The organism is Pseudomonas sp. EB271-G4-1 (genome assembly GCF_058791355.1).
Genome location: NZ_JBYTEO010000044.1, coordinates 1 through 51,496 on the forward strand (window position 1 = coordinate 1; position 51,496 = coordinate 51,496).

The 51,496-nt window shown below is 60.6% G+C and carries 46 protein-coding genes; 19 read left to right on the plus strand and 27 right to left on the minus strand.

Annotation, left to right across the window (positions count from 1 at the left end):
* Positions 1-87: 87 nt before the first annotated feature.
* Positions 88-660 (minus strand): xanthine phosphoribosyltransferase, encoded by a 573-nt coding sequence (locus tag AC3WWR_RS20740; RefSeq protein WP_020799401.1) that lies wholly within the window; start codon positions 658-660, stop codon positions 88-90.
* 57 nt (positions 661-717) lie between these two features.
* Positions 718-2,727: a DNA helicase Rep gene (gene rep, locus AC3WWR_RS20745; RefSeq protein ID WP_020799400.1), complete on the minus strand. Its 2,010-nt coding sequence runs from the start codon at positions 2,725-2,727 to the stop codon at positions 718-720.
* A gap of 254 nt (positions 2,728-2,981) precedes the next feature.
* On the opposite strand from rep, the gene AC3WWR_RS20750 reads away from it, so the two are divergent.
* Complete coding sequence (locus AC3WWR_RS20750; protein ID WP_020799399.1) at positions 2,982-4,655, plus strand: putative bifunctional diguanylate cyclase/phosphodiesterase; 1,674 nt, start codon at positions 2,982-2,984, stop codon at positions 4,653-4,655.
* A 44-nt stretch (positions 4,656-4,699) separates the two neighbouring features.
* Here the strand turns inward: AC3WWR_RS20750 and AC3WWR_RS20755 are convergent, their stop codons facing one another.
* The gene (locus tag AC3WWR_RS20755; protein WP_042955649.1) at positions 4,700-6,094 is read right to left on the minus strand and encodes a NorM family multidrug efflux MATE transporter; all 1,395 of its coding nucleotides are present in this window, start codon (positions 6,092-6,094) and stop codon (positions 4,700-4,702) included.
* Positions 6,095-6,251: 157 nt separating this feature from the next.
* On the opposite strand from AC3WWR_RS20755, the gene AC3WWR_RS20760 reads away from it, so the two are divergent.
* Positions 6,252-7,172 carry a LysR substrate-binding domain-containing protein gene (locus tag AC3WWR_RS20760; RefSeq protein ID WP_020799397.1) on the plus strand — a complete coding sequence of 307 codons (921 nt, stop codon included), beginning with the start codon at positions 6,252-6,254 and terminating at the stop codon, positions 7,170-7,172.
* A 40-nt stretch (positions 7,173-7,212) separates the two neighbouring features.
* Here the strand turns inward: AC3WWR_RS20760 and AC3WWR_RS20765 are convergent, their stop codons facing one another.
* The 11 genes from AC3WWR_RS20765 to AC3WWR_RS20815 are packed head-to-tail and all read right to left on the minus strand — an operon-like array spanning position 7,213 to position 23,723.
* The gene (locus AC3WWR_RS20765) at positions 7,213-8,715 is read right to left on the minus strand and encodes a vWA domain-containing protein (RefSeq protein ID WP_033039483.1); all 1,503 of its coding nucleotides are present in this window, start codon (positions 8,713-8,715) and stop codon (positions 7,213-7,215) included.
* Between the two features lie 57 nt (positions 8,716-8,772).
* Complete coding sequence (locus AC3WWR_RS20770) at positions 8,773-9,279, minus strand: hypothetical protein (RefSeq protein ID WP_492599021.1); 507 nt, start codon at positions 9,277-9,279, stop codon at positions 8,773-8,775.
* A gap of 4 nt (positions 9,280-9,283) precedes the next feature.
* Entirely contained in the window at positions 9,284-10,021 is a 738-nt protein-coding gene (locus tag AC3WWR_RS20775) for a hypothetical protein (protein WP_020799394.1), read from the minus strand.
* Between the two features lie 34 nt (positions 10,022-10,055).
* On the minus strand, positions 10,056-11,600 hold the full coding sequence (locus tag AC3WWR_RS20780) for an SUMF1/EgtB/PvdO family nonheme iron enzyme (RefSeq protein ID WP_020799393.1): 1,545 nt from the start codon (positions 11,598-11,600) through the stop codon (positions 10,056-10,058).
* The gene (locus AC3WWR_RS20785) at positions 11,590-12,813 is read right to left on the minus strand and encodes an ABC transporter permease (protein ID WP_492599022.1); all 1,224 of its coding nucleotides are present in this window, start codon (positions 12,811-12,813) and stop codon (positions 11,590-11,592) included. Before AC3WWR_RS20785 ends, AC3WWR_RS20780 begins: the two co-directional genes overlap by 11 nt.
* Positions 12,797-13,498 (minus strand): ABC transporter ATP-binding protein, encoded by a 702-nt coding sequence (locus AC3WWR_RS20790; RefSeq protein ID WP_492599023.1) that lies wholly within the window; start codon positions 13,496-13,498, stop codon positions 12,797-12,799. The genes AC3WWR_RS20785 and AC3WWR_RS20790 overlap by 17 nt, the downstream gene beginning before the upstream one ends.
* A gap of 10 nt (positions 13,499-13,508) precedes the next feature.
* The gene (locus AC3WWR_RS20795) at positions 13,509-15,488 is read right to left on the minus strand and encodes a vWA domain-containing protein (protein WP_033039493.1); all 1,980 of its coding nucleotides are present in this window, start codon (positions 15,486-15,488) and stop codon (positions 13,509-13,511) included.
* Positions 15,489-15,499: 11 nt separating this feature from the next.
* Positions 15,500-16,528 (minus strand): hypothetical protein, encoded by a 1,029-nt coding sequence (locus AC3WWR_RS20800; RefSeq protein ID WP_033039476.1) that lies wholly within the window; start codon positions 16,526-16,528, stop codon positions 15,500-15,502.
* A gap of 3 nt (positions 16,529-16,531) precedes the next feature.
* Complete coding sequence (locus AC3WWR_RS20805; protein WP_492599024.1) at positions 16,532-19,243, minus strand: putative virulence factor; 2,712 nt, start codon at positions 19,241-19,243, stop codon at positions 16,532-16,534.
* On the minus strand, positions 19,240-22,305 hold the full coding sequence (locus tag AC3WWR_RS20810) for a virulence factor SrfB (protein WP_020799387.1): 3,066 nt from the start codon (positions 22,303-22,305) through the stop codon (positions 19,240-19,242). The genes AC3WWR_RS20805 and AC3WWR_RS20810 overlap by 4 nt, the downstream gene beginning before the upstream one ends.
* 17 nt (positions 22,306-22,322) lie before the next feature.
* Complete coding sequence (locus AC3WWR_RS20815) at positions 22,323-23,723, minus strand: SrfA family protein (protein ID WP_033039472.1); 1,401 nt, start codon at positions 23,721-23,723, stop codon at positions 22,323-22,325.
* Positions 23,724-23,989: 266 nt separating this feature from the next.
* Here AC3WWR_RS20815 and AC3WWR_RS20820 point away from each other — a divergent pair, with 266 nt between their 5' ends.
* Entirely contained in the window at positions 23,990-25,201 is a 1,212-nt protein-coding gene (locus AC3WWR_RS20820) for an aldose 1-epimerase family protein (protein WP_020799385.1), read from the plus strand.
* Positions 25,202-25,207: 6 nt separating this feature from the next.
* On the opposite strand, the gene AC3WWR_RS20825 is transcribed toward AC3WWR_RS20820, so the two are convergent.
* Entirely contained in the window at positions 25,208-26,701 is a 1,494-nt protein-coding gene (locus tag AC3WWR_RS20825) for a YifB family Mg chelatase-like AAA ATPase (RefSeq protein ID WP_151143731.1), read from the minus strand.
* Positions 26,702-26,908: 207 nt separating this feature from the next.
* Positions 26,909-27,175 (minus strand): accessory factor UbiK family protein, encoded by a 267-nt coding sequence (locus tag AC3WWR_RS20830; RefSeq protein WP_020799348.1) that lies wholly within the window; start codon positions 27,173-27,175, stop codon positions 26,909-26,911.
* Between the two features lie 421 nt (positions 27,176-27,596).
* On the opposite strand from AC3WWR_RS20830, the gene glnK reads away from it, so the two are divergent.
* From glnK to sutA, 4 genes are all read left to right on the plus strand, one after another.
* The gene (gene glnK / locus AC3WWR_RS20835) at positions 27,597-27,935 is read left to right on the plus strand and encodes a P-II family nitrogen regulator (protein WP_002555808.1); all 339 of its coding nucleotides are present in this window, start codon (positions 27,597-27,599) and stop codon (positions 27,933-27,935) included.
* Between the two features lie 35 nt (positions 27,936-27,970).
* Positions 27,971-29,308 carry an ammonium transporter gene (locus AC3WWR_RS20840; protein ID WP_020799347.1) on the plus strand — a complete coding sequence of 446 codons (1,338 nt, stop codon included), beginning with the start codon at positions 27,971-27,973 and terminating at the stop codon, positions 29,306-29,308.
* Positions 29,309-29,524: 216 nt separating this feature from the next.
* Entirely contained in the window at positions 29,525-29,950 is a 426-nt protein-coding gene (locus tag AC3WWR_RS20845; RefSeq protein ID WP_033039357.1) for a secondary thiamine-phosphate synthase enzyme YjbQ, read from the plus strand.
* Positions 29,951-30,051: 101 nt separating this feature from the next.
* The gene (gene sutA, locus AC3WWR_RS20850; protein ID WP_007980816.1) at positions 30,052-30,375 is read left to right on the plus strand and encodes a dormancy-specific transcriptional regulator SutA; all 324 of its coding nucleotides are present in this window, start codon (positions 30,052-30,054) and stop codon (positions 30,373-30,375) included.
* Between the two features lie 186 nt (positions 30,376-30,561).
* Here the strand turns inward: sutA and AC3WWR_RS20855 are convergent, their stop codons facing one another.
* The 6 genes from AC3WWR_RS20855 to lptM are packed head-to-tail and all read right to left on the minus strand — an operon-like array spanning position 30,562 to position 35,172.
* Positions 30,562-31,269: an HAD family hydrolase gene (locus AC3WWR_RS20855; protein ID WP_033039360.1), complete on the minus strand. Its 708-nt coding sequence runs from the start codon at positions 31,267-31,269 to the stop codon at positions 30,562-30,564.
* Positions 31,266-32,165, minus strand: a complete 900-nt coding sequence (gene xerC, locus AC3WWR_RS20860) for a tyrosine recombinase XerC (RefSeq protein WP_020799344.1) — start codon at positions 32,163-32,165, stop codon at positions 31,266-31,268. Before xerC ends, AC3WWR_RS20855 begins: the two co-directional genes overlap by 4 nt.
* Before the next feature lie 2 nt (positions 32,166-32,167).
* Complete coding sequence (locus AC3WWR_RS20865; protein WP_492599025.1) at positions 32,168-32,893, minus strand: DUF484 family protein; 726 nt, start codon at positions 32,891-32,893, stop codon at positions 32,168-32,170.
* A 13-nt stretch (positions 32,894-32,906) separates the two neighbouring features.
* On the minus strand, positions 32,907-33,737 hold the full coding sequence (dapF, locus tag AC3WWR_RS20870) for a diaminopimelate epimerase (protein WP_020799342.1): 831 nt from the start codon (positions 33,735-33,737) through the stop codon (positions 32,907-32,909).
* Between the two features lie 4 nt (positions 33,738-33,741).
* Positions 33,742-34,989 (minus strand): diaminopimelate decarboxylase, encoded by a 1,248-nt coding sequence (gene lysA / locus AC3WWR_RS20875; RefSeq protein WP_492599026.1) that lies wholly within the window; start codon positions 34,987-34,989, stop codon positions 33,742-33,744.
* A gap of 9 nt (positions 34,990-34,998) precedes the next feature.
* Positions 34,999-35,172 carry an LPS translocon maturation chaperone LptM gene (gene lptM, locus AC3WWR_RS20880; protein WP_020799340.1) on the minus strand — a complete coding sequence of 58 codons (174 nt, stop codon included), beginning with the start codon at positions 35,170-35,172 and terminating at the stop codon, positions 34,999-35,001.
* Positions 35,173-35,467: 295 nt separating this feature from the next.
* On the opposite strand from lptM, the gene cyaY reads away from it, so the two are divergent.
* The 3 genes from cyaY to rnk all read left to right on the plus strand — a co-directional run bounded on the left by cyaY (position 35,468) and on the right by rnk (position 36,596).
* Positions 35,468-35,800, plus strand: a complete 333-nt coding sequence (gene cyaY, locus AC3WWR_RS20885; protein WP_020799338.1) for an iron donor protein CyaY — start codon at positions 35,468-35,470, stop codon at positions 35,798-35,800.
* A gap of 4 nt (positions 35,801-35,804) precedes the next feature.
* Entirely contained in the window at positions 35,805-36,032 is a 228-nt protein-coding gene (locus AC3WWR_RS20890) for a DUF1289 domain-containing protein (protein WP_081648183.1), read from the plus strand.
* Between the two features lie 153 nt (positions 36,033-36,185).
* Positions 36,186-36,596 carry a nucleoside diphosphate kinase regulator gene (gene rnk / locus AC3WWR_RS20895; protein ID WP_020799336.1) on the plus strand — a complete coding sequence of 137 codons (411 nt, stop codon included), beginning with the start codon at positions 36,186-36,188 and terminating at the stop codon, positions 36,594-36,596.
* 7 nt (positions 36,597-36,603) lie between these two features.
* Here the strand turns inward: rnk and AC3WWR_RS20900 are convergent, their stop codons facing one another.
* From AC3WWR_RS20900 to AC3WWR_RS20910, 3 genes are all read right to left on the minus strand, one after another.
* Positions 36,604-39,450 carry a class I adenylate cyclase gene (locus AC3WWR_RS20900; RefSeq protein WP_454866363.1) on the minus strand — a complete coding sequence of 949 codons (2,847 nt, stop codon included), beginning with the start codon at positions 39,448-39,450 and terminating at the stop codon, positions 36,604-36,606.
* A gap of 195 nt (positions 39,451-39,645) precedes the next feature.
* Positions 39,646-39,891, minus strand: coding sequence for a TIGR02647 family protein (locus AC3WWR_RS20905; RefSeq protein WP_008066390.1), 246 nt, complete (start codon positions 39,889-39,891; stop codon positions 39,646-39,648).
* A gap of 85 nt (positions 39,892-39,976) precedes the next feature.
* Positions 39,977-40,261: a hypothetical protein gene (locus tag AC3WWR_RS20910; protein ID WP_020799334.1), complete on the minus strand. Its 285-nt coding sequence runs from the start codon at positions 40,259-40,261 to the stop codon at positions 39,977-39,979.
* A gap of 127 nt (positions 40,262-40,388) precedes the next feature.
* On the opposite strand from AC3WWR_RS20910, the gene AC3WWR_RS20915 reads away from it, so the two are divergent.
* The gene (locus AC3WWR_RS20915) at positions 40,389-41,048 is read left to right on the plus strand and encodes a glutathione S-transferase family protein (RefSeq protein ID WP_033039370.1); all 660 of its coding nucleotides are present in this window, start codon (positions 40,389-40,391) and stop codon (positions 41,046-41,048) included.
* 108 nt (positions 41,049-41,156) lie between these two features.
* Here the strand turns inward: AC3WWR_RS20915 and argH are convergent, their stop codons facing one another.
* Positions 41,157-42,551 carry an argininosuccinate lyase gene (argH, locus tag AC3WWR_RS20920; RefSeq protein WP_492599027.1) on the minus strand — a complete coding sequence of 465 codons (1,395 nt, stop codon included), beginning with the start codon at positions 42,549-42,551 and terminating at the stop codon, positions 41,157-41,159.
* A 452-nt stretch (positions 42,552-43,003) separates the two neighbouring features.
* Here argH and AC3WWR_RS20925 point away from each other — a divergent pair, with 452 nt between their 5' ends.
* The 7 genes from AC3WWR_RS20925 (at position 43,004) to AC3WWR_RS20955 (ending at position 49,411) form a co-directional block, all read left to right on the plus strand.
* Positions 43,004-43,750, plus strand: a complete 747-nt coding sequence (locus AC3WWR_RS20925) for a LytR/AlgR family response regulator transcription factor (protein ID WP_020799331.1) — start codon at positions 43,004-43,006, stop codon at positions 43,748-43,750.
* A 138-nt stretch (positions 43,751-43,888) separates the two neighbouring features.
* Positions 43,889-44,830 carry a hydroxymethylbilane synthase gene (gene hemC / locus AC3WWR_RS20930; protein WP_020799330.1) on the plus strand — a complete coding sequence of 314 codons (942 nt, stop codon included), beginning with the start codon at positions 43,889-43,891 and terminating at the stop codon, positions 44,828-44,830.
* On the plus strand, positions 44,827-45,594 hold the full coding sequence (locus tag AC3WWR_RS20935) for a uroporphyrinogen-III synthase (RefSeq protein ID WP_033039378.1): 768 nt from the start codon (positions 44,827-44,829) through the stop codon (positions 45,592-45,594). The genes hemC and AC3WWR_RS20935 overlap by 4 nt, the downstream gene beginning before the upstream one ends.
* Before the next feature lie 16 nt (positions 45,595-45,610).
* Positions 45,611-46,759, plus strand: coding sequence for a uroporphyrinogen-III C-methyltransferase (locus AC3WWR_RS20940; RefSeq protein ID WP_151143724.1), 1,149 nt, complete (start codon positions 45,611-45,613; stop codon positions 46,757-46,759).
* Positions 46,756-47,994 (plus strand): heme biosynthesis protein HemY, encoded by a 1,239-nt coding sequence (locus AC3WWR_RS20945; protein ID WP_020799327.1) that lies wholly within the window; start codon positions 46,756-46,758, stop codon positions 47,992-47,994. The genes AC3WWR_RS20940 and AC3WWR_RS20945 overlap by 4 nt, the downstream gene beginning before the upstream one ends.
* Positions 47,995-48,224: 230 nt before the next feature.
* A complete protein-coding gene (locus AC3WWR_RS20950) occupies positions 48,225-48,776 on the plus strand; it encodes a disulfide bond formation protein B (RefSeq protein WP_020799326.1) in 552 nt (183 codons plus the stop codon).
* A 176-nt stretch (positions 48,777-48,952) separates the two neighbouring features.
* The gene (locus AC3WWR_RS20955) at positions 48,953-49,411 is read left to right on the plus strand and encodes an Rsd/AlgQ family anti-sigma factor (protein WP_033039380.1); all 459 of its coding nucleotides are present in this window, start codon (positions 48,953-48,955) and stop codon (positions 49,409-49,411) included.
* Positions 49,412-49,472: 61 nt separating this feature from the next.
* Here the strand turns inward: AC3WWR_RS20955 and AC3WWR_RS20960 are convergent, their stop codons facing one another.
* On the minus strand, positions 49,473-50,138 hold the full coding sequence (locus AC3WWR_RS20960; protein ID WP_033040662.1) for an FKBP-type peptidyl-prolyl cis-trans isomerase: 666 nt from the start codon (positions 50,136-50,138) through the stop codon (positions 49,473-49,475).
* Positions 50,139-50,330: 192 nt separating this feature from the next.
* Here AC3WWR_RS20960 and AC3WWR_RS20965 point away from each other — a divergent pair, with 192 nt between their 5' ends.
* Entirely contained in the window at positions 50,331-51,464 is a 1,134-nt protein-coding gene (locus AC3WWR_RS20965) for an AlgP family protein (RefSeq protein WP_492599028.1), read from the plus strand.
* The last annotated feature ends 32 nt before the right edge of the window (positions 51,465-51,496 follow it).

The following is a 51,496-nucleotide window of genomic DNA, read 5'->3' on the forward strand; positions in this document are numbered from 1 at the left end:
GCGGTGTGTCAGTCAAAGTTGATGTCGACTGACCCACCGCTTTCGCGAGCAAGCCCGCTCCCACAGGGGAGATGCGGTGTGGCGGCTTTACTCGATGAAGGTCACGACGCCGCCAGCCAGCGACTGCACGCGCGCCAGCGACTCAACGCGATAACCCTGGGCATCCAGCTCCGCACGACCGCCCTGGAACGATTTCTCGATCACGATCCCCAAGCCGGCCACGGTGGCACCGGCTTGCTTGATGATCGAGATCAGCGCCTGGGACGCCTTACCGTTAGCCAGGAAGTCATCGATGATCAGCACGCGGTCGCTGCTGGTCAGGTGGCGCGGAGAAATCGCCACGGTGCTTTCGGTCTGCTTGGTGAACGAGTAGACGGTCGCCGACAGCAGGTTTTCAGTCAGGGTCAGGGACTGATGCTTGCGCGCAAAAATTACCGGCACACCGAGGTTCAGGCCGGTCATGATTGCCGGCGCAATGCCCGAGGCTTCGATGGTGACGATCTTGGTGATGCCCGAATCCTTGAACAGCGTGGCGAATTCATCGCCGATCAGCTTCATCAGGGCCGGGTCGATCTGGTGATTCAGAAAGGCGTCGACTTTCAGGACCTGATCGGAAAGCACGATGCCTTCTTCGCGAATTTTCTTGTGCAGTGCTTCCATGAAGCTGTCCTCGTTTGGCGCCTTTTGCGCCGAAGGTCTAAATAAATGTGGTCAATTCTAGCGCTTTAACATCGCGCGTATATCCGCCAATGCGCTATTGCCACGCACGGCTTTGACTTCGGTCGGTGTGTCGTCGTTGCCTTCCCAGGCCAGGTCGTCCGGCGGCAGTTCATCAAGGAAGCGGCTTGGTGCGCAGTCGATGATCTCGCCGTATTGCTTGCGCTTGGCGGCAAAGGTGAAGGCCAAGGTCTGGCGCGCGCGGGTAATGCCCACGTAGGCCAGGCGCCGCTCCTCCTCGATGGTGTCGGCTTCGATACTGGAACGGTGCGGAAGGATTTCCTCTTCCATGCCCATGATGAACACGTAGGGGAATTCCAGGCCCTTGGAGGCGTGCAAGGTCATCATCTGCACGCCTTCGGCACCGTCTTCCTCCTCCTGCTGGCGCTCGAGCATATCGCGCAGCACCAGCTTGCCAATCGCGTCTTCGACGGTCATTTCGCCTTCTTCGTCCTTCTCGAGCGTGTTTTTCAACGCTTCGATGAGGAACCACACGTTGCCCATGCGGTAGTCGGCGGCCTTGTCGCTGGAGCTGTTGGTGCGCAGCCAGTTCTCGTAGTCGATGTCCATGACCATGCTGCGCAGGGCCGAGATCGGGTCTTCGCCGGCGCATTGCTCGCGGACCTTGTCCATGAAGCGCTTGAAGCGCGACAGACGATCGGTGAAGCGGCTGTCCAGATGCTCGCCCAGGCCGATTTCGTCGGTGGCGGCATACATCGAGATTTTTCGCTCGGTGGCGTAGTTGCCCAGTTTCTCCAACGTAGTCGAGCCGATCTCGCGGCGCGGCACGTTGATCACGCGCAGGAAGGCATTGTCGTCGTCCGGGTTCACGATCAGGCGGAAGTAGGCCATCAGGTCTTTCACTTCCTGGCGCCCGAAGAAGCTGTTGCCGCCGGACAAGCGATAGGGAACCTGGTGATGCTGCAACTTCAGTTCGATCAACTTGGCCTGATAGTTACCCCGGTACAGGATCGCGAAATCGCTGTAAGGCCGGTCGGTGCGCAAGTGCAGGCTGAGGATTTCCACGGCCACGCGCTCGGCTTCGGCGTCTTCGTTGCGGCAGCGGATCACGCGGATCTCGTCACCGTGACCCATTTCACTCCACAGCTGCTTTTCGAATTCGTGGGGGTTATTCGAAATCAGTACGTTTGCGCAGCGCAGGATGCGGCTGGTGGAGCGGTAGTTCTGCTCCAGCATCACCACTTTCAGGGAAGGGTAGTCTTCCTTGAGCAGCATCAGGTTTTCCGGGCGGGCGCCGCGCCAGGCGTAGATCGACTGGTCGTCGTCACCTACCACGGTGAACTGATTGCGCTTGCCGATCAGCATTTTCACCAGCAGGTACTGGCTGGCGTTGGTGTCCTGGTATTCGTCCACCAACAGGTAACGCACCTTGTTCTGCCACTTTTCCAGGATGTCGGCGTGCTCTTCGAACAGCTTTACCGGCAGCAGGATCAGGTCGTCGAAGTCCACCGCGTTAAACGCCTTGAGCGTACGCTGGTAGTGGGTGTAGACAATGGCGGCGGTCTGTTCCTTGGGATTGCGCGCGTTCTCCAGGGCCTGGGCCGGCAGGATCAGGTCGTTTTTCCAGGCGCCGATCATGTTCTTGATCTCGTCGACGCCGTCGTCGCCCGAGTATTCCTTTTGCATGATGTCGGTCATCAGGGACTTGACATCGGTCTCGTCGAAAATCGAGAAACCGGGCTTGTAGCCCAACCGCGCGTGTTCCTTGCGGATGATGTTCAGGCCCAGGTTGTGGAACGTGCAGACCGTCAGGCCGCGGCCTTCACCGGCGCGCAGCAGGGTGCCGACCCGCTCCTTCATCTCGCGCGCGGCTTTGTTGGTGAATGTCATGGCGACGATGTACTGGGCGCGGATGCCGCAGTTCTGGACCAAGTGGGCAATCTTTCGGGTGATTACGCTGGTCTTGCCGGAGCCTGCACCGGCGAGCACCAAAAGAGGGCCGCCGACATAGCTCACGGCTTCTTGCTGCCGGGGATTGAGTCGGGACATAGGTAAATTCAGGAGTCAGTCACGAAATGGGCCGGCATTTTAACAGGCTCAGAGAATTGTGCTGCTCTCTCCGACTTGTGACGTACAGCGCGATCTGTATTTGCCGGTTTTGTTACTTTCACGCAGGATGCACGACGAATTCGCGTCTAATGTTCGTAATTCCGGATACAAAGGCCTCGGATGTCCATTGGTCATCAGGGATCGGCGCGGCATAATGCCGTCGCCTACATCTTTGCAGAGTCTAGGGAGCTAGCTTGTCTACGCCTGTCGAACCCTTGCGTTTGCTGCTATTGGCCGAAGAGCCAGCGTGGGCAGCGTTGTTGCGCGAGTGTCTGGCTCCGATGGGGAGCTTGGCCGTGCTCATCAGTGCGCCGAGCTGGGAGTCGGTCAGCAGTCTGTTCGATGACAACCGCAGCGCGGTGTTGTTGACGATCCCGGCTCTCCAGCCGGCGCCGGGCCGTTGCTGCCTGCCGACGGTGTTGCTGCTCGAGCATGAACCCGTGACCGCGCCCGACGGTGTAAGCGACTGGCTGGTGCGTGACCATCTTGACCCGGGCATGTTGCGCCGTTGCCTGCGCCATGTGCGTGAGCGCGGCTTACTGGAAAACACCCTGCAACGCCTGGCCGAGCAGGATCCGCTGACCGGCATCGCCAACCGCCAGGGTTTCCAGACCCTCTTGACGGCGCGGCTGGCGGAAAACGATGGTCGTGGCCTGGCCCTCGGCCATCTTGACCTCGACAACTTTCGTTACGCCAATGATGCCCTCGGCCACCAGGCCGGTGACCGCCTGATCCTGCAAGTGGTCGCGCGGCTCAAAGGCCAGCTTGAGGCCGGCGATCAACTGGCGCGATTGGGCAGCGATGAGTTCGCCTTGCTGATCGACACCCGCCGCGCTCCTGAGCGCGCCGAATGGATGGCCGAGCGCATTACCGAAGCGTTGGCCGAGCCTTATTGGGTCGACGGCGAAAGCCTGCTGATCGGCTCCAGCCTGGGCATTGCCCATGCACGGGCGCAGGCGGGCGCCGACCCGTTGATGTGGCACGCGCATATCGCCATGCAGCAAGCGAAAAGCACCCAGGGCTGCACATTTCATATTTTCAACGAGCGCATCAACCGCAATGCCCGCAGTATCGCCGACCTCGAAACCGAGCTGCGCCGGGCCTTGCGCCGCGATGAGCTGGAACTGCATTACCAGCCGCGAATGAACCTTGAAGACGGGCAAATCGTCGGCCTCGAAGCCTTGGTGCGCTGGCGTCATGCCGAGCGCGGCTTGCTGCCACCGAGCGAGTTCGTGCCCCTGGCCGAGCAGAGCGGTTTGATCGTGCCGCTGGGTTACTGGGTCATTTCCCGGGCATTGCGCGATATGCAGGCGTTGCTTGAGCTAGGTTTGCCGCCGTTGCACATGGCGATCAACCTGTCGTTCCGGCAATTTCAGGACAGCCAGTTGCTCTCGACCCTGAGCCGGCTGATCAGCGAGCGCGGAGTCGAAGCGCAGTGGCTGGAATTCGAACTGACCGAAACCGCGGTCATGCGCCGCAGCGACCTGGTCAAGCAGACCATGGACGCCCTTGGGCGCCTGGGCGTGCGCTTCTCCCTCGATGACTTCGGTACCGGCTTTTCATCCTTTGTGCACCTCAACAGCCTGCCGATCACGTTGTTGAAGATCGACAAGAGCTTTGTCGGTGGCATGGAGCAGCGCGAAGAAAACCGTCAACTGGTGCACGCGATGATCAACCTGGCGCACAACCTCAATCTGGAAGTGGTTGCCGAGGGCGTGGAGACGCCGGAGCAACTGGATCTGTTGCGCGGGTTCGATTGCGATCAGGTGCAGGGGTATCTGATCAGCAAGCCGTTGCCGTTGGCGGAGCTGGTGGAGTACCTGATGTTTGACGGCAATCAGCAGGCGCCGCTGGAAATCGTGGTCTGAACACAAAACCTGTAGGAGCTGGCAAGCCAGCTCCTACAGAGTTTTCATTCGGCCTGGATGGCGTCGAAATGTCCTGGCACCGGCTCCCGCCGAATCATCCGCTTCATCTTCCATTCAAACGCCAGCGTCAGGGCCACCGCTGCACAGGCCAGTCCCAGTGCCAAGCCCCACCAGACGCCCGTTGGCCCCCAATTCAAGTGGAACGCCATCCACCAGGCTGCCGGGGCGCCAATCAGCCAGTAACAGCCCAGGCCCACCAGGAAGGTGGTCTTGGCGTCCTTGAGCCCACGAATACAGCCCATGGCGATGGTTTGCGTGCCGTCGAACAGCTCGAACCATGCCGCCACTGCCAGCAGGCTCACCGCCAGGTTGATGACATCGCGAAACGCGGGGTCGTTGTGATCGAGAAACAGCCCGACCAACTGATTTGGCAACAGCCAGAAGACCATCGCAAAGCACAGCATCGCCACCGCGCCAAAAGCCAGGCCCACCCTTCCGGCCAGCCGTGCGTCCAGTAACTGCCCGGCGCCGTAGTGCTGACCGATGCGCATGGTGATCGCGTAGGAAATCCCCGCGGGCACCATGAATGCCACCGAGACAATTTGCAGGGCGATCTGGTGCGCCCCCAGCTGCGTGCTGCCCATGGTGCCCATGCACAAAGCGGCGAAGGCAAACAGCCCAACCTCCACGGCGTAGGTGCCCCCAATCGGCAGCCCCAGGCGCCACAGCTCCTTCAGGTACTGTCGGTTGAGCCGCAACAGACCCCGGCGCAGGGGATAGGCGTCGTAGGCCGGGTGCCGGCGAATGTGCCACGCCAGCGCCAGCGCCATCAGGTTGGCGACAATTGCCGTGACCAGGCCAATGCCCATCAGCCCCAGTTTCGGCAAACCGAACATCCCGGTGATCAACGCGTAGTTCAGCAGGAAGTTGGCGACGGTGCCCCCCAGGCTGATAACCATGACCGGCGTTGCCCGGCCGATCGCGCTGGTGAAGCCACGCAGGGCCATGAAGCTCAGGTATCCGGGCAGGGCGAACGGCAGGAAGATCAGGAATTGACCGGCCGACTGGACGTTGCTTTCGGTCTGGCCGAACAGCAGCAGTACCGGCTTGAGGTTCCACAGCAGCAAGCCCGCCACCAGCGCCATCAGCCAGGCCAGCCATAACCCGGCCTGGGTCAGCCGGGTCGCGCCGAGGATGTCACCCGCACCCTGGCGGATCGCCACCAGGGTGCCAACCGCCGCGATCACGCCGATGCAGAAAATCGACACGAACGAGTAAGTCGCCGCACCGAGCCCGCCGCCCGCCAGGGCCTCGGGGCTCAGTCGCGCCATCATCAAGGTGTCGGTGAGGACCATCAACATGTGCGCCAACTGCGAGGCGATCAGCGGCCCCGCCAGCCGCAGGATGGCCCAGAGTTCAATACGCGCTGGATGCTGCATGGTCATCACGCTCGATTATCAAAGGAGACAGGAAAGCGTCGATTCTCGGCGCTCTACGGGGATTGCACAAAGGGATAAAAAGGATGGGTGGCATGATTCAAACTCATGCTGGAGATTTTCTGCTAGGGTATTCAAAACCGCTGTAGGAGCTTTCCTGATGTCGCGTCGTCTTCCTCCTTTATATGCTCTGCGCGCATTTGAAGCAGCGGCGCGTCACACATCGTTTACCCGGGCTGCGGAAGAGCTGTCGATTACCCAAAGCGCGGTCAGTCGGCATATTCGTACGCTCGAAGAGCATTTTGCCTGTCGGTTGTTTCACCGCAGCGGGCGAAACCTGCAACTCACTGAGTCGGCGCGGTTGATCCTGCCGGGCATTCGCGACGGTTTCTCTGCCCTGGAGCGCGCTTGCAATACCTTGCGCGCCGAAGACGACATCCTGCGTATGAAAGCCCCGTCGACCTTGACCATGCGCTGGTTGCTGGCGCGGCTCAGCCGTTTTCGGCACCTTCAACCGGGCAATGAAGTACAGCTGACCAGCGCGTGGATGGACATCGACTCGGTGGACTTCAATCAGGAACCGTTCGATTGCGCCGTGATCCTCAGCAACGGGCATTTCCCGCCGGACTGGGAGGCTACTTTGTTATTTCCAGAGGAACTGATTCCGGTGGGCGCGCCCAATCTTCTGAACGATCAGCCGTGGGACGTCGCACGGCTGGCCAGCACCGAACTGCTTCACCCAACACCCGACCGTCGCGACTGGCGCAGCTGGCTGGAGCGCATGGGCCTGACTGACCAGGTCTCACTCAAGGGCGGCCAGGTGTTCGACACGCTGGAGTTGGGGATGATCGCCGCCGCCCGAGGCTATGGCGTATCCATGGGCGATTTGTTGATGGTGGCTGAAGATGTTGCGCAGGGTCGCCTGAGTTTGCCGTGGCCGACGGCGGTCGCCAGCGGTGAGAATTATTACCTGGTCTGGCCGAAAACCCGCCCCGGAGGTGAGCGTTTACGCCGCCTCAGCGTTTTTTTGTTGGGCGAGGTTCGGGCCATGGAGTTACCGGCGGTCGAGCACTTGAGCTGAATCATCGCCGGCAAGCCTCAATGGCGGATCCGTCGCCAAGCTAATCACACTTGGCATTGCTGGATACTTCCTTGCTCGCCTGTTTCAACAGGTTACCCAACTCAGCTGCGTTGGTGCTGTTGTAAATCCGACCTCCGGTATTTTCAGCGATACAGCGTGACGGGCCGCCCGCACCGATTTTCACCACGTTGACCCGCAGGCGTGGTTGTTCCCTGGCGATTCGACGGGATACCGCGCATACGTCCTGTCCGCAACCGTCTTCGCCGTCGACGAACATCACGATCACGGCATCGTTATTGCGCCCGTCGACCGTGCTCGCCGCGTGGGCCAGGCTGTCGGCCAGCGGTGTGCCTTCGTCGGGAACCAGGCCTCGAATCCCGTTGATCAACCGCGGGCGGTCGCCGAACTTGAACAAACCCCGGTCCGGCGTTCTTTCGCAGCCGGCAAAGGTGATCAGGCGTGTATCAATCTTCGGGTCCAGCCCGTTGATCATGCCGGCCAGCGACTCCTTGGCGACGTCCATGCGGCTGGGTTTGGCGGTAAGCCGCATAGTGCGGTTCGGGTCCAGCAGCTTGTTGATGTCAGGACCGTAGAACCAGTCCTCGTCGGCTCTCACTGCCTTGATGTTCAAATCCATCGAACCCGAGGTGTCGAGCACCACCACGAACTGCGGGACCTCTGATTTCGGCGCTGTTTTGCGGCATGCGAAGTTGTCCAGCGTCGGGGCTGGGGGCGGGGCTGGTGGCGGGGCAGCCACTACCGGTTTTGGTGGTGGAACCGGTTTGGGTGGCGGGGCCGGCTTGGGTTCCGGTACGGGGGCCGGTGCCGGTTTTGGTGGTGGGACCGGCTTGGGCTCCGGCACCGGTTCTGGCGTGGGTTCGGGTGCCGGAACAGGTTTCGGTTCCGGTTCCACGACAGGCGCGGGGGCGGGCTCAACCGTTTTCTCAAGCGGTTTCTCAGCCGGCGTAACCACCGGCGCCACAGGCGCTATAGGCGGAGCCACGACCACCGGCTCACGGTGCAGGAACCACCAGAGCCAGAGCGCCAGAAGCAGCAACAGCAGCGCGAGCAAGGCCGCCGCGATCCACCAGCCACGCCGCGACGGCGGTACGATCGGTGCCACCGGAATCACTGGCGGCACAATCGGTTTGGGCGGACGCTGGTTCCAGCGCACCACCAAAGGCTCACCGTTGAGGCTGTAGAGTTTGTCCAGCTCAGGTGTGCCGAGCAGGCTGCGCAGGTCTTGCGCTTCCGTCGGTTGACCGCGTTTTTGCAGTTCATCCGCCAGCTGTGCGAGGGACGTTTGGCGCACCTCATAGGTTTCCAGCAAACGTCGTTGCGCGTCCTCGTTGAGATCGGCATAAGGCGTGGGTTGGCCACCCAGTTCGGTCCACCATTCCAGCACGTCGCCGCTGCCCATCCGCGGGATGGCAAACAGACTGGCGACGGTCGGCGGAAAGTGTTTCTGGATGAGGGCGACTTTGGCTTGCAGCGCACTCATCCCCTCCGATGTGGCTTGCGCATCCCTGATGACCCGCTGCATGACGACGATTCCTGAAAAAGTGCAGGCATCCGTCGGGATGCCCTGCGGGGTGAAAAGTTACTCTTCGTAGCCGAGGCTGAATTGCAGCTGGTTGACCTTTTTCTGCAACGTTTTCAGTTCTTGCTGCCTGGCCGCCAGTGCCGCTGGCGATGCTTTGGCCGTTGGCGCCACTTGCGTAGCCTTGAGTTGCTTCTCGAGGTCGGCAATCTGCTTCTGCACTTGGGCTTCATTGCCACGCCGGGCCTTGAGCGAGTTCAGCAGCTGCGTCAGCGACTGATTCAGCGCCGCCTGGGATTTCTGCTGGCTGGCCAGGTCGGCCTTGGTGCTGAGCTGCTGGGCCTGAATGTTCTCGTACACCTGACGGAACATTGCGTTTTGCTTTCGGGATTCGCTCAGGGCCTCTTCCTTCTGCTTGACCTGATCGCTGTAACCACCGGAATAGTCGCAGTTCATCTTGGTCAGCATGCTGCTGTCGCGATTGGTCGCATCGCATTCGCCGGGCTGGGTCGCGCAACCGCTCAGGGCCAGGACGGCAGTGATGACCATCAGTTGTCTTGGTGTCATGTGTTTAGCCCAGGGTGATTGCGGAGCGTTGGCTGTACAGCGCGTCGACTTCCTTCTGGAGGCTGACGACTTTCTGGTTCATTCTCTGAATGTTCATCTCCACTTGCCTGATCTCGGCGCTGCTGCCTTGCGAACGCTCGGCGTCTGCCACCTTGCGGTACTCGGTGACTTTGGTCCGCATGTTGGCAAGGTCTTTGCGCAGGCGCGCGATGTCCGAATCGATCCCGGCGATTTGCGCCTGGGCTCTGCTCTTGTCGACTTTCTTGTTGGCGATGTCCTTTTTGATCTGGGCAATTTGCGCACGGTCATCATTGATCACTTGCTGAGCGGTCTCAGTCCGGGCGATCACTTTCTGCGTGTCTTGTTCGACGTCGCTGTTCATCTTCGCCAAGCGGGTGGTGGTGTCGGCGTATTCAGCGCGACGTTGATCCAGGTAATAGTTCGCACCCATGGCCACGCCACACGCGGTAATACCGGCAGCGATGACGCACACGGTTTTGTTGCTGCTGTTGGACAGCGCGCAAGCGAGGATGCCGACACCGGCGCCGACGGCGCAGGCCTGGTATCCGGACTTGCTGAAGAACTCTGCGTCATTGCCCTGGGTCAGGCGCGGGTCGGTACCGTCGCCTTCACCTTCGCCGAGCATGGAGCTGCCGGTGTTGGCGCAACCGGTCATTAGCAGGCTGCTGGCGACTACGAAAGCGATCTGTAGTTTGAAGCGAGTCCAAAGGCTGCGCGACATGGTGAAACTCCTACGTAACGGTGTTGACGCATTGTTATTGAGTGACGGTTTTGCAGCTGTTCAACCAGGCTGCAGTGTCGATTTTCTGCTTTTGCAGGAACGCTTTCTGATTGGCCCAGTGCGTGCGCAAGTAAGGTTTCAGGTCTTGCAACTGCTTGTTGCGGGTGATGATTTCTTCCATCACCGGGACTTGCGTTTCAAGCAGTGGCTGGCCGTACAAGGTAGCCGATTCCACCAGGCTGCTGGCGTAGTAACGGCTGAGTTTGTGCAGGCGATCCTTTTGCTCCTCGAGCTTGCCTTTACGCATGTCGCAACTGGTGTCTTTGTCCGCGCCTTCGCAGTTGAGCTTGTAGTTCTTTTGCAGGAAGTCCACGTACTGGCCGTCGTCGAGCATCTTGGTGCACAGGAACGCACCCAGGTTGAGGCTGGCGCGGATCGCCTGGTCGCGGGTTTCTTCCTGCTGCTGGTTGCTAGCGCGCAGCTGGTTCTCCAGGGCCTGGAGCTTTTCCTTGAGCGCTTTGTCTTCGACGCCCGAGGCGAGGCTGTTCAGCGATTGCACGGTGCCTTTGTCGGCGGATTCGGCTTCGTTGCTTCCGGTGCCGAGTTTCTTCCAGCTGCTTTCGATGCTGGCGACCCGTTCGCGAGAGGTGAGGGTCGGGGAGACCAACACCAGTCGCAGGCCGGTGGTCTTGTTTTTCACCTGGCCCTCGGCATTGTAATACGGTTCTTCCTTACGTAATGCAGTATGCAGGTCGGCCTGCGCGGTCAGGTAGTTTCCGCCACGGACGACGTAGCCGCCGGCCTGGCCGTGCTGGCGGTCGAGCTTGTTCAGGCGAAACGGCTCGAACATCATTTCGTCGACGTTACCGAGCATGTCATGCAGGCCCAGCGGGTTGGGCTTTTGCAGGCCGGTCAATTGCACTTTGCCGTTGGACGATTGCGCCCCGGCGAACCACTCGTAGGCGTTGATGCCTTCTGGCATCGGGTAGTGCGTGTCGCGGAATTCAGCAGCGCCGACTTCCAGCCCGCCGCGCGCGGCGAACTCCCATTCGACCTCGGTTGGCAGGCGCAGGAACCCTTGGGCGCCGTCTTCCTTGGGCAGCTTGCCAGCGGCGTTTTTGCGTAGCCACAGGTTGTACTTGTCGGCGGCCTCGATGGCTTGCACCCAGCTCACCGCCGTTTGCGGCAAGCGCATCTTGGTGGCAGCGGTGGGGCAGGTTGCTTCGGTCAGCGCGGCGTATTGCAACTGACTCATCTCGTACTTGGCCATCAGGTAGTAGCGGGACTTGTCGCTCTTGGCGCCGGTAAAACTGCCGGCGATAAAGGTCGGGCGGGTCTGCTCGACATAGCCGTATTCCGCACCGTCCTGACCGATGTTGATCGGATAGTCGTCGAGCGGGCCGGCGACCGGGATGAACACCTTGCGGAACACCATCGAGCCTTCGCAGGGCATCGGCAGCACGACGTCGCCAGCCTCGGGCATCGGGTTGTAATACTTCTCTTCCCAGCCCGCCGCCGAGGCGTCGAGCAAGTAGCCGAGGCTCAGGGGTAACAGCAAGCCAAAACGTTTATAGCTCACGCAGACTCTCCGCAGGTTGGATGTTGATGGCTCTCAGGGCGCCGATCATGGCCACCAAGGCAGCGACCAGGAAGGTCAGGAGCAGGGCGGCGACGCCATGCCAGACAGTAATGTGACAAACGAAGGTGCCGGTGGCCTGGCTGCTGCCGAGCAGGTAGTCGAACAAATGACTGCCCACCGCATAACATCCCAGCCCGCCCACGTAGCCAGCCAGACCCAGCACCAGCGCTTGCAGGACCACGAAACCGCCGACGGACCTGCGCTTGAAACCCAGCAGGCGCAGGACCGCCAGGCTTTTGCGTTTGCGATCGATGTTGGCCAGGAACGCGCCAACCATGGACGCCACGCAGCCGATCAGCGCCGCCATGGCGATCACACCGAAGATCAACCCCAGCACATGGTTGATGGCTTTGACGTTGTCGATGTCGGCCAGTCGGCTCGACGTCTCGATGTGTTGTTCGTTTAGCCAGTGTTCCAGTGGCGCGACTTGATCGATATCGCGCGCATACACGCGGGCGCGGGCGTACAGCGGTTGTAGATTATCCTGAGGCTTGCCGGTGGTAACGCCAAATTCACTGACCTGATAACCGTCGCGAAAACGCTCCAGATCCAGCAATAGCGGCGGGGCGACAAACCCGGCAGCGCGACCGAAGCGGGCGCCGTCGAGCACGGCCAGTACCGTCAGCGTCATCTCGCCGCGTTCATTGACACCTTCCAGGCGGCGTAAGGCGCGCAGCTGCACGCTGTCGCCGGCCTTGGCCTGCAAGCGCTGCGCGGCACTGGCGCTGAGGATCACCTGATTGCCGACGGGGTTGAGGGACGCCAGGTTCAGCTGTGGGTCGCCGGGCTCAGTGGCGATGATTTCCGCACCTTCGACAAAGCGTTGCATGCCGATCAGCAGGTCCGCCTGGGTATTGAGCGAGCGGGTCTGGCCGAGTGCAAAGCCGGTCTCGGGGCGCTGGCGCAAACGCTCGATCCAGGCCGAGTCGTAGTTGCCGTTGCTGAGCATCTTCACTTCGAGGTTGCGCGGGTCGCGCAGCAGTTCGTCCTGCAGTTGGCTGACCACCCCGTGCTTGAGCCCGAACAGCAACAACAACGGCGCGATCACCGCCACCAGGGAGGCGGCGATACACAGCGAGACCTTGCGGTCGTGCCAGAGGTCTTGCAGTGCCAGTGAGCCCAGCAGGCGCAAGCGATCAGTCCATCGGTTCAAACAGCGTCTCCCCCTGATGGCTGATAGCGCCGAGACGCGGCAAGCCGAAATTTTTCAGCAAGGCCCAGTCATGGGACACAACGAGCGCACTCAGGCCCATGCTCGACACCAGGCTCAGGAGCAACTCGAACAAACGCCGGGCACTGTGAGGGTCGAGCGCGGCGGTCGGCTCGTCGGCCAACAGCAGCAGCGGTTCATGGGCAATTGCCCGAACGCAGGCAACGCGCTGGCGTTCGCCAATCGACAAGGCCTGAGGTTGTTTATCCAGCAACCCTTGCAGGCGCAACACGTCAACGGCGTGGTCGATGTGATCGCTCCTGGCCGGCATCCCGAGCAAACGGCGCGGCAAGCTGATGTTGTCGCGCACGCTCAGGAACGGCAGCAAGCCGCCGCTCTGCAAAATGAATCCCAAGTGCCGTGAGCGCACCGCTGCAAGAGCAGGCTGGTCGTCAGTGGCCAGCAGTTGCGCGATATCCTGGGCGTGCGTCGGGCCCAGCCGGAAGCGCTCGAGTTCCACCGGCGCGAGCAACAGGCCGATGGCTTCGAGCAACGTGCTTTTGCCGCTGCCGCTCTCACCGGTGATGGCGAGGATTTCCCCGGCGCCGACCTGCAAGTGCGGCAGTCGCACCTGATGGGCTTGTGCGCCTTCACCGCGGCGCACCAGCAGGTTCTTGATATCGAGCATCGGCGTCTCGTCAGGGCATCATTTCCAGCGGCACGGGGTAGACGTTGTCCCGCGCATCGCTGTCTTTGGCTAAAGCGACCCAACGGTCGACATCGGCGTTGTAACGCTGGTAATGCCGCAGTTTGGTGTTCAGCGTGCGGATGAATTTTTCCTGGGCCAGGCCATCCCAGCTCTTCCAGGTTTCTTCATCCAGGTTCAGCACTTCGCTTTGATAGGGCAGGTCTTCGAGGTATTCACCGAGGACGCCCATGTCCGCCAGTTTGGCATTGTTGTTCTGCTTGAGCTGATTGGGATCGGCGCCCATGGTCGCCGCCACCGAACGCAGGCGATTGAACATGTCCGTCGGCGAAATCAGGCCTTCGTTGGCGGCATCGAGAATCTGCTTCATCACATCGCTCAAGTCGCTGAGCTGCGACTTGGTCAGCAGCACCCGTACGTCGGTGGTCGGGATGTTCTGCTTGATCAGGTCGCGGTCGGTGATCCATGCCTTGAACACTGGCGGGGCTTTGCTGTTGGTCTTCTCGCCGAGATAGGCCAGTTGCATGGCGTGGCCGATCAGCGCTGCGTCTTCGAGCATTTTTTTCTCGCCCGGGTCCTGCTTGGCGTTCGCCGCGCTGCCGATGGCGTCTTCGCCCATGTAGGCGGCTTTCACTTGTGTAGTGATCGCGCCGGCCAGGGCGTCGACCTTGCGCCCGAACTCTTGTACATCGCCAGCGTTCACTGGGTAGTACAGCGAAGTGTTGGTGCCCGGGTAGGTCGACAGGTTTTTGTATTGCGCCTCGGCCTTGGCATGGTCCTTGGCGCCCGCCGGGGTTTTCAGGTGCAGGGTGTAGATCGCCACGCCCGGGTTGGCGGCTTCCATACGCACCTGTGCAGCGCTCAAACCGGTCTTCGACAGCTTGTCGTCGCCTTCGATGGCACCCGCATCGGTGATCAGCACTACGTAGCGTGCACCGAACTGATTCCAGTCGACCTTGTCGATGCTCTCCATGACCCCGGCAAACGAGTCTTCATCGAAGCTGCTACTCGACACGGTGGCCTGCTTGAGGTCTGCAATCTTGGCGAAAAAGTCGGCACTGTCTTTCACCTTGGTAGGGTCGGCGTACATCTTGGTGGTGTATTCCAGCCCCGGTACCGCCTGGGTGTTGGAGCGGAAAGCCACCAGGCCGAACTTGACCTGCTTGCCGAGGTTCTGCGCTTCGATCTTCTGGTAAACCTTGCGGATCGCCTCGCGGGTGCGGTCGATGTAGGGGTCCATCGAGATCGTCGAGTCGATGACAAATACCACGGCCGCACTGAATTCCTTCAGTTGGTTGGCTTTTTTCTCTTCGGCTTCCTTGCTGCCGGCAGCGCTGCTTGCAGCACCGCCCTTGGCGTTTTTGTCATCCGGCTTGCTGACGGAGGCGACGTTGAGCAGGCGCGTGCGAAAACCGCTTTCGGTCATGACTTCTTCGCCACTGAGCACCGGCAGCAGGTAAAACTGCTTTTGCAGGTCGACGAAGTATTCAGGTTCTTCAGCCAGTACGCCCGGGGCCTGCTGGCCCTTTTTCAGCGTGGCACGCAGCGGCGCAACTTTGCTGACCGGGTCCGGCGCATCAAGGATGCCTTCGACGGTGGCGCGGTCCTTGAAGAACAGCAGTCGGTCGCGGTTGGCCGGGTTGGTGAAGGCCAACGTCAACTGCATCTTCCAGTCGGTGGTGCAGCTGGCAGGCAGCCAGCCAATGGTTTTGCCATAACTGTCGGGGCCGACTTTCAGCCATTCGGCATTGTTCGCTTGCGCACGTTCGTACACATAGAAGCGGCTGAAGACCGGTTGTGCTTCACCTTCGGCACCGCCCGCCGTCGGGCTGATTTTGCAGCCCGGTGTGGTCAGCACGCGTTGGAACAGGGTCTTTTTACCGGCCTGGATCAGCGGTTTGTCATCGGCCTGGGACAGCGGGCTGATGCACAGCGCGAGCAAGGCGGCACCGCTCAGCAGGAGTCGACTCATGGGTGAACGCATCACTTCTGCAACTCCTCGAAACGCTGCTTGGCTTCGGCATTGTTCGGGTCCTGGGTGAGGATGGTTTCATACCAGTAGGCGGCGGTGGCGTTGTCCGCGGTCGGGAAGCACTCGCTGGCCTTCAGGTATTTAGGGTCGTATTCGCGGGCATAGGCGTTGGCGATCAGCACGTCACCGGCCTGGGCACGGTTGGCGTACAGGCGCTGGGCGACGCCGCAATGTTTACTGTCCTTGGCCTGGTTGATGATCTCCAGCAACCTGGCACTGTCCGGCGCCGCCTTGATGCAGGTTTGGACGAAGGTCAACTCGGGCAGGCTGTTCATGCTGTCGAGGGTGCAGGCTTGAGCATTGGCGCCGGCAGGTGCGGCGGCAGAGGCTGCAACCGCAGGCGCTGGGGTGCGTTTGTAGAACCAGAATCCGGCGCCCGCCGCCAGCAGCAACACCACAATCAACAGGCCGATCAGGCCTTTGTTGCTTTTCTTCACCGGTGCGGGAGGCGGCGTATAGGCGCGCTCGGTGAGTACCGATTCCAATTCCACTTCTGGCTCGGCGGTGGACAGGGTCAGTTCAGGCAGATCCGGGATCTCCGGGATCTCCGGTGCCGGTGCCGGTGCGCTGGGCGCCGTCAGTTCGACAGCGCCGTAAGTCGAACGTGTCTGGCCGCCGGCCGTGGACGGCAACAAGCCGACGCCTGGCCGAACCACGCCTTTGTCGGCGTGGCCTTGGCTCTGTTCACGCAATTCGATCTGGAATTGCGAGTTGGCGCCGCCTTCCAGCAGTGGGTCAACCACGTCCGGTCCGACCTGGGTTTCCAACGCTTCGCCGTTGGCCATGAGGTTGAAACGCGAGACCTTGAACCAGAATGGATTGTTGCTCCAGGCCTTGTGGTCCTGAAGGTAAAAACCGTCCTGGTTGCGCTGAATGGAAAACTCCAGCTGTTGCTCGTCACCCTGCCATTTCTTCACAGTAAGGTGGGCCTGGCCAGGCACATTGGGCTCTAACGCGAGCAGGTCGACACGAATTGGCATTGCTTATCTCGCTGCGAAGGCTTTGAGCACTTGGCCCAGCCGTTCGTTCTGTTCAGGGGTGATTTCACGTCCGGCACCATGGCCAGCATTGTCCTGCGTGATGTAGGCCAGGCCCGAAAGCCAGTCGCCCAGGTACCGTTGCGCCTGATTCGCCGGTTGCGCCGGCAGTACGGGCACTTGTCCCGGGCCAATGTCGGTGTAGAAAGAAAACAGGGGCTCCTTGGCACCGGCGCGGCTGTTCGGACGCTCGCTCACCGGTTTCTGGAGGTAGCCGAACCAAGACACGAAATCGCGCAGCACGCGCTGCACTTCCAGCACCTGGCGCTCGACCAGTTGATCGCGCCGCGCGCCACTTTGTGCGCGCTTGAGGACGGCGCGGCTCAGTTGCCCCGGCAAGTCCTGGCGATAGCCGGCGGTGATCAGTTCATCGACCACAGCTTCCAGCAAGGCCTTTTCCAGCCCCAGCAGGTTGAGCAGGCTTTGCCGGGTGGTCAGTTCACGCAGGTGCGCGATCCAGGCCTTGAACGCCGCTTTGGCGAAACGGTGCTCATTGCTTTGCAGTTCGGGTGCCGGGGTGGCGGTTTTGCTGCTGACTGGCGCGTCGTGGGCCGGGTCGTCACTGAAATCGAAATTGAAACCGGCGTCGTTGCCGTAGAGGCTCTGGCTCGGTGTCGGGGTGACCGGCTCGTCGTTCACGACCGGCTCATCATCGGTTTCGTACACACCGCTGAGGTACAGGTCGCGCACCTCTTCGCTCGGTATGTCGAGTTGATCGATCAATTCGCCAAGTACCGCGGGGCGACGGCCCAGGCCCGTCAGAATCATTTGCGCCTTGGCTTTCTTGGCGGCTGCGGCGCCGTCGTCGTCAGCGTGGTACCAGGTGCTCAGTCCGTGAGTGGTCAGGCCTTCGAGGCATTCGCTCAATTGCTCGCGGATACGCTGCAGTTTAAATTCGATATTGGCCACGCCCTTGAAACTGCTGCTGAAGTGGCTGATGCCACCGTCGTCGTTGCGCAGCATTTCTGTCCAGGCGTTGACCGGGTTCTTGATGTGTTTGCACACCAGCGCGTTGCTGGCGAAGCTGGTGCCCAGCGCGCTGACACGTTCCTGATAGATGGCATTGAGGCCGGTTTCCGCACCCGTCGCGTCTTGCCCGATGAACGCCGCATCCATACGCGGTTTGCGCACCAGGTAGGTGTTCTGGAACGGTGTGCCGGCCCAGTCGTTCATCCAGCTCAGGCTGCCGAAACGCTCCAGCATGGTCAGTTTGACCATGCCGTTCCAGCTCTCATCGTACTGATCGGGTGTCAGGCTCAGGGAGTTGGTAATGCGCAGGTCGAGCATGGTCAGCGCCCAGATCAGGCCAGTATCGCGCTTGCTGCGAGCAGCCGAGTCGGCGCCTTGGGTTTTTTCGATCCAGCGGGTCAGCACCGGGCCCACGTCGTTGACGTCGCTCTGCTTGGTCGAACTGGTGCAGACCACCAGTGCGTTCATTTCCTGGTTGTCGGTGTAGCGTTCGAACAGGTAGGCGACCTTGCCGCGCAGGATCAGCTGGGAAACGGAATTGTCCTTGGCGCTGGATTGCGGGTCGTTGGAATCGGCGATCTCGTGCAGTTTCTGGCGCCCGCGATAACCGGGGAAATCCAGCAGGTCGACCTGATTGACGATGTCATCTACCGGCGCCTCGATCAGACGGAAGGTCATTTCGGCGGTCAGTGCCGCCAGTTGCGCGACCGCAATTGCCTGACTGTTTTGCAGGCGATCGCCAACAAGCGGCCGAACCTCGATCGGCAAGTCCAGCGGGCTGCCGAAGCGTTCGAGGATGTCGACGTTCATGATGCTGTCGCGCTGGCTGTAGGTGTCGTTGTCGAAACTCACCAAGGCCTTCAACGGTGCGAACACAGTCTCGGGCAGACCCAGCTTGTGCAGCGCGCCGGCCAGTTTCTGGTACACGCGTGTCAACTCGCTTTGCTCACCCCAGAGGATCGAAAACAGCTCGGCCCGCTCCTGGAAATTCAGCCGTGGCGCCAGCTGCAACGCTTTGGGCCAGTACAGGTGCTCAAGCTTCTTCACCGAGTTGCGAAAATTGTCGCGCAGGTAATCCCACAGCGACACCAGATCGTCGGCGTTGACGCCCGTTTGCAGCGGCCCGGTTTCGCGGCCTTCGAACGGTTTGAGCACGCGCTGGATGCGCTCTTCGTCGATCTCGTAGGAAATCCGCTCAAGGTCGAAATCCTTGAACCAGGCGTTGGCGAGAATCTTCGCCAGCTCGATTTCCTTGAACAACGTAAGTTCTACCGGGAAGTCCTTGTCCTGGCTTGCCGTCGCCCGACGGCTGAAGCGCGTGACCAGGCCGGTGGCTTCCTTGCCTCCACCCACCGGGTTGATGTGTTTGATGAAGTCCAGGCGATGGTCGCCGAACTCGGTTTCCAGCTTGCCGTTCTGACCGGCGGCGAGGGCCGAAATCAGGTAGGACTTGCCGGCCTGGGACAAGCCGAAAAAGCCAATGGTCATCGGCGTGCAGGCCACGCGACCGAGGCTTTGAGCCAGGTTGCGGGCGCGGTGCAGGCGGATGTTCAGGTTGTCGGCTTCGCTGTCCAGGCGTGGCGCATTGCCGCGCGTCTGTTCAATCCAGTCCAGCGCTTGACCGGCGCCTTCATAAACAGCGGCCCAACTGGCAGAGAGCTGAGTTTGATCGGGGGTCAGGTCATTCATTTGCGTTTCACACTTCCACTGTCGAGCCAGTACTTGGTCTCGCTCAGGCCGGCGTCGAGCATGGTGTTGAGTTCCAGCTCGAGGTCGCTGCGCGGGTTGAAGTTGACGTTGTTACTGTTGGATTCGATGTCGCGAACCGAGAGGCGATCGCTGACCAGATCCTGCTTGCGCGTGTATTTGTCCGCCGGTTTGACCTCGAACCGCACCTTGAGCAGCGGGGCGCTGCCGTTTTCACCGGTTGCCCGGGAAAACTTCTCCCGACCCGCCTTGGTGAACCGCAAGGTGTACAACGGCGAAGCGGCCCAGCGTTCGGTGGCCAACTGGCGAAAACCGAGGCGCAGGTCGCCGCGCATTTCCAGCTGCGGTGTGTCGACGGCGTCGCCAACGCCAATTTCAGGTAGCTTGATTTTGTAGTCTTCGGACTGGATGTCGCGGTACAGCACGTCGGCATCCTTGATCACGTTGTTCAGATCGATGACGCCGATGTGCTTGACCGTCGAATATGGCTTGAGCGCCGATGCCCGGAAGTAGAAGTTCGGCACGCTGTGGTTGGCGCACAACAGGCAGAGCATGGCGCCGACCGAGGCGGTGCTTTTCGGGTCGTCGATCCGGCCGTTCTTGTGAAACGGATACCAGCCGCCGGTGCGGTAGTTTTGCAGCGCCAGAATGCGCCCCGGTGGCAGCGGCAACAGCTTGCGAATGAACGCCTGGATGCCGGGCAGGCGCGAAGGGCGGCCGGTCAGCAGCAAGACGTCACAGGGGTAATGCGCGACCACTTCACACAGTGCACCCAGGATCTTGGTGATGTTGATCTGGTCATTGAGGAACGCGGCATGGAGCTTTTGCAGGTCGAAGCTGATCGGCGCGTCATACAGGTCGAAACTGCTCTGGGCGCCGACATCGCGACGCACGGCGACATTGACGTAGTCGAGCACGGTCTGGCTGATGGCATTGTCACCGAGCAATTGGCGGTAGCTTTGCGGGATGACTTCTTGCGGGACCTGCGGATCGTAATGCTCATACGCCTTGAGCAGCGCCAGGCCCAGCGGGACGAACACCTGGAGGTTCAATTGCTGACGCAGGATCATGTCCTGTGCACTGACCGATTCATCGCCACACAGCCGTGACATCAGTGAGTTCGGAGCCTTCACGCCGGCGTTCTGCAGGGCTTTTTCGAAACTCGGCAGGATGAAGTCCTGGATCACGTCCAGCAGGATGTCGTCGCCGGCCACTTTGAAGCCATCGCGAAAACGCTGTTCCGGCACGATGTGCACGTTGCTGCCGCTGCCGGTATTGCCCGCGCGGTCGAGGCGGTAGTCGGTGATCACCAGGTCGGTGGTGCCACCGCCGATGTCGATGGTCGCGAGGGTGATGCGTTGACGGTCGACCTTGTCCGGCCGGGCGATGGTGTCAAAAAACTCTTCCGGGTGACCGGCGAAGTTCTCGTTGACCTCGGTGTACAGGTACACCAACTGGCCGCAGGACGCTTCGTCCCATTCCACGCGGATACTCGGGATCGGCGTGCGCGGACTGACAGCCTGATCCAGATGTGGATCTTCCTCGCCGGCATGCCAGCCGAGGCTTTTCCACACCAGGCCGATGGCTTGCAGCATGCGTTCGTTGAGGATACTGCGCTCGGCCTGCGGCATGCCCGGCGGCACGGTCAGGGTAATGCTGTTGAGCTGGCGCGGCACACGGGTGTGACCCTGGCGCGAACGCTGGGCCGGGCTGTTGATTTGCGACAGCGCCTGGGCCAGTACTTCGGCGAGCATGAAGGTCATTAGCGAGCTGCGTGAGTAACGCGGCATGAACACCGGCAGACGATCGTCTTCTTCGAGGCTGTAAAGCGCCTCGCCGGTTTCGTTGATCAGGTGCGAGAACGGCGCGGCGGTGGCGTACGGCTCATTGTCGGTCTTTATGTACGAGCAGTTGAAACGCCAGCCGTGGCCATAGGCGTGTTCGTCCCACAGATAGCGTTTCGGGCTGGACAGGCCCGTGGAGCCTTCGGTGCCGCGACGACGACTGGCCAGGCGACTGGCCTCATTGCCGACACGGGCAATCGTCGCCCATTGGAACGCATCGTGGCGACCGCTCTTGACCGAGCAGTGGTCCTTGCCGAAGTACGCCTGGGAGAACTCCACGCGGCTTTCAAACGGCAGGTTATAGGTGTGTTCGGGGGTGATCAGGTCACGCAGTTCCAGCACGTAGTTCTGCTTCAGTCCGGAGCCGGCCTGACCGTGGTTTTCGATCAGGATGCCGCAGGTACGCGAGTTGCCGACGTCCAGCACCAGGTCTACCGGTATCGGTTTGACCAGGCCATTGCTGTCGTTGGCGACCACTTTCAGCTCGGGGATTTCAACTTTCGCCCGGGCCTTCGACTCCTGGGCGGCTGACGGTTTGCTCAACAGGCTGAGCAAGTTGAGGTAGTGCGCCAGGTGATGGTTGGCGCGGATATCGATGTCCAGCTCTGCGCGCGAACGGTGGGCATTGCCCTCATTGAACACTTCCAGCAACCACTCGTTGACCCACGGTTGCGCCAGGAACCAGCGGGTTTCGCTAGCCTTGGTCGCCAGTTTGAAAGACACGCCGGAGCTGATGTCTTCATCGTTCGGCGCCAGATAGGCAGTGCCGTCACGCTTGGGCATCACACGGCTGTCGAACGCCATCGTCAGGCGGTGGGTATTACCGTCGATGTCGGGAGTCGCCAATTTCACCAAGCGCATGCGCGACCAGTTGGTCGGACCTTCGTCGAAGCGATGCGGCGGCATGAAGCGGAAAAACGGAATCGGCAGCCAGATGCCGTCGAGCAAATCGAGGCTGCTTTTCATGTCGACGCTGAACGCAGGCTTGGCTTTTTCGACCTTTTCCGGTTCGGGTTCGTAGAAAAAGAAGTCTTTCTCTTCGTTGTACGCCAGGCGGCAGATCAGCCCGCTGATCATCGGTGCGAACTCGCCCGCCGGTTCCTTGCGGGGATCCAGGCGCAGGGCGAAATCCATGAACTGGATGCCGGTGTCGCTGACCAGCGTGACGGTGTCTTCGAATTGAGTGACTTCAGGCAACATGTCGAGTTATTCCGTTTTTATTCGGCCACTTGCCGCATGGACATGGGGAATTGTTCTTTTCCGTAACCGCCGGTGCAGTCCGCGATCGAGGTCGCCCCTTTGCTGCAGCTGACCTTGGGCATGTCGTAAGTGCTGCCATCGCCGCAAACGGCCTGGCCCTGGCTGTCGATGGCCAGGCTGCCACCCTTCATAGTAGCGCTCACTGGCCCGCTGCATTTCGAACCGTCGGCCTGGTGCACGGTGACTTGGCCCTTGCCGTCCTTGAGCTGGTACTCCAGACGCAGCGGCTTGCCGGTTCTGCGGTCCTGTATCCCGGCGCCTGCGCTGTACTGGCCATCGAGAAACTTGGCGGCACCATCGGCGGCGTCTGGCGGGATGCTGAGGGGAGGGCCGGGTTTGGCGGCGGCGGGTTTTTCTGCCTCGGGCGATGTGACATCCGGCGGTGCGGTTTTGTTTTCGGGTGTCGCGGTTTTGTTTTCGGTTGCCGGATCTTTGGCTGGGTCGGCCGCTGCTGCATCAGCCTCGGTGCCTTTGGCCAGGTCGGCCGCCGCTGCATCAGCCTCGGTGCCTTCGACTGGCGGCGCCTCTACGTCATGGGTTCCGGTCACGGCGGTACCGATGCCGGTTCCAGTGCTGGAGCCTATAACGGTGCCTGTCACCGGGACGCCATTGACCGTCGTGACATTGCCGGTCTTTGGCGGCTCTTCCGGCTGTTTTTCTACTGGCACAACGCTATCTGGCAGCAAGTCTACCGCCACCAACGGAATCGGAACGCACCCTCGCAGGCCGAGCAACAGCCACAACAGCAGGAGCAACAGCGGCAGCAACAGCCACCACCACCAGCGACGCCACCATGGACGAGCAACCACCGGCATGACGGGCGCGACAACAGGCGGTTCGACCTCGGGTGGCAGCGTGAACGCGGGTGGGACCTGATAGAGGCAGTGCAGGGGATCGCTATTGCCCGTACCGGCATGCTCGAAACCCCAGAAGGTCAGCACCGGTTTGCCTTGCACCAGGTAGACGAAGTTTTCGTCCGGGAAATGAATCACGCGCTTGAGTAGCTTACCGAACACGGCTTTGTCGCCTTGCGGCTGTTCGGCGGAGTCCGTACCCAGGAAACGCTGGCTCAATTCTTCGAGCGCGTTTTTCAAGGCTTCAAGCTGGCGGCGGGCAGGGGCGCGTTCTTCTTCGGTCGCACTGCTCCACGGAATCACGTCGCCGTCGAGGGCGCTGTACCAGTCGATCCGGTTGCCGAGTTCATCGCTTTGAGGGATGGCCAGATGATCTACCAACTCGGGGTTCTTGCGGCGAATGGCTTCGCGCAATTGCAGGGCTGCCCGGTAGACCGGTTGACCTGTTTCGCCGAGGGCAGTGAATGACCCGCTCTTACCGCTGCGTAATAGTGCCCCGCGCATTCAAACTCCATACGATCCGTTGCGCAAAAATGACAGACAGATGTGTCTGTACGTGCTCCTGCATTTGGCGGGCGGCCTTAATGCCATGATGATATCACCGCCAGTCTGCCGGAGGTTTAAACCTTATGAGACTAACGTAAGCGTGCGGAGGTTGCATAAGGTCAATATTAATTGACGTGGGAAGGCTCGGGCGTGGGCTTTTTAAGCTTGCTGAATCGTTTCATCAGCGCTATAAAAAATGCACAACTCCAAGAAAGGCTTCCCCCATGACCTCGCTCAAACTCCTCGTTGTCCTTGGCGCGCTGTCCGCCTCCCACGCCATGGCCTGGGATTACGTCCTGCTCGACAGCGATAAAGCTGCGCAAAACTGGCAGATCACCAGCCAGCAACTCGGTGTGAAAACCGACCAACCCTTCTCCGTGACTCTTCGTACCCTGCACGGCGGTCGGCAAGAGGGCGTCAGCATCGTCGAGATCGATAACGGCAGGATGAAACTCTCCGTGGTGCCGACTCGCGGGATGAACGTGTTGCAGGCGTCGGTCGGTAGTGTGCGCATGGGCTGGGATTCGCCGGTCAAGGAAGTGGTCAATCCGTCCTTCATCGAACTCAATGGCCGCGGCGGTCTGGGCTGGCTGGAAGGTTTCAATGAGCTGGTCACCCGCTGCGGCTACGAATGGGTTGGCCACCCCGGCGTCGACAACGGCGAACTGCTGACCCTGCACGGTCGGGCCGCGAATATTCCTGCGAGCACAGTCACCCTGCACATCGATGAAAAACCACCGTACGCCATCACCTTGCGCGGTGAACTGAAAGAGCAGGCGTTCAAGAAAGTCGACTTCTCCGTGGCGACTGAGCTGGTCACCGAGCCCGGCAGCGTAACGTTCGCTCTCAACGACACCCTGACCAACAACGGTGACTATCCGAAGGAATATCAGGCGCTGTATCACAGCAACTTCAGCACGCCGTTCCTGGAACAGGGCGCCCGCTTCGTCGCGCCGGTGAAACAGGTCTCACCGTTCAACGATAAAGCCAAAGGCGATTTGTCGGACTGGCAAACCTATCGCGCACCGACCAAGGACTACGACGAGACGGTTTACAACGTGGTGCCGTATGCCGATGCCCAGGGCGATACGTTGACCGTGCTGCATGACAAGGCCGGTAGCCTTGGAGTTTCGGTCGGCTTCAACACTCAGACACTGCCCGTGTTCTCCCTGTGGAAAAACACCGACACCCAAGGCCAGGGCTATGTCTCGGGGCTGGAGCCGGGAACAAGTTTTTCCTACAACCGCCGTTATCAGCGGCCACTGAACCTGGTGCCGACCATTGCGCCGAAGGAACACAAGCAGTTCCGCATCAGCTACAGCTTGTTGGCGGATAAGGCGGCTGTGGATAAGGCCTTGAAGCAGGTGGGCGAGATTCAGGCGGGGCGGGAAACTGAGGTGCGGCAGACGCCGTTGGTTGATCTAACCAAAGGGTGATGCCGGCTAGAGCGTTGTCGGCCGATATTGCAGCGCCTCGGCCAAATGTTCGCGTCCAATTCCATCGGCTTGTTCAAGGTCCGCCAGCGTGCGCGCAACTTTGAGCAGCCGGTGCGCTGAACGCAGGGAGAGGTTTAGTCGTTCACAAGCGGTTTCCAGCCAGTTTTCATCGACTGTGGATAACTTGCAGTGCTTACGCAGCGCCGGTAGATCGAGAAAGGCATTGGCACAGCCCTGACGCTTCTGCTGGCGCTCGCGTGCCTCGGCCACTATCAATGCAGCGCTGGCGCTGTCCTCTCCCGGTTTCACGGGGGGATTCAGCGCCGTGGCCTCCCGTGCGACGGTCAGGTGCAAGTCGATCCGATCCAACAGTGGGCCCGACAGCTTGTTGCGGTAACGTTGCACCATGTCCGGTGTGCAGGAGCAGCGGCCCGTGGGTTCGCCAAGATATCCACAGGGGCACGGATTCATCGCCGCCACCAACTGGAACCGCGCTGGAAACCGCACGCGATCCTTCGCCCGGGAAATCACGATATGCCCGGACTCCAATGGTTCTCTTAAAACTTCCAGAACCCGGCGTTCAAACTCTGGAAGTTCGTCCAGAAACAGGACGCCATGGTGGGCGAGGGTGATCTCGCCCGGCTGCGGTTTCGAGCCGCCACCCACTAGTGCGGGGCCTGAGGCAGAATGGTGGGGTTGGCGAAACGGCCGATGCGGCCAATGGCTCAGCGGTACGCAACTGGTAACGGATTGGATCGCCGCCACCTCCAGGGCTTCGCTTTCGGATAGCGGCGGCAGTAGCCCGGGCAGGCGACTCGCCAACAGCGTTTTTCCGGTTCCAGGCGGCCCGCTGAACAACAGGTTATGAGCGCCTGCGGCAGCAATCAACAGCGCCCGCTTGGCCGCCAGCTGTCCCTGCACTTCATTCAAGTCAGGATAAGGTTTGCTGGCGTAGAGCAAACCATTGGAGACGTAAGGCTCGATCGGTGTATGCCCATTGAAATGCGCGACAGCCTCCAGCAAATGATCCACCGCAATCACTTTCAATCCCGACGCCAGGCACGCTTCCTCGGCATTGGCCCGTGGTACCACCAACGATCGCCCGGCCTTGCGCGCCGCCAAAGCCGCCGGCAATACACCGCGCACAGCCCGGACCGCGCCAGACAATGCCAGCTCACCCAGGCACTCCACATCATCGAGCGTCAACGTCGGCACCTGCACGCTCGCCGAAAGAATCCCCAGCGCAATCGCCAGATCGAAGCGCCCGCCATCCTTGGGCAAATCCGCCGGTGCCAGGTTCAGCGTGATGCGCCGTGGCGGAAACTGCAGCCCCGAATTGATGATCGCACTGCGCACCCGGTCCTTGCTTTCCTTCACCGCCGCCTCGGGCAGGCCGACCATGGTCAGTGATGGCAAGCCATTGGCCAGGTGGACTTCAACAGTGACAGCGGGCGCATCCACGCCAATCTGGGCGCGGCTGTGGACGATGGAGAGGGACATGGTCGTTCCTTGAGGTGACGAGAGGCCGCTTCCTGCGGGTTTTTCAAGGGTAGACGGGGGAGAGGGGATTGGTGGAGTGGTTAGGCGGGCAAACTTTCACGGGATATTACGGTGACGCTCCGCGTCGCTTCAGAGGCGGAACGCGGAGCGTCCCTGGAAGCATTCCCACGCAGAGCATGGGAAGGATCAGTTACTTCAGTTATTCAGTTATTCAGTTTCCGCTGGTGGGCTCAGCTTCGCTTCCAGCTCCGCCACTTTCGCCTCAAGAGCCTCCAACCGTGCCCGGGTGCGTGCCAACACGACCATCTGGCTATCGAACTCTTCGCGGCTGACCAGATCCAGCTTGCTGAATCCGCTCTGCAACAATGCCTTGAACTGGCTTTCGATTTCGCTTTTCGGCAGTGGAGTGTCGCCGCTGAAGAGGCGGGAGGCGGTGCCTGTCAGGGCGTCGAGGAAGTCTTTGGGCGCGAGCATGGGGGAATGTCCTGGTAGCAATGCCCGGCAGTGTACCACGCAGTGTCTATAGTCAAATTCGCGGGCAAGGGATGCACGCTTTTCGAGCATGGGGACGGACGGTATCGCACCGTTGTTGTGCGTAACGCGTTGGGTGTTGTCGTGAAGTGGTTGCGATCTGTTGGCAAAGGCTTGAAATCAAAGTGTTTTGTGGAGATGGCAAGCTTTCTGCTTAGATGCTGATGACCCATGCACTGATGCAGTCGCTGTGACGAATGCAGTGCGCCAGGCGAGACGCGGGGAGTGTTTCGCAAGGAGCGGTTAGCTGGCGTCGTACGGGCAGGTAAGGCCGACGATGCGTTACAAAGCCAGGCACTGCGCTTAGACTTGAGACGGGTTTGTTTTCCTGGGGCAAGTCCATCAAATTCGGGAGAGAGTTTTCATGAAGCTAGTCACTGCCATCATCAAGCCGTTCAAGTTGGACGACGTGCGCGAGTCGTTGTCCGAGATCGGCGTGCAGGGCATTACCGTTACTGAAGTCAAAGGCTTCGGTCGGCAGAAGGGTCACACCGAGCTGTATCGCGGCGCGGAGTATGTGGTCGATTTCCTGCCAAAGGTGAAGATTGATGTCGCCATTGACGACAAGGATCTCGACCGGGTTATCGAGGCGATAACCAAGGCGGCCAACACCGGCAAGATCGGTGACGGCAAGATCTTCGTGGTCAATCTGGAACAGGCGATTCGCATCCGTACCGGCGAAACCGATACCGACGCAATCTAAGCCGCCACAAACCCAACGCCCCAGGAGAAAACAAAATGACTCTGCGTAAATTCGCAGGGCTAGGAGCCCTGTTGTCCTTCGTAATGCCCAGCCTGGCCTTGGCGGCAGACGAAGTGGCGGCCCCAGTCCTCAACTCCGGCGACACCGCCTGGATGTTGACCTCGACAGCCCTCGTGCTGTTCATGACCATTCCCGGCCTCGCGCTGTTCTACGGCGGCATGGTGCGCTCCAAGAACATTCTGTCGGTGATGATGCAGTGCTTCGCCATTACCGGCCTGATCAGCGTCCTGTGGGTCATTTATGGCTACAGCATTGCGTTCGACACCACCGGCATGGAGCAGGGCGTCGTCAACTTCAACTCCTTCTTCGGTGGCATGGGCAAGGCTTTCCTCGCCGGTGTCACGCCATCCAGCCTGACCGGCCCTGCGGCGCTGTTCCCTGAGGCGGTGTTCATCACCTTCCAGATGACGTTCGCCATCATTACCCCGGCGCTGATCGTCGGTGCCTTCGCCGAGCGCATGAAGTTCTCCGCGATGCTGATCTTCATGGGCATCTGGTTCACCCTGGTGTATGCACCGATCGCGCACATGGTCTGGTCCGGCAACGGCGGCCTGATGTGGGACTGGGGCGTGCTGGACTTCGCTGGCGGCACCGTGGTGCACATCAACGCCGGTGTGGCCGGTCTGATTGCCTGCCTGGTGCTGGGCAAGCGCAAAGGTTTCCCGACCACGCCGATGGCCCCGCACAACCTGGGTTACACCTTGATGGGTGCGGCCATGCTGTGGGTCGGCTGGTTCGGTTTCAACGCCGGTTCCGCTGCGGCGGCCAATGGCACTGCCGGCATGGCGATGCTGGTCACTCAGATCGCGACCGCCGCCGCTGCGCTGGGCTGGATGTTTGCCGAGTGGGTCACCCACGGCAAGCCAAGCGCATTGGGTATCGCTTCGGGTGTCGTGGCCGGTCTGGTTGCGATCACTCCTGCTGCTGGCACCGTGGGCCCGATGGGTGCCCTGGTTATCGGCCTGGCAGCGGGCGTGGTGTGCTTCTTCTGCGCCACTACCCTGAAACGCAAGCTCGGCTATGACGACTCCCTGGACGCCTTTGGCGTGCACGGTATCGGCGGTATTCTCGGCGCGATCCTGACCGGTGTATTCGCTGCACCGTCCCTGGGCGGCTTCGGCACCGTGACCGACATCGCCGCACAAGTATGGATTCAGTGCAAAGGCGTGGGCTTCACGGTGATCTACACCGCCATCGTCACCTTCATCATCCTCAAGGTCCTGGACGCCGTGATGGGCCTGCGGATCACCGAGGAAGAAGAAGCGGTCGGCATCGATCTGGCGCTTCACAACGAACGCGGCTACAACTTGTAAGCACGCGCATGAAAAAATCTTGCCCGGCTTGCCGGGCATTTTTTCGTCTGGAGTTTGTCATTGAAGCAAAGGCTGAAAGGTTTTTTCTTACAGCTTTTACGACGTTTGCGATGCGAGTTTTTGTGCCGCCAATGGCTTACATGATTGAAGGATGATCAGGGCCTTTGTTTTTTCCCTGAGCGCGCTAGAATGCGCCCCGGACGTGCGGAGAACTGTATGTGGCAACAGACTCTGATAACCCTTCGGGCGAGGCCCCGGGGCTTTCATCTGGTAACGGACGAGTTACTCGCTGGCCTGCCTGAACTCAAGGCGTGCCGGGTCGGTCTGTTGCATTTGTGGATACAGCATACCTCGGCGTCGTTGACCATCAACGAGAACGCCGATCCGGCGGTACGTCGCGACTTCGAACGATTTTTCAATCGTCTGATCCCACAAGGAACAGACGGCTATGAGCATAACGACGAAGGCCTGGACGACCTCCCGGCGCATTTCAAGGCCAGTGTGCTTGGCTGTCAGCTCAGTTTGCCGATTTCGGCGGGTCGACTGGCGTTAGGGACCTGGCAAGGCGTTTACCTGGGCGAGCACCGTGATCATGGCGGTGCCCGTAAAGTCCTCGCCACCTTGCACGGTGAAGGGGCATAACCGCTGGTCAGCAGCGGCTGTTGATTTTTTTCCGGCAGCCTTCGACAGAGGGCAAAGCTGGGCTATAACTAATCTGCTTTTCGCAAGTCATGAGGTAGAACATGAGCGACGATGATCTGGAAAACGACGACCTCGAAGTAGGCGACGACGACGAAACCGAAGAAGGTCTGGAAGCAGCGGCGGAAGACGTCGCTGAAGACGACGGCGGTGATGCCCCCGTTCCGACCGCCAAAGGCAAAGCCAAGGCAGCGGTATCGGTCGATGAGCTGCCGAGTGTCGAAGCCAAGAACAAGGAACGTGACGCCCTGGCCAAGGCCATGGAGGAGTTCCTGGCTCGTGGTGGCAAGGTGCAGGAAGTGGAGGCCAATGTGGTCGCCGATCCTCCCAAGAAGCCAGACAACAAGTACGGCAGCCGGCCTATCTGAGCCTGCTACGCGCTTGCTGAAAAAGCCCGCCGTCGCTGCGGGCTTTTTCATGCCTGAAATAAAACTCTGGGCTCAACGAGACCCAATGTGGGAGCGGGCTTGCCCGCGAATGCGGTTTGTCAGTCGACACCTTTATTGACTGTCACGACGCCTTCGCGGGCAAGCCCGCTCCCACAGGTTGCTATGTCAGGCTGAGGTTGCATTCCACCGCGCCAACAACGCTGGCAACTCGGTCAGGCTGCGAATCTCGGCATCCGGCAAACGCTCGTTTTCCCAGACCTTGCCCGCCGGGTTGAACCAGATCGCCCGCAACCCTGCCTGTTGCGCACCGGCGATGTCATCCCCTGGATGATCACCGATATGCACCGCCGTCTCTGCGGTTGCACCACCGCGCTGCAGCGCTTCATGGAACAGGCGCGCATCGGGTTTGGCGACGCCGATGTCTTCGGCACACAACGCAAACTTGAAGTAGTCCGCCAGCCCCAGCCGGCGCACGTCGGCGTTGCCGTTGGTGACCACGCCAAGGGTGTAATGGTTGGCCAGTGCCTGGAGGGTGGGTTGCACCTCCGGGAAGATTTCCAGCTGATGCCGGGCATGCAGGAACACTTCGAAGCTCTGATCGGCCAGGTCCGACGCTTCAGCGTGAGCGTATCCGGCTTCTTCCAATGCGTGAAACAACACGCGCCGGCGCAGGGCGCTGATACGGTGCTTGAGGTTTGGCTCGATGCTCAGGATGCGTTCGCGAATGGCCCACAAATGCTCCACCGGTATCGCTCCAAGGTTGGGCGCATGTTCAGTCAGCCATTCCCGCAATACGGCTTCGGCGCTGACGATCACCGGGGCGGTGTCCCACAGGGTGTCATCGAGGTCGAAAGTGATCAGTTGGAGAGTCATGAATCGTCGCCTTTAATGCGTTTGGCCCGTGGGTGGGCGCTGTCGTAGACGGTTGCCAGGTGCTGGAAATCCAAATGGGTGTAGATCTGGGTGGTCTTGATATCCGAGTGGCCGAGCAGTTCCTGCACCGCCCGCAGGTCCTGGGAGGACTCCAGCAGGTGGCTGGCGAAGGAGTGTCGCAACATGTGTGGGTGCAGGTTTTGCCCCAGTTCGCGTTCGCCCGCCGCCTTGACCCGCAACTGGATCGCCCGCGGCCCCAGGCGCCGGCCTTGCTGGCTGACAAACACCGCATCGTCTGCCGGATTGGCCAAGGCTCGCAGTGGCAGCCACTGTTCCAGCGCCTCGCGAGCTTTTTTGCCCACAGGCAGCAGACGGGTCTTGCTGCCCTTGCCGTGCACCTGGACCATGCCGTCCGCCAAATCCAGCTGATCGAGATTGAGCCCGGTCAGCTCCGACAAGCGCAGTCCGGAGGAGTAGAACAGCTCAAGGATCGCCTGATCCCGGCGCGCCAGGAAGTCGTCTTCCACGCCGCCTTCCAGCAGTTGCAGCGCACGATCAGTATCGAGGGTCTTCGGCAAGCGGCGCTCGCCCTTGGGCGGTGCGAGGCCATTGGCCGGATCGTGGTCGCAGAGACCTTCGCGGTTCAGGTAGTGATAAAGCCCGCGTACTGCCGACAGAAGACGCGCCAGGCTGCGCGACGATTGGCCTTGTGAATGCAGGCGGGCGACCAGGCTACGCAGGCGCTGGATGTCCAGGGCCGCCCAACTGGCGATGTTCTGTTTGACGCACCAGTCCAGCACTTTGTCGAGGTCGCGGCGATAGGCCAATAGCGTGTGCGGCGACACCTGCCGCTCACTGCGCAGGTGTTCGCAGTAAGCGTCCAGTTGCCGTTCCATTTTCAGCGTACCGAGCGCAGGGAGCTGTTGAACCGTGGCAGCACGCGGCCCATGACTTCGGCGATGTAGCTCAGGAACAGCGTGCCCACCGAGCTCTTGTAGTGCTGCGGATCACGGCTGGCGATGGCCAGTATGCCGTGGATGCCTTGATGGCTGATGGCAACGACGGCGGTGGAGCCAATCTGCTCGCACTGTTCTTCGCCGAACAGAAAGTCCAGTTCATGCTCGCGCAGGGTGCCGCTGACGCTCTTTTCTTCCTGCAGCAAACCACCGATGGCCACTTGTGCCTCGGCGTGGGTCACCCAGCGGCCCACCGGCATGGCGTTGTCGCCCAGCAGGATGAGGCTGACGAAGGGAACCTGGAAGTCCTGGCGCAGGCTGTCTTCGACGCAGATCACCACGTCTTCGAGGCTCGTCGCGTCGAGCAGGGCGAGAATCAGGCGGCGGGTCTTGTCGAACAGGCGGTCATTGTCGCGGGCCACATCCATCAGGTGCGAGAGGCGATGACGCAGTTCTATGTTGCGGTCGCGCAGGATGGTCATCTGCCGCTCCACCAGCGAAACGGTATCACCGCGCCGGTGGGGGATGCGCAAGGATGCAAGCAGGTCTTCGTGCTCGACGAAGAAGTCCGGATGAGCCTCCAGGTACGCGGCAATGGCCGCCGCCTCCAGGCTTTCGGACGGTGATTCGTCGGGCTGTCGGGCGGGTACCTGAGGCTTATCGGTCATGGTTGTGGCTCACTCAAAGACGCACTTGTCCTTCATAAACGCGCACTGCCGGGCCGGTCATCATGACCGGTTGGCCAGGGCCTGCCCATTCAATGGACAAGCGCCCGCCAGGCAGGTCGATCAGTAGTGGCGAATCCATCCACCCCTGGCTGATCGCAGCGACTGCGGCGGCGCAGGCGCCGGTACCGCAGGCCTGGGTTTCACCAGCCCCGCGCTCCCAGACGCGCAACTGCGCACGGCTCCGGTCGATAACCTGGAGAAAACCGACATTGACCCGTGCCGGAAAGCGCGGGTGATGCTCGATTTTCGGCCCCAGTTCATGCACCGGTGCGTTGTTGATATCGCTGACCCGCACCACGGCATGGGGGTTGCCCATGGACACGGCGGCCAATTCGACGGGCGTGCCATCGACGTCGACCTGATAGTTCAGGGCCTGTTCTTGCGCCTGGAACGGAATGTCGGCCGGCACCAGGCGTGGAGCGCCCATGTTGACACTGATCTGGCCATCGCTGCGAACATCGAGCTCGATAATGCCGCTTTTGGTTTCGACACGGATCTGCCGTTTTGCGGTCAGGCGCTTATCGAGCACAAAACGGGCGAAACAGCGTGCACCGTTGCCGCACTGTTCCACTTCGGAGCCGTCGGAGTTGAAGATCCGATAGCGGAAGTCAACGTCCGGGTTGCTCGGAGCTTCGACGATCAGCAGTTGGTCGAAACCGATGCCGGTATGCCGGTCGCCCCATTGCTTGGCATGCTTGGGCAGTATATGCGCGTGCTGGCTGACCAGGTCGAGGACCATGAAGTCATTGCCCAGGCCGTGCATCTTGGTAAAACGCAGCAGCATGGTTTTACTCCGGCAGCAGGCTTTCGCCAGCGAACAACTCGGCTACCGTCTCACGGCGACGCACTTCAAATGCCTGATCACCGTCCACCAACACTTCGGCGGCGCGGCCGCGGGTGTTGTAGTTGGAACTCATGACAAACCCATAGGCGCCAGCCGAATGCACGGCCAGCAGGTCACCTTCTTCCAGGGCAAGCTCACGCTCCTTGGCCAGGAAATCGCCGGTCTCGCAGATCGGGCCGACGATGTCGTAGGGACGCGCAGCGGTATTGCGCGGGCGCACGGCGGTGACGTCCATCCAAGCCTGGTAAAGCGCCGGGCGGATCAGGTCGTTCATGGCTGCGTCGACAATGGCGAAATCCTTGTGCTCGGTGTGCTTGAGGTACTCGACCTGGGTCAGCAGCACGCCGGCATTGGCGACGATGAAGCGGCCCGGTTCGAAGACCAGCGACAGGTCGCGACCGTCGAGACGTTCACGCACGGCCTTGATGTAGTCGCCAGCCAATGGCGGCTCTTCATCGCGATAACGCACACCCAGGCCACCACCGAGGTCGATGTGACGCAGGTAGATGCCGCAGTCACCGAGGCGGTCGACCAGGCCCAACAGGCGATCGAGGGCATCGATGAACGGTGGCAGGGTGGTCAGTTGCGAGCCGATATGGCAATCGACGCCAACCACTTCCAGGTTAGGCAGTTGGGCGGCTCGCACGTACACGTCTTCGGCGTCGGCGATGGCGATGCCGAACTTGTTCTCTTTGAGACCGGTGGAAATGTACGGGTGGGTACCGGCATCGACGTCCGGGTTGACGCGCAGGGAGATCGGCGCACGAACACCGAGCTCGGCGGCCACCACTTGCAGGCGTTCCAGCTCGTCGGTGGATTCGACGTTGAAGCAATGCACGCCGACTTCCAGCGCACGACGCATGTCGTCGCGGGTCTTGCCGACGCCGGAGAACACGATCTTGTCGGCGCTGCCGCCAGCGGCCAGCACACGTTCCAGTTCGCCACGGGAAACGATGTCGAAACCGGCGCCAAGACGCGCCAGGACATTCAGCACACCCAGGTTGGAGTTGGCCTTGACCGCAAAGCAAACCAGGTGAGGCATACCGACCAGGGCATCGGCATAAGCCAGGTATTGGGCTTCGATGTGCGCACGCGAGTAAACGTAGGTCGGTGTACCAAAACGATCGGCAATAGCAGACAGTGCAACACCTTCCGCGAACAGTTCACCGTCACGGTAGTTAAAAGCGTCCATGATGTTCCCTTATTGGTAGACGTCGTGCTTGTGCGACTTGGAGGGCTGCTTTTGCGAGGACTTGGCTTGCTCTGCAGGGTCCTGATCTTCATCGGGAAGGTACAGCGGGCCTTTTTGACCGCAGGCCGACACAAGGCAGGCAACCGCGAGGAGCGCAGCAAGGGAAGAGATCAGGCGCTTCATGGCGAAATCCTTGAAAATGCATTAATTGCGCCGGAGTATACCGGCCACCCGGCAGCTTGCCTATGCGACGGGGCTCCCGTCCGGCGGGCCTTGCAAGATGCCAGTCGGTATCATGGAGTCCCTGTGGGAGCGAGCCTGCTCGCGAAAACGGTGGGTCCGGCAGCTATGATGTTGCATGTGCCGACCTCTTCGCGAGCAGGCTCGCTCCCACAATTAGTAATCCTTTGCATTCGGCAAGCAGCGTCCGTATCTTGCGGCGCTTGAGCCTGATCAGACATTTTTTGAGGTTGCCGCAATGAGTTTGTCCGAAGCCCGTTTCCACGATCTGGTCGATGCCACCCAGGAAAAACTGGAAGACATCTTTGACGAAAGCGACCTGGATATCGATCTGGAGAGTTCGGCCGGTGTACTGACCGTCAAATTTGAAAACGGAACCGCACTGATTTTCAGTCGCCAGGAGCCCCTGCGCCAGCTGTGGCTGGCAGCTGTGTCCGGCGGCTTCCACTTCGACTACGACGAAGAAAGCGAGCGCTGGATGTGCGACAAGAGCGAAGAGCAGTTGGGCGAGATGCTTGAACGTATCGTCAAGCAGCAGGCTGACGTCGAGCTCGATTTCGAAGGCCTGTAATCTCGTGACCCAGTCCGCGCCTGCTCGCCCTCCCAAGCCGCTTTACAGCAACGTCAGCCCGGCGGTGCCTTCCCCGTGCAGCGGCGTGTGTCGGCTGGACGAGCAGAAGGTCTGTCTCGGGTGTTTCCGTCATGTGGAAGACATACGCGAATGGCGCTCGGCGGATGACGAACGCCGCCGGGTGATCTGCGCCCAGGCCTCGCAACGCAAAACCACCGACACTCCCCGGTAGGGACACACAGCCGTACGCCGGTGGCGGCTTGTATATTTTTTGAGCTGTGATAGTGTCCAGAAACGCCTCAACCCATCGAGGCTTGTGAAAACCCCGCCTTTTTCTGGCGGGGTTTTGCTTTTTTCGTGCAGAAGAAAGGAGTCTGCCCTGATCATGACCGCACCTTCCATCACCCTTACCCGTCTAGACGTTCAGCGTCTGGAGCGTCTGATCGACAGCCTGGATGAATCGCTGCCGGGCGTTATCGCGCTGCAAACCGAACTGGATCGCGCCGATACAGTGGTCGGCCACGATGAAGTGCCCGCCGATGTCGTGACCATGAATTCCCGCGTGCATTGCCGTGAAGAAGGCAGTGGCAAGGACTACCACCTGACGCTTGTGTATCCGAAGGATGCCAACGCCGATGAGGGCAAGATTTCCATTCTGGCGCCAGTCGGCAGCGCGTTGCTGGGCCTGAAAGTCGGCCAGCACATCGACTGGCCAGCACCGGGCGGCAAGACGTTGAAACTGACCCTGCTTGAAGTCGAATCGCAGCCAGCCAATGGCGGCTCCTTCCCCGAGTGACGCCCTTTCAGACCTGCCCGAGCGCCTCGTTCAATGCGCGCTCTAGGTCGGCCTTGTAGCGCAGATACAGATTGCTTGACCCCTGACCATCACCGAGCAGGCCTGACAGGTCCAGATCGGTGATGTAGCAGCGGTAGCGTTCGGTCTCGTGGCGCTGCTCGACGATTTCCCGGGCGACCACGCTGAACAGCTGGTCGCCATGTTCCAGCTCGCTAAACTCCCGCTGATTGCAATACAACGTGACCTGCAACTTGCCCGGAGCGGCTTTGCCGACGATCGCCTGTACGTCATAGAAGGGTTTGTTGGCCGGGGTTTGCGGTGCCGACCGCGCATCCACCCGCCGCGCCCGGCCTGTACCCGAAGGCAGCAGTTGGTAATACCGGGTGTCCAGGTTCGCAGGCTGAGCCGTGTCCATTGGCAACGCGGCGTCGCGCCGGTACTGGATCGATTGCAGGAAACGCTGCAGCGGCGCCAGCAGGCTTTGCTCGTCATGCCACGGCAGGCGTTGCTGCCACAGGGCATTGAATTCGTCGAGCACGTACAGATCGGCCTGTGCTTCATTGACCCGGTAGAACACCTGGATGCAGCCGGGCCGACCCATCGGCAGCAGCAAGGACAGGTCGTGGTCGTCCAATGCCATCGGGTCCAGGTGCAGCGGGCTGTAGCTCGCCCGGTCTTCGCCGAGACAGTCCAGCAGTCCCGGCAGCGTGGCCTGCGTGATGTGATTGACCTGGCCGGGTATCAGCTCAAGTACGTGGTAATGCTGCTGGACCTGGATCAGATAGCGGTGATTGAGATTGCTCAGCAGCAGGTTCTGCGCGGTTTCGAGAATGTCTTCGACGCGCTGGGCAATGAATTGCGCACGGTTGTGACAGAAACAACGGACTCTCAACCTGGGTTGGCGTGGCCCACCAGGCAGAGCGTTGAGATAGTCGCGTAGGCAATCAAGCAGGGCGTGGGGACCGTCGTAGCGGCTGACCAGCACCTCGTTCCAGCTGTTGAGCGTGACCTGGTCCAGGGTCAGCACCAGGTTTTCCTTTACGCCTGCGTAGCTCAAGGAGTCGGTGCGCTCGGTGGTCATCAGGATGTTCAGTTCGCGGTGGTGCTTGAGTGGATCGATGCCAACGTTTACCAGAATAAGCACTTCGCTGGGCGCGCTGGCACGCAGCAGGGCTTTTTCGGCGACGGCCGGCAGTGGCAGGGGAATGCTTTGTTGCAGGCTGCCAAGCAGGTTGAACAGCTCGAATTCGCTGAGGTCGCTGCTGCCCGGGTGCAAGGCCAGGCGGGTGCTGCTGTCGATCACGCCGTTGCGGTGGCACCAGGCGAGTAGCTCGATTAAATGGCGACTGCGTTTGATCGGGGCGAAATGTTCCCACTCAAGGGCGGTGAGGCTGCCGTTGTACAAGCCCCACTGGCTTTGGTCCGGTTCTTTCCTGCTCGGCGCGTACACCAGCGTCAGGGTATCTTCGGCCAGGTCCGGGGCGATTCCGGGGTTGATGAACTCGACCTTGTTCGCCTTGCGTTCAAACGCTGCGTACAGTCGCCTGCCCAGTACGCTGAGGTCGCGCTTGTTGATCGGGCTGATGGTTTGTTCATGGCGGGCAAACTGGGTCAGGAAGCGATAGCTGAAATTCAGTTCGTTGACCAGGGCCCGGCGCTCCGAGATGACCTGGCGGACTTTCCACTGGCTGCGGCTATCCAGCAGGGCCAACTGGCGCTGATCCCATTGCCATTCGTGGGCCAGGCGCTCAAGTAATGAGCGTTGCCAGCCCTGGGTGCGCCCACCGGTGCCGGTGAGTTTGCGGTTGACCTTCAGGTACAGCGCCCGGCGCACCAACTCCAGCCGCTCCGGTTCGTTGCGGGCGATGAGGTACTGCGCGATGCGCCGATAGACCACGACGTACGGGTCCAGCTCATCGAGGTCGAGCCGATTGGCGAACACCTCCTGTTTGAAACGCAGGCTCAGGCATTGGACTCTGGGGTGTTCGCTGGCGTACACCTCGATCAGCAGGAGTTTGAGCACCGACTTGTACGGCGACTCGATGCCCTTGAACAGCTGCCAGAGCCCGGCACCAATGAACTCGCCGGGCGGAATGCGGGCCAGATGGCCCAGGTCCAGGGTTTCATCGGCGCGAATGAAGCGCTTGGACGTCAGGGTATGGGTGTACTGGGCATAGTTGGCTTCCTCATACACCGGCACCAGCCACCAGATCGGCGTGCGCCCCGCCAGCCAGATCGCAGTGCGATAGAACTCGTCCAGCAGCAGATAATGCTGGGTGGTACCGCAGTCTTCCGAACTCAACTGGCCGTCGCGCTCGCCTTTTACGAAACGGACCGGATCGATCAGGAAAAAGTGCGCTTCGGCGCCCTGGGTCGCAGCCCAGGCTTCGAGCAGATGGCATTTGCGGCGCAACTCGGTCAGTTCGTTTTCGCTCAGGTCCGGACTGTGGCAGACCCACACATCCATATCGCTCTGGTCGGCCTGGGCCAGGGTGCCGAGGCTACCCATCAGGAACAGGCCGTGAATCGGCCGTGGTGGATTGCTGCCGTGGCGCGGCTTATAGGAAAAGGAGCGGGTCAGGCGCTGGGCTTCGGCGAGGACGTTGGCATCCGGCTCGAAATTCGACAGCCCGGCCGGCGTGCCGCCCGAAACGTAACCCGGCAGCAATGGGTGATTGACATGGAAGAACAGCGGAAGGAGGTTCAATACCCCTTGCTGGCGCGTCGACAACCCTTCCATGGCACGGGCCATGCGCCCCTCGTTGAGCTTGAGGAAGCGTGCGCGCAGTTGGCTGAGCACCTTGCGGTCAATTCCCTGGTCCAGATCGGGGCGGATTTCATGGGTGCGGGTCATGTCAGCTCAAACCGGCTCGCAGGGCTCGGACGTGGAGGCTCTCGGGATGAGGGGCAGTTTAGCGCCTGGGCCCCGGGACTTTTAAGCTGATTTTTTATTTCTGGCGTCAGATTTGTATCGTGTTACGAAAGCGGGCTACAAAGTGCGCCCGCGGAAATCCTTGAGCAGGAGTTTCCGTGGGCGGTGCAGGGGAATTCAGGCTGTTTCTTCGGCTCTCAGAATGGTGAGCACGGTTTGCACGTTTTGCGCGGCATCACGACCCAGGCTGGTCAGGTAACCGCCATCAGGCTGGTCGATCAGTTCTTTTTCATGCAGGCGTTTGGCAGCGGCAATGTGTTTCGGGGCAGCGGTTTGATGAATTTTCAAACCTTCCTGGGAACTGTCCAGGTTGAAGAGTGCGAGGACTTCCAGTTCGGCAACCAACTCAGGGGTAAGCGACATAAGGACTCCAGACTTTCTAGGAATTTGGCGACAGCGTCCCTAAGGTGATCCCACTTGTGCGGCATGTCCAGTGTTCGTGACAGGGTTATTTCTTTTCCGGCGGCAACTCGGGCAGAGCCCGCAGCGCGGCTTCGTACCATTCGGTATTGAACGCGCGGTCTTCGTCGAGCATCGTGTCGATTTCTATGGCCAAAACGTGAGCCATCAGATTGAGGATGTCTTCGCGCTCGTAGCCCACCAGCGTCAGCTTGTTGAAGGTCGCTTTGGCAGCCGGCGGATTGTCGCTTTCGATCTGGTTCTCGATGGCTTCGGTCAGCGTGGTTTCGGCGAATTCTTCTTCGTCGTTATCGATATCGGTTGGCTCGGTCATGGCAGGCTCCTCTGGGAAAGTTCATCAGTTTAACTGCATTCAGCCGCGTGATGCTGCTGGAAAGAAAGCCCGGAGCATTCTATAAACAGGCACTGCCCACCCCCCCGCACAGCCTGGAGGCTATGTGATGCTCAAGCTTTATGGTTTTTCCGTCAGCAACTACTACAACATGGTCAAGCTGGCGCTGCTGGAGAAAGGATTGCCGTTCGAAGAAGTGCCGTTTTACGCGGGCACCAGCCCTGAGGCGTTGGCCATCAGCCCGCGCGGAAAAGTTCCGGTACTGCAGGCAGAGCAGGGATTCATCAATGAAACCAGTGTGATTCTCGAATACATCGAGCAAAGCCAGGGTGGCAAGTCATTGCTGCCAAGCGACCCCTTTGAGCGGGCGCAGGTGCTGGCGCTGGCCAAGGAGATCGAGCTGTATATCGAGCTACCGGCGCGTGCCTCTTATCCCGAAGCGTTTTTTGGCATGACGCTACCGGATGCGATCAAGGAAAAAACCAAGGCCGAACTATTGCAGGGTATTGCGGCGCTAGGCCGGCACGGAAAATTCAGCCCCTACGTGGCAGGCGAAAACCTGAGCGTGGCGGATCTTTATTTCCTGTACAGCGTGCCGCTGGCGTGCGGAGTAGCGAAGAAGCTGTTCGATATTGATCTGTTGGCTGAGCTGCCGGCAGCCAAGGCGCTACTGGAGCGTCTGGGCGATAACCCGAATGTTCAGCGAATTGCGGCGGACAAGGAGGCGGCGATGCCAGCGTTCATGGCGATGATCGCGTCCAAGAAGTAGATTGTAGTGTTCTGAACTCAGTCATCGCGAGCAGGCTCGCTCCCACAGAATTTGATGTGTGAACACCATTCAATGTGGGAGCGAGCCTGCTCGCGAAGCTTTTAGCTTTTAGCGGCTGGCGAGCAGTGCCTGACCGCGTGCTACGGCGGCCTGGACCTGTGCTGGCGCTGTCCCGCCGATATGGTTACGGGCGTTGACCGAACCTTCCAGGGTCAGCACGGCAAACACGTCCTGATCGATCTGGTCGCTGAACTTGCGCAGTTCTTCCAGGCTCATTTCCGCCAGGTCCTTGCCGTTTTCCACGCCGTATTTCACGGCATGGCCAACGATTTCATGGCAGTCGCGGAAAGGCAGGCCGCGGCGTACCAGGTAGTCGGCCAAGTCGGTGGCAGTGGAGAAGCCGCGCAGGGCTGCTTCGCGCATCATCGCGTGCTTTGGCTTGATCGCCGGGATCATGTCGGCAAAGGCACGCAACGAGTCGCGCAGTGTGTCAGCGGCGTCGAACAGCGGTTCCTTGTCTTCCTGGTTATCCTTGTTGTAGGCCAGGGGCTGGCCTTTCATCAAGGTCAGCAGGCCCATCAGCGCGCCGAATACACGACCGCTCTTGCCACGTACCAGCTCCGGCACGTCAGGGTTTTTCTTTTGCGGCATGATCGAGCTGCCGGTGCAGAAACGGTCCGGCAGATCGATGAACTGGAACTGCGCGCTGGTCCATAGCACCAGCTCTTCGGAGAAGCGCGACAAGTGCATCATCGCGATGCTGGCCGCTGAGCAGAACTCGATGGCGAAGTCGCGATCGGACACGTTGTCCAGCGAGTTGCCGCCCACGGCGTCGAAGCCCAGAAGTTGGGCGGTGTATTCGCGGTCGATCGGGTAGGTGGTGCCGGCCAGCGCGGCGCTGCCCAGTGGCATGCGGTTGGTGCGCTTGCGGCAGTCGACCAGGCGCTCGTAGTCGCGGCTGAGCATTTCGAACCAGGCCAGCATGTGGTGCCCGAAGGTCACCGGCTGAGCCGTCTGCAGGTGAGTGAAGCCAGGCATGATGCTACCCGCTTCGCGCTCGGCCTGCTCCAGCAGGCCTTTTTGCAGGCGGGTGATTTCGCCGAGGATCAGGTCGATTTCGTCACGTAGCCACAGTCGAATGTCGGTGGCGACCTGGTCGTTACGGCTGCGGCCGGTGTGCAGTTTTTTACCGGTCACGCCAATGCGGTCGGTCAGGCGTGCCTCAATGTTCATGTGCACGTCTTCGAGGTCGACGCGCCAATCGAACTGGCCGGCCTCGATTTCACCCTGGATGGTCTTCAGGCCATCGATGATGCTGTCGCGCTCGGCATCGGTCAGCACACCGACCTTGGCCAGCATGGTGGCATGGGCGATCGAGCCCATGATGTCGTGGCGATACAGGCGCTGGTCGAAGGTGACGGAGGCGGTGAAGCGGGCGACGAAGGCGTCGACGGGTTCACTGAAGCGGCCGCCCCAGGACTGATTGGTCTTGTCAGTGCTCATGAATTCGCTCGTATCGGCTGTAGAAAGATGGCGTTGAAAGCTGCCGCGGATAATAACAGGGTTGCCAATCCTGTCGCTGGCACTGGTCGACTGGTTTTCATTGCCCAGGGTGTCAGAGCCTGTGTGCGAACAATTTGCACAACGATATTTTTCAATTGAGCAATAACGTTCCGGCAACCGTCTACAGTTGGACAGTAGGATGAGCGCACTTCTCGGTGCGCAAGAGGACTATAAGAAGAGGGGGTGTTCATATTGCGTATCAGCAAACCCTGTGGCGATGTGTCGCCAAAGCGGGCCTGGGCCGCTAATCGCCCGGCAGATAAAAATTTAGCTGCCCGACCAGCGGCACTTTTTGACGCTCGCGCTAGTCTTAGCGTGGATCGCGGTGACGGACGTCACTTCACCTGTCTACGCTATCCTTGTGCGAGACTCACGCAGGAATCCAGCGCAATATGAATGTCCTGATCGTTGATGACGACCCCCTTGCCCGCGAGCGCCTGAGCCGAATGGTTGGCGAGCTCGAGGGATACAGTGTCCTGGAGCCCAGCGCTACGAACGGCGATGAAGCGTTGGCACTGATCGACAGCCACAAGCCGGATATCGTGCTTCTTGATATCCGCATGCCAGGCCTCGATGGCCTGCAAGTGGCCGCGCGATTGTGCGAACGTGAAACCCCGCCCGCCGTGGTGTTTTGCACGGGGCCCGATGAATTTGCCGTGGAAGCCTTACAGGCCAGCGCCGTAGGCTATCTGGTGAAACCTGTGCGAACTGAACAATTACATGACTCGTTGAAAAAAGCCGAACGGCCCAATCGTGGCCAACTCGCCGCCCTGACTCGCCCTGCCGCCGAAAGTGGCAACGGCCCGCGCAGCCATATCAGTGCTCGTACCCGCAAGGGGATCGAACTGATCCCGCTGGACCAGGTGGTCTATTTTATTGCCGACCACAAGTACGTGACCTTGCGTCACGAAAGCGGTGAGGTGCTGTTGGATGAGCCGCTCAAAGCCCTTGAAGATGAGTTCGGTGACCGTTTCGTGCGTATTCACCGCAACGCACTGGTCGCTCGCGAGCGCATCGAACGGTTGCAACGAACACCGCTGGGGCATTTCCAGCTGTTTCTAAAGGGCCTGAACGGCGATGCATTGATCGTCAGCCGACGCCACGTGGCCGGCGTGCGGAAAATGATGCAACAGCTTTGATTCGCTGGTTGCTGGCGGACTTCACACCCGATTGCCGGATATCCGGGGCCAGGGAGGCCGAGTAGTTTCTGATACAAGTCAAAGTGGATTTGGCTGAGCTGTTATTATCCGCCGTATCTATTCAGTACGGATTGATCCATGTCCTCTCGCCAGATCCGCATCGCCACCCGCAAAAGCGCTCTTGCCCTGTGGCAGGCCGAATATGTCAAAGCCCGTCTGGAACAGGCCCATCCGGGTCTGCTCGTGACCTTGGTACCCATGGTCAGTCGCGGCGACAAGCTGCTTGACTCACCCCTGTCGAAAATCGGCGGCAAGGGCCTGTTCGTCAAGGAACTGGAAACCGCGCTGTTGGAAAACGAAGCCGACATCGCCGTGCATTCCATGAAAGACGTGCCGATGGACTTCCCCGAAGGTCTCGGCCTGTTCTGTATTTGCGAGCGCGAAGACCCTCGCGATGCATTCGTGTCCAACACTTACGCCAGCCTCGATGCATTGCCTGCGGGCAGCATCGTTGGCACGTCGAGCCTGCGCCGCCAGGCCCAGTTGCTGAGCCGTCGTCCGGATTTGGAGATCCGCTTCCTGCGCGGCAACGTCAACACGCGCCTGGCCAAGCTCGACGCTGGCGAATACGACGCCATCATCCTTGCGTCCGCCGGCTTGATCCGGTTGGGCTTTGAAGATCGCATCACCTCGGCCATCAGTGTCGACGACAGCCTGCCGGCCGGTGGCCAGGGCGCAGTGGGCATCGAATGTCGCACCGCCGACAGCGAAATCCACGCACTGCTCGCACCGCTGCATCACCAGGACACCGCGACTCGCGTGAGCGCCGAACGTGCCCTCAATAAACACCTCAATGGCGGCTGCCAGGTGCCGATCGCCTGCTACGCCGTGCTTGAGGGTGAACAGGTCTGGTTGCGTGGCCTGGTGGGAGATCCGAGTGGCGGCCTGCTGCTCAGTGCCCAGGCCCGAGCGCCGCGTGGTGACGCCGAGGCGTTGGGGGTGCAAGTGGCCGAAGACCTTTTGAGCCAGGGCGCCGCCGAAATTCTGAAAGCGGTCTATGGCGAGGCAGGCCACGAGTGACGGGCTGGCGCCTGCTGCTGACGCGTCCGGCGGATGAGTCGGCGGCGTTGGCCAGTCTTTTGGCCGACCAGGGGATTTTCAGCAGTAGCTTGCCGCTTTTAGACATAGTGCCGATCCCTGTCTCTGACACAATCTGCGAAGTGATCCGCGAGCTCGATCGCTACAGTGCGGTGATTGTGGTCAGCAAGCCCGCTGCGCGAATCGGCGTCGAACTGCTCGAGCGATTTTGCTCTCAAGCACCGCGTGTGAAGTGGTTTAGCGTCGGCTGCGCGACGGCACGGATTCTTCAGGATCACGGCATGGACGTGAGCTTTCCGGAGGAGGGCGACGACAGCGAAGCCTTGCTCGAGCTTGCGAGTTTGCGCGAGGCTCTCGCCGGGCCTGATCCGCGTGTGCTGATTTTGCGCGGGGAGGGCGGGCGTGAACTGCTGGCTGAGCGTTTGCGCGAGGCAGGTGCTAGTGTCGAGTATCTGGAGTTGTACCGCCGCGAGCTGCCGCAATACCCCTCGGCAGCCTTGGAGCAGCGGATCGAAACGGAACGCCTGAATGCACTGGTGGTCAGCAGTGGACAAGGTTTTGAGCACCTGCATCAATTGGCTGGCGATGCCTGGCCGCAGTTGTCGCGGTTGCCGTTGTTTGTACCAAGCCCCAGGGTCGCCGAGCTGGCACGTGCCGCCGGAGCCCAAACAGTTGTGGATTGTCGTGGCGCCAGCGCCACGGCATTGCTGACGGCGTTGCGGGAGTATCCCGAACCCGTTCTCTAATGCAAAGGATGGATACGTGAGCGAAACAGCCTTGCCAAAAGATGACGTCCGGCCAGTGCTTGAAGCGCCGGTTGATGAAATGCAGCCGCCACCTGCTGCGGTGCAGCGCCGCGGCAATGGGCTGGCCATCGTCGCGCTGCTGCTGGGCGCCGCCGGTGTCGCGGTGGGTGGTTGGGGGGTCTGGCAGGTGCGTCACCTGCAAGCGATCAACCAACAGCAGTTGGGTCAGGTGCAGGCGTTGAGTGACGAGGCGCAGAGCCTGAAACTCAATGATCAACGCCTAAGCGCGCGTCTGGAGCAACTGCCCGGCGCCGATGTGCTGGAAGAGCGCAGTCGGCTGGTGGTTCAGCTTCAGGGTGATCAGCAGCGACTCAATCAACGCCTGGAAACCGTCCTCGGCGCCAGCCGCAAGGATTGGCGACTGGCAGAGGCCGAGCACTTGCTGCGTCTGGCCAGCCTGCGTCTTTCGGCCCTGCAGGACATCAGCAGCGCCCAAGCCCTGGTGCAAGGCGCCGATGAAATTCTCCGTGAACAGAATGACCCTGGCTCCTTTGCCGCTCGCGAGCAAGTGGCCAAGACCCTGGTGGCCCTGCGCAGCACCGAACAGCCGGATCGCACCGGTTTGTTCCTGCGACTGGGGGCGTTGCGCGACCAGGTGATCAACCTGACCGAGCTCGCGCCCGAGTACAAGGATCGCGGCGAATCCTTGCTGGGACTGACCGCCGATGGCGACGGCGCCAGCCGCTGGGCGCAATGGTGGGATCAGATCTCGCGCTACATCCGTATCGATTTCAACGCCGACAAGAATGTTCGTCCTTTGCTGGCCGGGCAGAGCCTGAGTCAGGTTCGCCTCGCCCTGAGCCTGGCGCTGGAGCAGGCGCAATGGGCTGCGCTCAACGGTCAGGCAGCGGTGTATTCGCAAGCCTTGGCAGAGGCGCGGGATGTGCTCAAGGGCAACTTCAACCCGGACAATCCCCAGAGCAAAGTGATGCTCGAACAGGTAGCGGAACTGAGCAAGCAGCCGGTCTCCGTGGTCACCCCGGACCTGACTGGCACCCTGAGTGCGGTCCAGGGCTATCTGGAGCGGCGTAACGTCAACGCCGAGGACTCGATCAAGCCGCTGGCCAAACCTGCCGCGAATACCGCGCAGGAGGCCACCCCATGAAACGCCTCTATGTGATCGTGTTCCTGGCCATTGCGGCTGCGGCTGCGCTGGGCTTGGCCATCGCCGAGCATTCAGGCTACGTCCTGATCGCCTACAAGAGCTTTCGCTACGAATCGAGCCTGTGGGCAACCCTGGCCTTGATCGCCGTTCTCTGGCTGGTCTTCTGGGGCATCAAGGCGTTGATCGAACTGGTGACGACCTCCGGTGGCGTGGTCAACCCGTGGTCACGGCGCAATCGCAGTCGCCGGATCCAGGTGGCGATAGAGCATGGGCAACTGGACCTGGCCGAAGGTCGCTGGGCCAGCGCGCAGCGTCATTTGCATCGGGCCGCAGAAGCCGAGCGCCAGCCGCTGCTTTACTACCTCGGGGCTGCACGGGCCGCGAACGAACAAGGTCGATACGAAGAAAGTGACAACCTGCTGGAGCGTGCTCTGGAGCGTCAGCCCCAGGCCGAGTTGGCGATTGCCTTGAATCACGCGCAGTTGCAGACCGATCGTGGTGATACCGAGGGCGCCCTGGTGACCCTGCAGGCCATGCACGAGCGTCATCCGCATAACGCACAGACGCTGCGTCAGTTGCAGCGCCTGCATCAGCAGCGAGGTGATTGGTCGGCAGTGATTCGCTTGCTGCCTGAGCTGCGCAAGGACAAAGTCCTGCCAGCGGCTGAACTGGCCGAACTGGAGCGTCGAGCCTGGGGTGAGAACCTGTCCCTGGCGGCGCATAAGGACGTGGAAGGGGCGCTCGGTTTACAGGCGCTCGATCGCGCGTGGCAACAGCTGACCTCGGCTCAGCGCCAAGAGCCGCAATTGGTGCTCGCCTATGCCGAGCAGCTGCGGCAACTGGGGGCCCAGGTGCAGGCCGAAGAAGTCTTGCGCACGGCGCTGAAGCGTAACTATGACAGTCATCTGGCGCGCCTTTATGGATTGGTACGCGGCAGTGACCCGGCTCGCCAGCTGCAACTCGCCGAGGGCTGGCTCAAGGATCATCCGACAGATCCTGGCCTGTTGCTGACGCTGGGTCGCCTGTGTCTGCAAAGCAGCCTGTGGGGCAAGGCCCGGGATTATCTGGAAAGCAGTCTGCGGGTACAGCGCAATCCGGAAGCATGCGCCGAACTGGCCCGCCTGCTGGCACAGATGGGAGACACCGAACGCAGCAACCAGCTATTCCAGGAAGGCCTGGGCTTGCTCGATGAGCGCTTGCTGGCGGCACCGTTGCCGGTGTTGGCTCGCGTTTGACCACTGAGTGAAGGATCGCTCGAATGGGCGATCCGCTGCTCCAGAGTCTGTCGGAATTCTCCCTTCACAATCCCGCTTCAGCAAAGTCCTACAGACCATTGCATCTTATCCTCCGATGCCTGTCGGGATTTCCTAACGTATTTGCTGAAGTGTCTGCATCTGCCCGCCTTGTAAGGGTTGCGCAGTTTCCACTACCGTAGCTGTCGGACTCTTATTGTTACGGAAACGCCATGTCGTTGGCCTGCCCCCGCTCCCTGTTTTTCACTGTGTTCATCGCAGGCGCCCTGGCCTTGGGCGTTTCCTATTACCTGGAATATGCAGTCGGCCTCCAGCCATGTGGCTTGTGTCTGTTGCAGCGGGCTTGCCTGGCGCTGTTGACCGGTTTGAGCCTGATAGCTTCGGTGCACGGTCCCGGTCGCCTGGGGGCCTTTGTGTATTGGCTGCTCGGGCTGTTCTGCGGCCTGTTGGGCACATTCACGGCCTGGCGCCAGGTGTTGCTGCAAAGCGACCCAGTGCATCAACTTTCCGCCTGCTCGCCCGACCTTGCCGAGGTATTTACCAGCGCCCCGTGGTTACGGGTTGCGCAGCAGTTGTTCCAGAGTGCCGTCGACTGCCCGCGGATAGCCTGGACGTTGTTCGATTTGAGCATTCCGGAATGGAGCCTGCTGTTCTTCGTAGCGGTGATGATTCCGGGAATTTATCAGCTGATTGGCCTGGCCTTGAGCGCCAGCAGACGACCGCTCGGCGGCGAGTCGTCGCATCGGGTGCTTGCCAAAGATTAAACACTTGTATGAACTTTATCGTCTGAGTACCTTGAAGCCACCGTCGTGCGGGCATAATCTGGCCCGCACGTGTCATTGGATTTATGTTGCTCGATGACGCTCTGCCTGGTCGATCTTGATTCTCAAGTGTGTGACAGGTGTAGAGCAGCATGACCCACAAGGGAAGAGAGACCGCCATGCTCGAAAGTTGTCAGAATGCTCAGGAACGTTGGGGTGGAGTTCATCTGCTGATTGACCGCTGGTTGCTAGAGCGTAAAGAGCTGATCGATGCGTACGACAAGCTCGGAGCAAAACCTGAGGCACTGTCCGAGAACCGCAAGCCCTTGCAAGAGTTCTGCGGCGTCCTGGTCGATTACGTATCCGCCGGCCACTTCGAGATCTACGAACAATTGACGGGGGAGGCCAAGGCCTTCAACGACAAGCGTGGCCTGGAACTCGCCGAGACCATCTACCCACGCATCGACGTCATCACCGAGAAACTCCTCGCGTTCAACGACCTGTGCGATGCCGGGAAGTGTGTTGCTGATGAGTTCAAGACGCTGGGTGGCTTGCTGCATGAGCGCTTCGAACTGGAAGACTGCCTGATCGAAGTGCTGCATACCGCTCACAAGGAAGAAGATTCGGTTCAGGCCTGATCGTTCTCCCCGCAAAACATGAAAACGGTGCGCCATGGCGCACCGTTTTTCGTTTGTGCTTTCAGCTGGAGGCGTCGCGCAATTCGACTTCGAATACCAGGGGAGTGAAGGGGGCGATCAGGTCGCCGGCACCGTCGGCGCCATAAGCCTGCGATGATGGAATCACCAGGCGCCATTTGGCACCGACCGGCATGTTTTGCAGCGCGCTGCGCCAGCCGCTGATCACGCTATCGAGACTGAACCATTGCGGTTGATTGTTTTGGTCGAACACTGTGCCGTCAGGAAGTCTCCCGATGTAAAGCACCTGGACCTTTACGTTTGGTCCGGCCTTGGTGCCGTTACCCGGTGCCAACTCGGTCAGCAGGATTCCATCCGCCAATTCGCGAACGCCAGGTTTGGCTTTTTCCCTGGCGAGAAAGTTTTGCTCGCTTTCCAGCGCCAACGTGTTTTGCGGCGCAGGCGTCTGCATGCTCACCCGCGCTTCGTGCTCGCTCAGAATCTGTTCGATCTGCTCGTCCTTCAACGCCAGTGGCTTGCCTTGATAGGCCTGCTGCAATCCGTCGACCAGTGCCTGAATCTGCAAGTCAGGAACCTCTTGGCGCAAGCGCTCGCCGAGACTTGCTCCCAGGCTGTAAGCGAGATCGTGAGCGTCTTTTTCCGGGTTTTTTTCGGCGGCTTGGGCTACGGAAAAAAACACGCAAAACGATAAAAACAGGTAGCGCGACATCGACACTCTCCAGCCTGGGATGCGGCCGATTATGCCAGTGCGAATGCATTCAAAGGTGAACTGCTTTTGCGCCAGCGCAGAACATTTTCAGTTCGTTGCAACGCAGCGCTTTGGATACTGTCAAGATGCCCTAGCGGCGGTAGCAGCAGAGGTCTAGTATGAGCCGCACTCACCCCAGCCAGGAGGTAAACCATGTCGGCCACCAAGAAGCCTGTAAGTACTCCGTTGCACCTGCTCCAACAACTCTCGGGCAGCCTGCTCGAGCATCTGGAAAACGCTTGTTCCGAAGCTTTGGCTGATGCTGAGAAATTGCTCGCCAAACTGGAAAAGCAGCGCGGAAAAGCGCAAGAGAAACTGCACAAATCCCGCACCAAATTGCAGGACGCAGCGGCGGCCGGAAAGGCCAAGGCACAAGCCAAGGCCAAGGGCGCGGTGAAAGAGCTCGAGGACCTGCTTGATGCACTCAAGGATCGTCAATCGGAAACTCGCGGCTACATCCTGCAACTCAAGCGCGACGCCCAGGAAAGCCTGAAACTGGCCCAGGGTGTTGGTCGCGTTCAAGAGGCTGTCGGCAAGGCGTTGTCCCTGCGTTCGGCCAAACCAGCTGCGGCTCCTGCGAAGAAAGCTGCTGCCAAACCGGTTGCCGCAAAAGCACCGGCCAAGCCTGCCGCCAAACCTGCCGCCAAGGCACCGGTGAAAGCCGCAGCCAAACCTGCTGCAACCTCTGCAGCGAAAAAACCTGTCGCGGCCAGTGCTGCAAAACCGGCTGCTAGAACCGCTGCTGCCAAACCTGCTGCCAAGCCAGCTGCTGCCAAAACAGCGGCCGCGAAACCGGCCGCCAAAACCGCCGCTGCGAAACCTGCCGTAGCCAAAACCGCAGCCGCCAAACCAGCCGCTAGAACTGCCGCTGCGAAACCGGCTGCCAAACCTGCCGTGGCGAAAACCGCTGCCAAGCCTGCTGCAAAACCAGCGGCCAAACCGGCGGCGAAAGCAGCTGCGAAACCTGCTGCAAAACCAGCGGCTAAAACCGCTGCGGCCAAACCAGCCACCGCCGCAAAACCTGCCGCGGCGAAACCGGCAGCAAAACCCGCCGCTGCAAAGCCAGCAGCAAAACCGGCAGCGAAACCAGCAGCGAAACCTGCCGTGAAAAAACCGACCGCTGTTGCCAAGCCGGCTCCGGCCCCTGCTGCCAAGCCAGCGACGCCAGCGCCAGCGCCATCCGCTTCGGCTGCTCCTACGCCGACAGCAACAACCTCGACAGCCTCCACCGCGCCAACGCCAGTGGCACCGTCGAACTCCAGCACCAACCCAACCAGCGCTTCTTAAGTGCCGGTTACCGGGGGGGGCCGATGGGGTCG

Bases quoted from the DNA above. Each gene is read 5' to 3' on its own strand.
- AC3WWR_RS20740 (WP_020799401.1), bottom strand. From the start codon at position 660: ATGGAAGCACTGCACAAGAAAATTCGCGAAGAAGGCATCGTGCTTTCC.
- rep (WP_020799400.1), bottom strand. From the start codon at position 2,727: ATGTCCCGACTCAATCCCCGGCAGCAAGAAGCCGTGAGCTATGTCGGC.
- AC3WWR_RS20755 (WP_042955649.1), bottom strand. From the start codon at position 6,094: ATGCAGCATCCAGCGCGTATTGAACTCTGGGCCATCCTGCGGCTGGCG.
- AC3WWR_RS20760 (WP_020799397.1), top strand. From the start codon at position 6,252: ATGTCGCGTCGTCTTCCTCCTTTATATGCTCTGCGCGCATTTGAAGCA.
- AC3WWR_RS20765 (WP_033039483.1), bottom strand. From the start codon at position 8,715: ATGCAGCGGGTCATCAGGGATGCGCAAGCCACATCGGAGGGGATGAGT.
- AC3WWR_RS20770 (WP_492599021.1), bottom strand. From the start codon at position 9,279: ATGACACCAAGACAACTGATGGTCATCACTGCCGTCCTGGCCCTGAGC.
- AC3WWR_RS20775 (WP_020799394.1), bottom strand. From the start codon at position 10,021: ATGTCGCGCAGCCTTTGGACTCGCTTCAAACTACAGATCGCTTTCGTA.
- AC3WWR_RS20790 (WP_492599023.1), bottom strand. From the start codon at position 13,498: ATGCTCGATATCAAGAACCTGCTGGTGCGCCGCGGTGAAGGCGCACAA.
- AC3WWR_RS20795 (WP_033039493.1), bottom strand. From the start codon at position 15,488: ATGAGTCGACTCCTGCTGAGCGGTGCCGCCTTGCTCGCGCTGTGCATC.
- AC3WWR_RS20800 (WP_033039476.1), bottom strand. From the start codon at position 16,528: ATGCCAATTCGTGTCGACCTGCTCGCGTTAGAGCCCAATGTGCCTGGC.
- AC3WWR_RS20805 (WP_492599024.1), bottom strand. From the start codon at position 19,243: ATGAATGACCTGACCCCCGATCAAACTCAGCTCTCTGCCAGTTGGGCC.
- AC3WWR_RS20810 (WP_020799387.1), bottom strand. From the start codon at position 22,305: ATGTTGCCTGAAGTCACTCAATTCGAAGACACCGTCACGCTGGTCAGC.
- AC3WWR_RS20815 (WP_033039472.1), bottom strand. From the start codon at position 23,723: ATGCGCGGGGCACTATTACGCAGCGGTAAGAGCGGGTCATTCACTGCC.
- AC3WWR_RS20820 (WP_020799385.1), top strand. From the start codon at position 23,990: ATGACCTCGCTCAAACTCCTCGTTGTCCTTGGCGCGCTGTCCGCCTCC.
- AC3WWR_RS20825 (WP_151143731.1), bottom strand. From the start codon at position 26,701: ATGTCCCTCTCCATCGTCCACAGCCGCGCCCAGATTGGCGTGGATGCG.
- AC3WWR_RS20830 (WP_020799348.1), bottom strand. From the start codon at position 27,175: ATGCTCGCGCCCAAAGACTTCCTCGACGCCCTGACAGGCACCGCCTCC.
- glnK (WP_002555808.1), top strand. From the start codon at position 27,597: ATGAAGCTAGTCACTGCCATCATCAAGCCGTTCAAGTTGGACGACGTG.
- AC3WWR_RS20840 (WP_020799347.1), top strand. From the start codon at position 27,971: ATGACTCTGCGTAAATTCGCAGGGCTAGGAGCCCTGTTGTCCTTCGTA.
- AC3WWR_RS20845 (WP_033039357.1), top strand. From the start codon at position 29,525: ATGTGGCAACAGACTCTGATAACCCTTCGGGCGAGGCCCCGGGGCTTT.
- sutA (WP_007980816.1), top strand. From the start codon at position 30,052: ATGAGCGACGATGATCTGGAAAACGACGACCTCGAAGTAGGCGACGAC.
- AC3WWR_RS20855 (WP_033039360.1), bottom strand. From the start codon at position 31,269: ATGACTCTCCAACTGATCACTTTCGACCTCGATGACACCCTGTGGGAC.
- xerC (WP_020799344.1), bottom strand. From the start codon at position 32,165: ATGGAACGGCAACTGGACGCTTACTGCGAACACCTGCGCAGTGAGCGG.
- AC3WWR_RS20865 (WP_492599025.1), bottom strand. From the start codon at position 32,893: ATGACCGATAAGCCTCAGGTACCCGCCCGACAGCCCGACGAATCACCG.
- dapF (WP_020799342.1), bottom strand. From the start codon at position 33,737: ATGCTGCTGCGTTTTACCAAGATGCACGGCCTGGGCAATGACTTCATG.
- lysA (WP_492599026.1), bottom strand. From the start codon at position 34,989: ATGGACGCTTTTAACTACCGTGACGGTGAACTGTTCGCGGAAGGTGTT.
- lptM (WP_020799340.1), bottom strand. From the start codon at position 35,172: ATGAAGCGCCTGATCTCTTCCCTTGCTGCGCTCCTCGCGGTTGCCTGC.
- cyaY (WP_020799338.1), top strand. From the start codon at position 35,468: ATGAGTTTGTCCGAAGCCCGTTTCCACGATCTGGTCGATGCCACCCAG.
- rnk (WP_020799336.1), top strand. From the start codon at position 36,186: ATGACCGCACCTTCCATCACCCTTACCCGTCTAGACGTTCAGCGTCTG.
- AC3WWR_RS20900 (WP_454866363.1), bottom strand. From the start codon at position 39,450: ATGACCCGCACCCATGAAATCCGCCCCGATCTGGACCAGGGAATTGAC.
- AC3WWR_RS20905 (WP_008066390.1), bottom strand. From the start codon at position 39,891: ATGTCGCTTACCCCTGAGTTGGTTGCCGAACTGGAAGTCCTCGCACTC.
- AC3WWR_RS20910 (WP_020799334.1), bottom strand. From the start codon at position 40,261: ATGACCGAGCCAACCGATATCGATAACGACGAAGAAGAATTCGCCGAA.
- AC3WWR_RS20915 (WP_033039370.1), top strand. From the start codon at position 40,389: ATGCTCAAGCTTTATGGTTTTTCCGTCAGCAACTACTACAACATGGTC.
- argH (WP_492599027.1), bottom strand. From the start codon at position 42,551: ATGAGCACTGACAAGACCAATCAGTCCTGGGGCGGCCGCTTCAGTGAA.
- AC3WWR_RS20925 (WP_020799331.1), top strand. From the start codon at position 43,004: ATGAATGTCCTGATCGTTGATGACGACCCCCTTGCCCGCGAGCGCCTG.
- hemC (WP_020799330.1), top strand. From the start codon at position 43,889: ATGTCCTCTCGCCAGATCCGCATCGCCACCCGCAAAAGCGCTCTTGCC.
- AC3WWR_RS20945 (WP_020799327.1), top strand. From the start codon at position 46,756: ATGAAACGCCTCTATGTGATCGTGTTCCTGGCCATTGCGGCTGCGGCT.
- AC3WWR_RS20950 (WP_020799326.1), top strand. From the start codon at position 48,225: ATGTCGTTGGCCTGCCCCCGCTCCCTGTTTTTCACTGTGTTCATCGCA.
- AC3WWR_RS20955 (WP_033039380.1), top strand. From the start codon at position 48,953: ATGCTCGAAAGTTGTCAGAATGCTCAGGAACGTTGGGGTGGAGTTCAT.
- AC3WWR_RS20960 (WP_033040662.1), bottom strand. From the start codon at position 50,138: ATGTCGCGCTACCTGTTTTTATCGTTTTGCGTGTTTTTTTCCGTAGCC.
- AC3WWR_RS20965 (WP_492599028.1), top strand. From the start codon at position 50,331: ATGTCGGCCACCAAGAAGCCTGTAAGTACTCCGTTGCACCTGCTCCAA.